General features: G+C 61.5%; 54 protein-coding genes and 1 tRNA gene (1 of these 55 running past the window's edge). 22 read left to right on the top strand and 33 right to left on the bottom strand.

Annotated features, from left to right (window positions below):
* The 3 genes from AC6CH8_RS08885 to AC6CH8_RS08875 form a co-directional block, all read right to left on the bottom strand.
* Positions 1-32, bottom strand: partial view of a Gfo/Idh/MocA family protein gene (locus AC6CH8_RS08885; protein ID WP_091470710.1) — the beginning only. The gene continues 1,078 nt to the left of window position 1, outside the view; only the first 32 of its 1,110 coding nucleotides appear in the window; the start codon lies at positions 30-32; its stop codon lies beyond the left edge, outside the window.
* A 57-nt stretch (positions 33-89) separates the two neighbouring features.
* The gene (locus AC6CH8_RS08880; RefSeq protein WP_498190027.1) at positions 90-1,769 is read right to left on the bottom strand and encodes a sugar transferase; all 1,680 of its coding nucleotides are present in this window, start codon (positions 1,767-1,769) and stop codon (positions 90-92) included.
* 267 nt (positions 1,770-2,036) lie between these two features.
* A complete protein-coding gene (locus tag AC6CH8_RS08875) occupies positions 2,037-2,294 on the bottom strand; it encodes a hypothetical protein (RefSeq protein ID WP_091470707.1) in 258 nt (85 codons plus the stop codon).
* Positions 2,295-2,333: 39 nt separating this feature from the next.
* Between AC6CH8_RS08875 and AC6CH8_RS08870 the strand changes: the two genes are divergently transcribed.
* Positions 2,334-2,567, top strand: coding sequence for a DUF5703 family protein (locus tag AC6CH8_RS08870; protein WP_017200923.1), 234 nt, complete (start codon positions 2,334-2,336; stop codon positions 2,565-2,567).
* Between the two features lie 26 nt (positions 2,568-2,593).
* Here the strand turns inward: AC6CH8_RS08870 and AC6CH8_RS08865 are convergent, their stop codons facing one another.
* Both AC6CH8_RS08865 and AC6CH8_RS08860 read right to left on the bottom strand, forming a co-directional pair.
* Positions 2,594-3,760, bottom strand: coding sequence for an acyl-CoA dehydrogenase family protein (locus AC6CH8_RS08865; protein WP_498190025.1), 1,167 nt, complete (start codon positions 3,758-3,760; stop codon positions 2,594-2,596).
* Positions 3,761-3,801: 41 nt separating this feature from the next.
* Positions 3,802-5,106, bottom strand: coding sequence for a M20/M25/M40 family metallo-hydrolase (locus AC6CH8_RS08860; protein WP_091470704.1), 1,305 nt, complete (start codon positions 5,104-5,106; stop codon positions 3,802-3,804).
* A 267-nt stretch (positions 5,107-5,373) separates the two neighbouring features.
* Here AC6CH8_RS08860 and AC6CH8_RS08855 point away from each other — a divergent pair.
* Positions 5,374-5,456, top strand: a tRNA-Leu gene (locus AC6CH8_RS08855).
* 169 nt (positions 5,457-5,625) lie between these two features.
* Here AC6CH8_RS08855 and AC6CH8_RS08850 read toward each other — a convergent pair.
* From AC6CH8_RS08850 to AC6CH8_RS08840, 3 genes are read right to left on the bottom strand one after another with little or no spacing between them, the layout of a single operon-like run.
* Positions 5,626-6,549 (bottom strand): MaoC/PaaZ C-terminal domain-containing protein, encoded by a 924-nt coding sequence (locus tag AC6CH8_RS08850; protein WP_498190023.1) that lies wholly within the window; start codon positions 6,547-6,549, stop codon positions 5,626-5,628.
* Positions 6,546-7,886, bottom strand: coding sequence for a 3-oxoacyl-ACP reductase (locus AC6CH8_RS08845; RefSeq protein ID WP_498190021.1), 1,341 nt, complete (start codon positions 7,884-7,886; stop codon positions 6,546-6,548). Before AC6CH8_RS08845 ends, AC6CH8_RS08850 begins: the two co-directional genes overlap by 4 nt.
* Before the next feature lie 10 nt (positions 7,887-7,896).
* Positions 7,897-9,249, bottom strand: coding sequence for an acetyl-CoA C-acetyltransferase (locus AC6CH8_RS08840; protein ID WP_179016610.1), 1,353 nt, complete (start codon positions 9,247-9,249; stop codon positions 7,897-7,899).
* A gap of 142 nt (positions 9,250-9,391) precedes the next feature.
* Here AC6CH8_RS08840 and AC6CH8_RS08835 point away from each other — a divergent pair, with 142 nt between their 5' ends.
* Positions 9,392-10,030 carry a TetR family transcriptional regulator gene (locus tag AC6CH8_RS08835; RefSeq protein WP_091471100.1) on the top strand — a complete coding sequence of 213 codons (639 nt, stop codon included), beginning with the start codon at positions 9,392-9,394 and terminating at the stop codon, positions 10,028-10,030.
* Between the two features lie 46 nt (positions 10,031-10,076).
* A complete protein-coding gene (locus AC6CH8_RS08830) occupies positions 10,077-12,176 on the top strand; it encodes an acyl-CoA dehydrogenase family protein (RefSeq protein WP_498190019.1) in 2,100 nt (699 codons plus the stop codon).
* A 118-nt stretch (positions 12,177-12,294) separates the two neighbouring features.
* Here the strand turns inward: AC6CH8_RS08830 and glgA are convergent, their stop codons facing one another.
* Positions 12,295-13,491 carry a glycogen synthase gene (glgA, locus tag AC6CH8_RS08825; RefSeq protein ID WP_091470696.1) on the bottom strand — a complete coding sequence of 399 codons (1,197 nt, stop codon included), beginning with the start codon at positions 13,489-13,491 and terminating at the stop codon, positions 12,295-12,297.
* 93 nt (positions 13,492-13,584) lie between these two features.
* Between glgA and glgC the strand changes: the two genes are divergently transcribed.
* A complete protein-coding gene (gene glgC / locus AC6CH8_RS08820; RefSeq protein WP_208295846.1) occupies positions 13,585-14,997 on the top strand; it encodes a glucose-1-phosphate adenylyltransferase in 1,413 nt (470 codons plus the stop codon).
* Between the two features lie 73 nt (positions 14,998-15,070).
* Positions 15,071-16,522 carry an SDR family NAD(P)-dependent oxidoreductase gene (locus tag AC6CH8_RS08815; RefSeq protein ID WP_498190017.1) on the top strand — a complete coding sequence of 484 codons (1,452 nt, stop codon included), beginning with the start codon at positions 15,071-15,073 and terminating at the stop codon, positions 16,520-16,522.
* 64 nt (positions 16,523-16,586) lie between these two features.
* Here AC6CH8_RS08815 and AC6CH8_RS08810 read toward each other — a convergent pair whose 3' ends face one another.
* From AC6CH8_RS08810 to AC6CH8_RS08800, 3 genes are read right to left on the bottom strand one after another with little or no spacing between them, the layout of a single operon-like run.
* Positions 16,587-17,438 carry a transglutaminase family protein gene (locus AC6CH8_RS08810; RefSeq protein ID WP_091470691.1) on the bottom strand — a complete coding sequence of 284 codons (852 nt, stop codon included), beginning with the start codon at positions 17,436-17,438 and terminating at the stop codon, positions 16,587-16,589.
* Positions 17,435-18,361 carry an alpha-E domain-containing protein gene (locus AC6CH8_RS08805; protein ID WP_014921898.1) on the bottom strand — a complete coding sequence of 309 codons (927 nt, stop codon included), beginning with the start codon at positions 18,359-18,361 and terminating at the stop codon, positions 17,435-17,437. The genes AC6CH8_RS08810 and AC6CH8_RS08805 overlap by 4 nt, the downstream gene beginning before the upstream one ends.
* 55 nt (positions 18,362-18,416) lie before the next feature.
* Entirely contained in the window at positions 18,417-19,973 is a 1,557-nt protein-coding gene (locus tag AC6CH8_RS08800) for a circularly permuted type 2 ATP-grasp protein (RefSeq protein WP_091470688.1), read from the bottom strand.
* A 110-nt stretch (positions 19,974-20,083) separates the two neighbouring features.
* On the opposite strand from AC6CH8_RS08800, the gene AC6CH8_RS08795 reads away from it, so the two are divergent.
* Complete coding sequence (locus tag AC6CH8_RS08795) at positions 20,084-21,133, top strand: YeiH family protein (RefSeq protein WP_498190014.1); 1,050 nt, start codon at positions 20,084-20,086, stop codon at positions 21,131-21,133.
* Positions 21,134-21,137: 4 nt separating this feature from the next.
* A complete protein-coding gene (gene pepN / locus AC6CH8_RS08790) occupies positions 21,138-23,741 on the top strand; it encodes an aminopeptidase N (RefSeq protein WP_498190012.1) in 2,604 nt (867 codons plus the stop codon).
* Between the two features lie 28 nt (positions 23,742-23,769).
* Here the strand turns inward: pepN and lplAB are convergent, their stop codons facing one another.
* The 5 genes from lplAB to AC6CH8_RS08765 form a co-directional block, all read right to left on the bottom strand.
* Positions 23,770-24,870 carry a lipoate-protein ligase LplAB gene (lplAB, locus tag AC6CH8_RS08785; RefSeq protein WP_243836888.1) on the bottom strand — a complete coding sequence of 367 codons (1,101 nt, stop codon included), beginning with the start codon at positions 24,868-24,870 and terminating at the stop codon, positions 23,770-23,772.
* Positions 24,871-24,956: 86 nt separating this feature from the next.
* A complete protein-coding gene (locus tag AC6CH8_RS08780) occupies positions 24,957-25,214 on the bottom strand; it encodes a type B 50S ribosomal protein L31 (protein WP_017200906.1) in 258 nt (85 codons plus the stop codon).
* A 141-nt stretch (positions 25,215-25,355) separates the two neighbouring features.
* Positions 25,356-26,165 carry a TrmH family RNA methyltransferase gene (locus AC6CH8_RS08775; protein WP_420178099.1) on the bottom strand — a complete coding sequence of 270 codons (810 nt, stop codon included), beginning with the start codon at positions 26,163-26,165 and terminating at the stop codon, positions 25,356-25,358.
* A 7-nt stretch (positions 26,166-26,172) separates the two neighbouring features.
* Positions 26,173-26,958 (bottom strand): sulfite exporter TauE/SafE family protein, encoded by a 786-nt coding sequence (locus tag AC6CH8_RS08770; protein WP_498190009.1) that lies wholly within the window; start codon positions 26,956-26,958, stop codon positions 26,173-26,175.
* Positions 26,959-26,977: 19 nt separating this feature from the next.
* The gene (locus tag AC6CH8_RS08765; RefSeq protein ID WP_498190007.1) at positions 26,978-27,763 is read right to left on the bottom strand and encodes an ABC transporter ATP-binding protein; all 786 of its coding nucleotides are present in this window, start codon (positions 27,761-27,763) and stop codon (positions 26,978-26,980) included.
* A 110-nt stretch (positions 27,764-27,873) separates the two neighbouring features.
* On the opposite strand from AC6CH8_RS08765, the gene serB reads away from it, so the two are divergent.
* Positions 27,874-28,767, top strand: a complete 894-nt coding sequence (gene serB / locus AC6CH8_RS08760) for a phosphoserine phosphatase SerB (protein WP_498190005.1) — start codon at positions 27,874-27,876, stop codon at positions 28,765-28,767.
* A gap of 394 nt (positions 28,768-29,161) precedes the next feature.
* Entirely contained in the window at positions 29,162-29,677 is a 516-nt protein-coding gene (locus tag AC6CH8_RS08755; protein WP_498190003.1) for a roadblock/LC7 domain-containing protein, read from the top strand.
* Between the two features lie 99 nt (positions 29,678-29,776).
* Here AC6CH8_RS08755 and AC6CH8_RS08750 read toward each other — a convergent pair whose 3' ends face one another.
* The 3 genes from AC6CH8_RS08750 to AC6CH8_RS08740 form a co-directional block, all read right to left on the bottom strand.
* Positions 29,777-31,279 (bottom strand): sugar ABC transporter ATP-binding protein, encoded by a 1,503-nt coding sequence (locus tag AC6CH8_RS08750; protein ID WP_498190001.1) that lies wholly within the window; start codon positions 31,277-31,279, stop codon positions 29,777-29,779.
* A 320-nt stretch (positions 31,280-31,599) separates the two neighbouring features.
* Positions 31,600-32,352, bottom strand: a complete 753-nt coding sequence (locus AC6CH8_RS08745) for an SDR family oxidoreductase (protein WP_498190000.1) — start codon at positions 32,350-32,352, stop codon at positions 31,600-31,602.
* 116 nt (positions 32,353-32,468) lie between these two features.
* Entirely contained in the window at positions 32,469-33,194 is a 726-nt protein-coding gene (locus AC6CH8_RS08740; RefSeq protein ID WP_498189998.1) for a beta-ketoacyl-ACP reductase, read from the bottom strand.
* A gap of 153 nt (positions 33,195-33,347) precedes the next feature.
* On the opposite strand from AC6CH8_RS08740, the gene AC6CH8_RS08735 reads away from it, so the two are divergent.
* Genes AC6CH8_RS08735 through AC6CH8_RS08720 form a run of 4 tightly spaced genes read left to right on the top strand, consistent with a single transcriptional unit; the run spans position 33,348 to position 35,452 of the window.
* Positions 33,348-33,845 carry a DUF3099 domain-containing protein gene (locus tag AC6CH8_RS08735; protein WP_178992784.1) on the top strand — a complete coding sequence of 166 codons (498 nt, stop codon included), beginning with the start codon at positions 33,348-33,350 and terminating at the stop codon, positions 33,843-33,845.
* Positions 33,842-34,117, top strand: coding sequence for a hypothetical protein (locus AC6CH8_RS08730; protein WP_420181097.1), 276 nt, complete (start codon positions 33,842-33,844; stop codon positions 34,115-34,117). Before AC6CH8_RS08735 ends, AC6CH8_RS08730 begins: the two co-directional genes overlap by 4 nt.
* On the top strand, positions 34,118-34,984 hold the full coding sequence (locus tag AC6CH8_RS08725) for an SURF1 family cytochrome oxidase biogenesis protein (protein ID WP_498189995.1): 867 nt from the start codon (positions 34,118-34,120) through the stop codon (positions 34,982-34,984).
* Positions 34,985-35,452 (top strand): YbaK/EbsC family protein, encoded by a 468-nt coding sequence (locus AC6CH8_RS08720; protein ID WP_498189993.1) that lies wholly within the window; start codon positions 34,985-34,987, stop codon positions 35,450-35,452.
* An 81-nt stretch (positions 35,453-35,533) separates the two neighbouring features.
* Here the strand turns inward: AC6CH8_RS08720 and AC6CH8_RS08715 are convergent, their stop codons facing one another.
* On the bottom strand, positions 35,534-37,132 hold the full coding sequence (locus tag AC6CH8_RS08715) for an ABC-F family ATP-binding cassette domain-containing protein (RefSeq protein WP_011774803.1): 1,599 nt from the start codon (positions 37,130-37,132) through the stop codon (positions 35,534-35,536).
* 268 nt (positions 37,133-37,400) lie between these two features.
* Between AC6CH8_RS08715 and AC6CH8_RS08710 the strand changes: the two genes are divergently transcribed.
* The 3 genes from AC6CH8_RS08710 to AC6CH8_RS08700 are packed head-to-tail and all read left to right on the top strand — an operon-like array spanning position 37,401 to position 39,418.
* Positions 37,401-38,039 carry a biotin transporter BioY gene (locus tag AC6CH8_RS08710; protein WP_498189991.1) on the top strand — a complete coding sequence of 213 codons (639 nt, stop codon included), beginning with the start codon at positions 37,401-37,403 and terminating at the stop codon, positions 38,037-38,039.
* Positions 38,040-38,057: 18 nt separating this feature from the next.
* On the top strand, positions 38,058-38,795 hold the full coding sequence (locus AC6CH8_RS08705; protein WP_498189989.1) for an energy-coupling factor ABC transporter ATP-binding protein: 738 nt from the start codon (positions 38,058-38,060) through the stop codon (positions 38,793-38,795).
* A complete protein-coding gene (locus tag AC6CH8_RS08700) occupies positions 38,792-39,418 on the top strand; it encodes an energy-coupling factor transporter transmembrane component T family protein (RefSeq protein ID WP_179016625.1) in 627 nt (208 codons plus the stop codon). The genes AC6CH8_RS08705 and AC6CH8_RS08700 overlap by 4 nt, the downstream gene beginning before the upstream one ends.
* Here AC6CH8_RS08700 and AC6CH8_RS08695 read toward each other — a convergent pair.
* Positions 39,415-40,668, bottom strand: coding sequence for a thiolase family protein (locus tag AC6CH8_RS08695; protein WP_498189986.1), 1,254 nt, complete (start codon positions 40,666-40,668; stop codon positions 39,415-39,417). The genes AC6CH8_RS08700 and AC6CH8_RS08695 overlap by 4 nt on opposite strands.
* The gene (locus AC6CH8_RS08690) at positions 40,640-42,031 is read right to left on the bottom strand and encodes a class I adenylate-forming enzyme family protein (RefSeq protein ID WP_498189985.1); all 1,392 of its coding nucleotides are present in this window, start codon (positions 42,029-42,031) and stop codon (positions 40,640-40,642) included. The genes AC6CH8_RS08695 and AC6CH8_RS08690 overlap by 29 nt, the downstream gene beginning before the upstream one ends.
* Positions 42,032-42,092: 61 nt before the next feature.
* Between AC6CH8_RS08690 and ypfJ the strand changes: the two genes are divergently transcribed.
* Complete coding sequence (gene ypfJ / locus AC6CH8_RS08685) at positions 42,093-42,995, top strand: KPN_02809 family neutral zinc metallopeptidase (protein ID WP_498189983.1); 903 nt, start codon at positions 42,093-42,095, stop codon at positions 42,993-42,995.
* Positions 42,996-43,084: 89 nt separating this feature from the next.
* On the opposite strand, the gene AC6CH8_RS08680 is transcribed toward ypfJ, so the two are convergent.
* The 6 genes from AC6CH8_RS08680 to AC6CH8_RS08655 are packed head-to-tail and all read right to left on the bottom strand — an operon-like array spanning position 43,085 to position 48,238.
* Positions 43,085-43,417 (bottom strand): metal-sulfur cluster assembly factor, encoded by a 333-nt coding sequence (locus AC6CH8_RS08680; RefSeq protein ID WP_054808115.1) that lies wholly within the window; start codon positions 43,415-43,417, stop codon positions 43,085-43,087.
* Between the two features lie 13 nt (positions 43,418-43,430).
* Positions 43,431-44,216, bottom strand: a complete 786-nt coding sequence (gene sufC, locus AC6CH8_RS08675; protein WP_014921882.1) for a Fe-S cluster assembly ATPase SufC — start codon at positions 44,214-44,216, stop codon at positions 43,431-43,433.
* A gap of 43 nt (positions 44,217-44,259) precedes the next feature.
* Positions 44,260-44,616, bottom strand: coding sequence for a non-heme iron oxygenase ferredoxin subunit (locus AC6CH8_RS08670; protein ID WP_091470659.1), 357 nt, complete (start codon positions 44,614-44,616; stop codon positions 44,260-44,262).
* A 21-nt stretch (positions 44,617-44,637) separates the two neighbouring features.
* Positions 44,638-45,951 (bottom strand): Fe-S cluster assembly protein SufD, encoded by a 1,314-nt coding sequence (gene sufD, locus AC6CH8_RS08665; protein ID WP_420181090.1) that lies wholly within the window; start codon positions 45,949-45,951, stop codon positions 44,638-44,640.
* A 2-nt stretch (positions 45,952-45,953) separates the two neighbouring features.
* The gene (gene sufB, locus AC6CH8_RS08660) at positions 45,954-47,417 is read right to left on the bottom strand and encodes a Fe-S cluster assembly protein SufB (protein ID WP_011774792.1); all 1,464 of its coding nucleotides are present in this window, start codon (positions 47,415-47,417) and stop codon (positions 45,954-45,956) included.
* Positions 47,417-48,238, bottom strand: a complete 822-nt coding sequence (locus AC6CH8_RS08655; protein ID WP_420181089.1) for a helix-turn-helix transcriptional regulator — start codon at positions 48,236-48,238, stop codon at positions 47,417-47,419. The genes sufB and AC6CH8_RS08655 overlap by 1 nt, the downstream gene beginning before the upstream one ends.
* 109 nt (positions 48,239-48,347) lie before the next feature.
* Here AC6CH8_RS08655 and AC6CH8_RS08650 point away from each other — a divergent pair, with 109 nt between their 5' ends.
* The 3 genes from AC6CH8_RS08650 to AC6CH8_RS08640 are packed head-to-tail and all read left to right on the top strand — an operon-like array spanning position 48,348 to position 51,067.
* Entirely contained in the window at positions 48,348-49,313 is a 966-nt protein-coding gene (locus AC6CH8_RS08650; RefSeq protein WP_364305088.1) for an ABC transporter ATP-binding protein, read from the top strand.
* Complete coding sequence (locus AC6CH8_RS08645) at positions 49,310-50,074, top strand: ABC transporter permease (RefSeq protein ID WP_498189979.1); 765 nt, start codon at positions 49,310-49,312, stop codon at positions 50,072-50,074. Before AC6CH8_RS08650 ends, AC6CH8_RS08645 begins: the two co-directional genes overlap by 4 nt.
* Before the next feature lie 48 nt (positions 50,075-50,122).
* On the top strand, positions 50,123-51,067 hold the full coding sequence (locus AC6CH8_RS08640; RefSeq protein WP_498189978.1) for a COX15/CtaA family protein: 945 nt from the start codon (positions 50,123-50,125) through the stop codon (positions 51,065-51,067).
* Positions 51,068-51,090: 23 nt separating this feature from the next.
* On the opposite strand, the gene AC6CH8_RS08635 is transcribed toward AC6CH8_RS08640, so the two are convergent.
* Genes AC6CH8_RS08635 through AC6CH8_RS08620 form a run of 4 tightly spaced genes read right to left on the bottom strand, consistent with a single transcriptional unit; the run spans position 51,091 to position 55,513 of the window.
* Positions 51,091-52,989: an ABC transporter ATP-binding protein/permease gene (locus AC6CH8_RS08635; RefSeq protein WP_498189976.1), complete on the bottom strand. Its 1,899-nt coding sequence runs from the start codon at positions 52,987-52,989 to the stop codon at positions 51,091-51,093.
* A 59-nt stretch (positions 52,990-53,048) separates the two neighbouring features.
* A complete protein-coding gene (locus tag AC6CH8_RS08630; protein ID WP_498189974.1) occupies positions 53,049-54,233 on the bottom strand; it encodes an efflux RND transporter periplasmic adaptor subunit in 1,185 nt (394 codons plus the stop codon).
* Entirely contained in the window at positions 54,220-55,107 is an 888-nt protein-coding gene (locus AC6CH8_RS08625) for a hypothetical protein (protein WP_498189972.1), read from the bottom strand. Before AC6CH8_RS08625 ends, AC6CH8_RS08630 begins: the two co-directional genes overlap by 14 nt.
* Positions 55,108-55,132: 25 nt before the next feature.
* Entirely contained in the window at positions 55,133-55,513 is a 381-nt protein-coding gene (locus tag AC6CH8_RS08620; protein WP_420181084.1) for a peptidase inhibitor family I36 protein, read from the bottom strand.
* 225 nt (positions 55,514-55,738) lie between these two features.
* Here AC6CH8_RS08620 and AC6CH8_RS08615 point away from each other — a divergent pair, with 225 nt between their 5' ends.
* Positions 55,739-56,287, top strand: coding sequence for a TOPRIM nucleotidyl transferase/hydrolase domain-containing protein (locus AC6CH8_RS08615; protein WP_498189970.1), 549 nt, complete (start codon positions 55,739-55,741; stop codon positions 56,285-56,287).
* The last annotated feature ends 40 nt before the right edge of the window (positions 56,288-56,327 follow it).

Raw genomic sequence — 56,327 nt, 5'->3', positions numbered from 1 at the left:
AGTTGTCCTGATGGAATCGTTCGTATGCTCATTTCCCACTCTGCTTCTGTGTTGACAGCGCGATTCGCTTGGTTTGTTGCAGTTATTGGCTAATAGGCCCCGGAAGGTTGAATCATTGCCCTGAACGTCCGCCACATGATCATCAGGTCTCCAGCTATGGACCAGTTCTCCACGTAATAGAGGTCCAGCCGTACGGCCTCGTCCCATGGAAGGTCCGACCGCCCATTGATTTGCCATAGGCCCGTGATACCGGGCTTGATGAGCAGCCGACGATGCGTATGGCGTTCGTAGCCGCTGACTTCACGGGCCAACGGCGGCCGCGGTCCCACCAGGCTCATGTTGCCCACAAGAACATTCCAGAACTGTGGCAATTCATCGAGGGAGTACTTACGCATCCAACGCCCGCACCTGGTAACCCGGGGATCGCCGCGGATCTTGAACAGGACACCGGCGCCCTCATCCTGGGTGCTAAGTTCCTCCAAGCGGGATTCGGCGTCCACCACCATGGAACGGAACTTCAGCATGTGGAAGGTAGCGCCCCTCCTGCCGACCCGTTCCTGGCGAAAAAGTACAGGCCCGGGGCTGTCCTGGTGAACTATGGCTGCCATGAGCAGCAGGATCGGTGACAGGACCAGCAATGCCGACGCCGAGACGGTAATGTCCATCAAACGCTTGAGTGTGTGCTTACCCCCGGAGTAGTGCGGGATGTCCACGTGCATCAGGGGAAGTCCCTCGACCGGGCGCCAGTGGATCCGCGGACCGGCCACGTTCGTCAGGGCCGCAGCGAGCACAAGTTCCGCGGAATTTTCCTCCAGCCGCCACCCGAGCTCCTGGATGAACTGGTTTCCACCAGGCACAGGGCCGGCCACAATCACCGCGTTGGCGCCCGTTTGCCGGACGGTGTGGGCGATCCCGTAGATCGAAGAAAGAACAGGGACACGGAGGTGGTCCACCTTCAGGACCGCACCCCGCCGGGCCCCTGGAAGGCATGCTCCGAGGATGTCGTACGCGGTGCCGGACTTTCGGTTGATCTGCTTGATGACATACCGAACGTCTTGGGGCTCACCTACAACGATCGCCCGGGAGAGGCAGCGGCCGCGGGACTTTTCGTGGCTCAGCCACCGGCGGAAGCTCCACCTGCTGCCGGTGAGCGCCACCAGGCCAAGCGGCAGGGAGACGAGTACGAATGAGCTGACAGCATCAAGCCGGAAAACCACGGCCACGATGCCCAGGAAGCCAAAGACACGAAAACTTGCCGAGAGGACGCGCTTGTATTCCTCGGGACCTACGCCCAGGACTTTCGGATCGCGGGTGCGGTAGACCTCCAACGAAGCCAACCAAACCAGTCCAAGAATCAGTGCCATCACCAGATGGCGTGTGTAGGCAGGACTCTCCGCAGCCAGGGTCAGGCCATTGGTGTTGAGAACGAAACCGGCGAAAACAGCGGCAGTAACGAGCGCCATGTCCGTCATGCGAAGACTGTTGGTCAGTGAATGCGCCCAGTCGGTCCTGCCCCGGCGGGGGAACGTGATCCGAGGGGTCCTGCGGGTGGCTGGCGGCACGAAGTCCAGGGTGACCTCGGAGCTCGGTGCCGCCAGTCCCGCCTTCTCAGTCCGTTGTGCAGCAACGGACTTGTCAATCCAGGGAGACACCGGCGGATTGACGTCGGCGATGGCAGTTTTTGCGGGAAAGACTGAACCCGCCAAGGCATGGTCCGCACCAGTGGGTGCCGCTACCTTGCCCGTACGCAAGACTGGAACTTTCACCATGTCAGCCTTCTTTGCAGACCTGCCATTGCCTACTTATCAGTGAAGCGGCGGCGGTCAGGAGGCGCACCAGTAGTCGGTACTCAAGTTTGCGCAGGTTTACCCATTGCACCTACGTGCGAGTACCTAGCCGGCGACGGCGGCACTACGTGCTTTCGTGGCGCGCAGGAGGGCAAAAGCCGCGGAAATCCGGGCTGGAACCAGCACAAAAGCTGCCGGAAGGGAGCACAAAAAACCGGCCACCCCAAGGTGGCCGGTTCATTAGGACAGTTAGTCCTCTACGATTTCCATGTCTTCGTCCAGGACGTCCTCATCTTCTTCATCTTCGTCGTCGAAGACTTGGAGCGGAGTAACCTCGGAGTACGCCTCGTACAGCGCATCTTCATAAACTTCGAAGGCATCGGCGACGGCGAAAAAAGCCGCTTCGACATTGGGGTCACCTTCGCCCCTGCGCGCTGATGCGGCGGCCAGATGTTCTTCCAGGGCGGCGGTCAGTGATTGAAGCGCGACACGCGGATCGATGCTCATGACTTCACGTTAGCCGGAAAAGGACGAAAATGGAGAGGGATGAGAGAACAATTTCCGGGCAGCTCCGTTGAGCGCCAACGAGACTACGCACGTCAGTACGAATACCTCGTACTGACGGTGGGACCTGACGATTCACTGCCGGAAGCCCGACGCCGACTCGCCGAGCATTCCGAATACGGCAAGTGGGAACTCGAGCGCAGCGTGCTCTACCTCGGAGGCGGGCGCCGCTTCTGGTTGCGCCGCAAAGTCTATTCCGTGCAGCGAACCGTCTGAACACAGCGGCATCACGCATTCAGGTTTTACCGCTGGTCCTCCAACGGACCCAACCATGCGTTCGCCACAGTGTTATGGGCGGATTCATCGTTGGAAGGATGGAAGATGCCTGCCAGGACGTCCCTGTAGAGCCGCTCCATCTCAGACCCACGGAAGTAGCTGGATCCTCCCGTGACACGGATCGCCAAGTCCACTACGTGGCGTGCGCTCTCCGTTGCCCGGGACTTTAGTCCCACAAGTTTGGGGAACCATTGGGCTCCGTGGTCCACCAGGTTGTCCACATCGCGGGCCAGGGAAGAGATTTGGGGTGCGATTCCGTCCATGGCCAGGGCAGCGTCTGCCACCTTCCAACGGATATCCGGGTCTTGGGCGTAGCTCCGGCCACCGTGTTTGGCTGAAACCCTTCGCTTGACGTTCGCTACGCCAAGGGTAAATGCGCGCTCGGCAACGCCCGTGTACACAGCGGCGAGCAACGTCTCGAAGCACGCGAAGATCGCGAAGATCAACAGGTCCTTATTGGGTCCCACGGGGAGCTTGCGGAAGATCCGTTCTGCCGGAATCACGGCTCCGTGCAGGAGGGTGGTGTTGGACGCACTGGCACGCATACCCAGGGTGTCCCAGTCGCTCAGGGTTTCGTGGCCCGGCTCGTCGCGGCGGAGAAAGCCAAAGACGAGCTCACCCTCACCGTCCCTGGCGTCGGCATCCTTGCCGAATGTTCCCAGCCGGGTCCAGCCGCGTGAGAGGCTGGTGAAGATTTTCCGGCCAGTGAACCGGTAGCTCCCGTCAGGAAGCGGCTCGGCAACCGTGCCGGAATCGAACAACATGGAATCATTGCCGGCCTCGGAAATGCCGAAAGCAAAGACCTCACCCTGCCCCACCTCCTTCAACACGAAATCCAGGGATCTGTCCCCTCGGGCCGTCAGGACCTGCGCGACGCCGGTCCACACCAAGTGCATATTCACCGCCAGCGCTGTGGCCGGGGCAGCCGTGGCGAGACGTTGCTGCAACGCAGCCACCGATTCGAGCCCGAGCCCGAAACCGCCGTCGGCCTCCGGCACGAACAGCTTCAGGTAACCGGCGGCTGCCAGGTCCTCCAGGTCCTCGTGGAAGAACTGGTTGTTCTGGTCGTAACCTGCGGCGCGGCCACGCAGCCGTTCTAGCAGTTCGTCGGGCAGAATTTCTTCGGGAGTCATGATGGTCCTTCGGGTGCTTGCCTTAGTAGTTGCCGAACCCTTTAGTAGTTGCTGAGCAGGGTGTTCAGGACCCGTGCGCCGAACTGGAGGGACTCGGCCGGCACGCGCTCATCGACGCCGTGGAACATCCCTGTGAAGTCGAGTTCGTCGGGCAGCATCAGCGGAGCGAAACCGTATCCGGTGATGCCGATCTTGCTCAACGACTTATTGTCCGTGCCCCCGGAAAGCGTATAAGGGAGGACCTTGGCGCCCGGGTCCTCGGAGTGCAGGGCATCGATCATGGAGTCCACCAGGTTTCCTGCAAAGGGCACCTCCAAGGAAACATCCTTGTTGACGTAGCTGATCTCAATGCCGTCCCCGGCGAGTTCCTTGATGGTCTCGAACACCAGTTCCTGCTGCCCCGGAAGTGTTCGGCAGTCAACGAACGCCTCGGCCGACTCGGGAATGACGTTGTGCTTGTAGCCCGAGCGCAGGAACGTGGGGTTGGAAGTGTTCTGTAGTGTGGCACCGACGAACCGGGCCACAGTACCAAGTTCCTTGAGGAGGATGTCCGGGTTGTCGGCGTCGAACTCGACTCCCGTCAGTTCGGTGACGCCGTCCAGGAACTGTCGCGTGGTTGGCGTCAATTCCACAGGCCACTTGTGTTCGCCGATCCTGGTCACAGCGGCGGCAAGCCGCGTAACGGCGTTGTCAGTATTGATCTGCGAACCGTGGCCCGCCCGGCCGTGCGCTACCAGCCGCAACCAGGACAATCCCTTCTCGGCAGTCTGCAGCAAGTAGGTCCGTTGTCCGCCAATAGTGGCGGAGAATCCGCCGACTTCCGAGATCGCCTCAGTGGCGCCGTCGAAAAGTTCACGTCGGTGCTCGACGGCGTACCTGGCACCGTAGGTGCCGCCGGCCTCCTCATCTGCGAAGAAAGCGAAGATGATGTCGCGTTTTGGCTTCCGGCCCGTCCTGGCAAAGTTACGCATGACTGAAAGAATCATGGCGTCCATGTCCTTCATGTCCACGGCGCCGCGGCCCCAGACCAGGCCATCTTTCAGTTCGCCGCTGAACGGGTCCACACTCCATTGGTCCTTGAGCGCGGGGACAACATCCAAGTGCCCATGTACTACCAGGGCGTCCGCCGAGGGGTCTTCGCCGGTCATGCGGGTTACCACGTTGGCGCGACCCGGGGCGGACTCGAAGATCTCGGCTTCAAGTCCGACTTCGGTGATCAGCCCGGCCGTGTACTCTGCTGCCGCGCGCTCCCCCGGGCCCGAGTCGTCTCCAAAGTTGGAGGAGTCGATGCGGATGAGCTCCTGGCAGATCCGGACAACTTCGTCTTCGGGGCGGATGACAGACATGGAAACTCTCCTTGCGTGGCTGGGCTGCAGGTTCCGGTGACGCGCGCTGTGGTTTTCCCAGCATTTCCGTCCCGTGTCCCCTCAGCCTACCCACCAGTGGCGGGAGACGTCCGGAAGGTGGATAAGCGCACGCACCGGGGCGACATCGGATGTTCCCGGACCAGGGCCGATTTTTCAGCCACCTGAAACCGTGTTAGAGTTTTTCTCGCTGCTTCGGAGGAAAGTGAAGCACCGCAAGGTGCAAAATGGACCATCTGAACACCACCTGCGCGGGTGGCGGAATGGCAGACGCGCTAGCTTGAGGTGCTAGTCCTCGAAAGGGGGTGGGGGTTCAAGTCCCCCTCCGCGCACAATCACAAGGCCTGAAATCCACGGATTTCGGGCCTTGTTTGTTTCTCCTGATCTACCTTGGCAGGAACAGCATGCGAGCTTAGTCACAACTGTTTCCTTACTTGTCGTTAACGAAGAAATGGCGGCAGTCACCTTCAGGTGGCTGCCGCCATTTCCCGTAGCGGCAGCTTATGCCATAGCAACAACACTTCCGGCAAAGTGCCGCCTGCCGCTGCGGGGATTCCACGCAACGTAGTCCGAGCGCTCCCAGCTTCCCGAATCCGCTTGCACCGTGGTGATGTCCAAGGCAACACGCGCTGGAAGGAACACAGGGGCTTCGAAGGCAACGTCCCAGGTAAAGGCATCCGACTTCACGGCCCCGACGTCGGCAAGTGCACGCGAGGCCAGATACATTCCGTGCGCGATTGATCCCCGCAGTCCCAAGGCTTTAGCCGAAAGGACGCTCAAGTGGATCGGATTGAAATCGCCCGACACGGTAGCGTAGCTCCTTCCGGTATCCAGTCCGAGTTGCCACAGCGCAGTGGGATCAGGCGGCGAAAAGTCGCCGGCAAATGCGCCATTCGGGCTGCCTGGCTTGTCGATACCCGGCAGGAAGACACCTTTGGCTAAGTACGTGGACACGCCGCGCCACATCAAGTCACCGCTGGAACCGGAACGGACCTCGGCCACTACATCCAGCTGGGTTCCGGCCCTGTGGCCGGCAAGGTTCTCCGCCCAGGAACGGATGTCCAGTTGCTCGGAGAACTGGATGGGTACCAGTTGTTCGATACGGTTCTTCAGATGAATCATGCCAAGAAGCGGCAGCGGAAAGTCTTCACGATTCATGACGCTCATTGATACGGGAAAAGCCAAAGCATGAACGTAGCCGGCAGGGAGGGTGTCGCTGGCGGTCTCACCCACCAAATGTTGGTAGGCGGTCAGATTTTCGACGTCGGCCCGCACCCCCCTGACCTCGTGGCTGACCGCAGGAAGCCGCTTCTTCCCGGAGGATGTTCCCAGAACCCGACGGCGGGCTGCTGCGGTAGCGGCGTTGACATACAACTTGGAGAGCGACGGAAGCTCGCCAAGGACAACCGGCTGGGGATGGTTCATGCTCCCACCAGTTGTTGCCCGCACACGCGCAGTACCTCACCGGAGATTCCACCGGCAGCATCGCTGGAAAGGAACGCGATGGCCTCTGCCACATCCTGGGGCTGGCCGCCCTGCTTGAGGGAGTTGAGCCTGCGAGCCGCCTCGCGGATCGCGAAGGGCATCTTGGCCGTCATCTCAGTTTCGATGAAACCAGGAGCTACCGCGTTGATGGTCCCACCGAAAGGTTCCATCAGGGCAGCCGTGGATCTCACCATGCCTATGACACCACCCTTGGATGCGCCGTAGTTGGTCTGGCCCCTGTTTCCGGCAATGCCACTTGTGGATGCGACTGACACAATGCGCGGCGATTCTTTGAAATGCTCCGACGCCAGAAGTGCCTCGTTGATTCTCAGCTGTGCCGCGATGTTGACAGCAATGACTGATTGCCAGCGGCCCTCGTCCATGTTGGCAAGCAGTCGATCACGGGTAATCCCTGCATTGTGCACAACGATGTCGAGCCGGCCGTGGCGTTCCACGGCATGTTCGATGATGCGGTGTCCGGCGTCATCCCTGCTGATATCAAGCTGCAGGGCCGTCCCGCGTACCTCGTTGGCTACAGCTGCCAAGTGGTCCCCTGCAGCCGGGATGTCCACAGCCACGATCTTGGCCCCGTCGCGGTGCAAGGTACGGGCGATGGCTGCACCGATCCCCCGCGCTGCGCCGGTAACAACTGCTACTTTTCCGGCGAGGGGCTTGTCGGCGTCGTTCGGCAAGCTGCCTGACGTTGAGCAGACGGTCAGGAACTGTCCATCCACATAAGCGGAGCGGCCCGAGAGGAAGAACCTCAGGGCCCCCAGTGCCGAAGGGCTGGTGGTGGCGAGCTGGCCATCCAGGAGAATGCCGTTGGCCGTGGCCCCCGCGCGTAGTTCCTTGGCGAGAGACCGCAGGAATCCATCAATGCCCTGCCGCGCAGCAGCAGACGCCGGAGTCGGGGCTGACTGCGAAGTCCGCGACATGGTGATGACACGGCCGTTGGGCGAGAGGTCCCGCAGGGATGCGCCAGCGGTAAGGACCGATTTTCCCAGGTCCCCGGGGTGCTGGACTGCATCAAGTACCAGGATGATTGCCCCAAGTTTCTCCTTGGGCAGCGCGTTGCGGCGGACGTCCAAACCCCAACCAAGCAGGGTGGTGGCAATGTCATCTGCCCCTGCACTGTCGCCACTGACCAAGACCGGGCCCCTGATGAGCGGTGCGCCGGGTTGGTGGCGTCGAAGCACCACGGGCTGGGGCAGGCCCAGCTTCTTGGCTACGTCCTTCCCCAGTCCCTGACTTACCAGCTGTGTGTACCTGTCTGTCATAGCACTCCCCCTATGCTGCTTCGAGAATCGCAACAACGCCCTGACCGCCGGCGGCGCACACGGAAATCAGGCCCCGCGCAGGGCGGCCATTAACGGTGCCCTTCTCATGCAGCATCTTCGCAAGTGAAGCTACGATCCTGCCACCCGTAGCCGCAAACGGGTGGCCGGCAGCCAACGATGAGCCATTGACGTTGAGCTTGGCACGGTCCACCTTTCCCAGCGCGCCGTCAAGTCCCAGGCGCGTCCGGCCGAACTCTTCGTCTTCCCACGCGGCCAAGGTACTGAGGACGGTTCCGGCGAAGGCTTCATGAATTTCGAAGAAGTCGATGTCCTCGAAAGTGAGGCCGTGCCGAGCCAGCAAGCGGGGAACCGCGAAGACCGGCGCCATGAGGAGGCCGTCCTTGCCGTGAACGAAGTCGACGGCGGCCGCTTCGCCGTCCAGGACTGTGGCGAGCTTCGGCAGCCCGTGGGCGTCTGCCCATTCTCCGGTAGCCAGGAGGACGGTTGATGCACCGTCCGTCAGGGGTGTCGAGTTGCCCGCGGTCATGGTTGCCTCGGAGCCAAGGTTCTTGCCGAAGACGGGCTTGAGGGTGGCGAGCTTCTCCAGCGTGGTGTCTGCACGCAGGTTGGAGTCCCGGTTAAGCCCGCGGTACGGGGTGATCAGGTCATCGAAGAAGCCCCGTTCGTAGGCGGCAGCCAGGTTGCGGTGGCTGTTAAAAGCAAGCTCGTCCTGCGCTTCCCGGGAGATTTTCCACTGCGCAGTAGTGAGGGCCTGATGTTCGCCCATGGACAGCCCTGTGCGGGGCTCACCGGTGTTGGGAGCATCGGGGGCCAGATCCTTGGGGCGGATCCGGCCGATGATCTTCAGTTTTTGCACGGTGGTCTTTGCCCGGTTCAGGTCAAGCAGTATTTCGCGCAATCCCTCACTGACGGCGATCGGGGCATCAGAGGCCGAGTCCACACCGCCGGCGATCCCTGAGTCAATTTGCCCCAACTTGATCTTGTTGGACAACCCAAGAACGGTCTCCAATCCGGTTGCGCAGGCTTGTTGGAGGTCGTATGCAGGGGTTTCGGGCGACAAAGCCGAGCCGAGGACAGCTTCCCGTGTGAGGTTGAAGTCCCTTGAGTGCTTAAGCACTGCTCCGGCTGCGACCTCTCCGATGCGTTCGTCCTGGAGTCCGAACCTGGCCACCAGCCCCTCCAGGGCCGCGGTCAGCATGTCCTGGTTGGAGGACTTTACATAGGCGCCGCCGGTTCTTGCGAACGGAATGCGGTTGCCGCCCACGATGACCGCCGAGCGTGTTGATTGCGGGCCAGTGGTCGGTTCCAGGGGCCCGTCCGTAGTCACGTCTGCTGTAGCCATGCTTGTCTCCTTCGATCAATGCCAGTTACTGATACCCAGCGTACCTGATACGCTGGGTATCGTGAACAGTCGCGATGAAGAATCCGCCGGCGCCGCCGGCTCGGCACGGGTTGTAATTGAAGTCCCCTTGGCCGGCGAAGCCATGGTTGATGGACGTGCGGCCCGATGGCAGTCCCATCGTGAGGAGCGCCGGCGTGAACTCATCAAAGCCGCGCGAAAGGCTGTTCATAGGCTCGGAAGTGACGCCTCCATGGAGGACATAGCCGGCTCCGCGGGGACATCCAAATCGGTCTTCTACCGCTATTTCGGGGACAAAGCAGGTCTTCAGCAAGCCATGGGTGAAGTGGTGCTGGGGCAGATGCAACGCCGCATGCAGGAGGCCGCCCAATTGGCGCAAACCCCGCGGGAGGGACTCTTCGCCATGGTTTCCGCCTATCTGCAGATGGCCGAATCCAGCCCCAACGTATACGCCTTCATCACCCGGCTTACCCCCGGGGAGGCCTCGGCGCAGGACGCTATCGCGGCCTCGGGTGCCCTGGGTAACTTCTTCGAACAAATTACGGACATGATCGCGACTCCCATGCGGGAACACCTGGGCGAAGAGAAGGAAGCGGTCATCGTTTACTGGCCTACGGCCGCTATCGGACTCGTGAGGAACGCCGGAGAAATGTGGCTGGGAAGTCCTGCCGGCAGCACTAAGCCCGATCAGGCAACCATGGCCGGGCAGATTACGGATTGGCTGTGCCTCGGCATCGCCCCGGAGCTCAAAAGCAGCACGTGAGACCAGCAATGACTCATCAGTTGTCGGAACCAAAGAAGGAAGCAACATGACTGAAGTAGTGGACCGGGCCTCATCCGCCCAGCAACCCGCCGGCCGCAAAGAGGCTGCCACTGGCGCAGACCCGGTGGTCGACGTCGCCGCCCTCGGGGAGCAGCTCCTTGGAAAATGGGCTCATATCCGCCACGAAGCCCGCAAGGTGGCAGGCAATCCAGCGGTGCAAAAGATCGAGGGCCTGCACCACACCGAGCATCGTGCACGGGTGTTTGAGCAGTTGAAATTCCTGGTGGATAACAACACCGTCCACCGCGCCTTCCCAACCAGGCTGGGCGGCTCCGACGATCACGGCGGCAACATCGCCGGTTTCGAAGAGATCGTTACAGCCGACCCCTCCCTTCAGATCAAGGCCGGCGTCCAGTGGGGCCTCTTCGGCTCCGCTGTCATGCACCTCGGCACGACGGAACATCAGGACAAGTGGCTCCCCGGCATCATGAGCCTGGAGATCCCGGGCTGCTTTGCCATGACGGAAACCGGCCACGGCTCCGACGTCGCCAGCATTGCCACCACGGCTACGTACGACGAAGCGAGCCAGGAATTCGTCATCACCACACCCTTCCGTGCGGCATGGAAGGACTACATTGGCAATGCAGCCAACGACGGCCTGGCCGCCGTGGTGTTCGCCCAGCTGATCACCAAGAACGTCAATCACGGCGTCCACGCCTTCTATGTGGAACTCCGCGATCCTGTCACCAAGGAATTTCTCCCGGGCATCGGCGGTGAAGATGACGGCATCAAGGGTGGACTGAACGGCATTGACAACGGCCGATTGCACTTCACGGACGTACGCATTCCCCGGACCAGCCTCCTGAACCGCTACGGCGACGTCGCTCAGGACGGCACGTACTCCTCCACCATTGAGAGCCCGGGACGCCGCTTCTTCACCATGCTCGGCACTCTGGTCCAAGGCCGTGTTTCCCTCGACGGCGCCGCTGTGGCCGCGAGCAAGGTGGCCCTCAAGACAGCTATTCAGTACGCCACCGAGCGCCGGCAGTTCAATGCTTCGTCCAGCACCGATGAAGAGGTCCTGCTGGACTATCAGCGGCACCAGCGCCGGTTGTTTACCCGCTTGGCCACCACTTACGCGGCCAGCTTCGCCCACGAACAGCTCCTGCAGAAATTCGACGACGTCTTCTCCGGCGCACACGATACAGATGCCGACCGACAGGACCTGGAAACGCTGGCGGCCGCGCTCAAGCCCCTTAGCACCTGGCATGCCTTGGACACTTTGCAGGAGTGCCGCGAAGCGTGTGGCGGAGCCGGCTTCCTGATCGAGAACCGCTTTGCCTCCTTGCGTGCGGACCTCGACGTGTATGTCACGTTTGAAGGTGATAACACCGTGCTGCTGCAGCTGGTAGCCAAGCGGCTCCTGGCTGACTACGCCAAGGAATTCCGTAGCGCCGACTTTGGTGTTCTTGCCCGTTATGTAGTTGACCAGGCCGCCGGTGTGGCTCTGCACCGGACGGGCCTCCGGCAGGTTGCCCAGTTCGTGGCTGATACCGGCTCGGTCCAGAAGGCGGCTTTGGCGTTGCGCGACGAGGAAGGCCAGCGCACGCTCTTGGCTGACCGCGTTCAGTCAATGGTCGCCGACGTCGGTGCTGCACTGAAGGGAGCCAATAAACTTCCACAGCACCAGGCCGCAGCCCTGTTCAACCAGCACCAACACGAACTCATTGAAGCCGCCCAGGCGCATGCGGAACTTCTTCAGTGGGAGGCCTTCACCGAGGCCCTCACCCATGTATCGGATGAGGGAACCAAGCGCGTCTTGACCTGGCTGCGCGACCTGTTCGGATTGTCCCTGATCGAGAAGCATCTCTCCTGGTACCTGATGAACGGAAGGCTCTCGATGCAGCGTGGCCGGACCGTGGGCACCTACATCAACCGACTCCTGGTCAAGATCCGTCCTCACGCCGTAGACCTCGTGGACGCCTTCGGCTACGGCCCTGAGCACCTTCGCGCCTCCATCGCTACCGGCGCAGAAGCCGTCCGGCAGGATGAGGCGCGCGAGCACTTCCGCGAGCTGCGGGCCAACGGCAACGCCCCCGCGGACGAGAAAACGCTCTTGGCGCTTAAGGCATCCAATGCCCGTTAGCAGGAGTTCGCTGCCACGCGGTGAACAATTGCGGAACTCTTGAAAACCTCGACGGCGCCGTCCCCACCAAAGGGGGCGGCGCCGTCGTGGTTTGGCCTGCTACCGGGAGGCCAGGGATCTAGCGCAGGACTGACCGGTAGACCTCAAGGGTTGTTTCGGTGATGGACTCCCAGGAGAAGTGTTCTTCCGCACGGCGTCGTCCAGCAATGCCCATCTCACGGGCGCGCGCAGGATCGGCCACTACCTCGTTCAGGGCTGCAGCGAAGTCGCTGACGAACTTCTCGGGATCCAACGGCGTCCCGGTCCCGTCAGTGACCTGCTCCAGTTGGACGAGGAGCCCGGTTTCGCCATGCTGGACCACTTCCGGAATGCCGCCTGTGGCACTAGCCACCACTGCAGCACCACATGCCATGGCTTCGAGGTTCACGATGCCCAGGGGCTCGTAAATCGAGGGGCAGGCAAACGCGGTGGCATGGCTGAGGACCTGGATAAGCTCCTTCCGGGGCAGCATCCGCTCGATGAGGATGACACCCTCACGCTTTGCCTGCAGTTCCTCAATAAGGCGTGCAGTTTCAGCGGCAAGTTCGGGAGTGTCCGCAGCCCCGAGGCACAGCACCAATTGGACATCTTCGGGCAGGCTTGACGCGGCACGGAGCAGGTACGGCACACCCTTCTGGCGGGTGTTGCGGCCAACGAAGACCACGCTGGGCTTGGCGGGATCGATACCAAGCGCGCGGATCGCATCATCCTCCTCATCACGCTCCCATAGGGAGACATCGATGCCGTTGTGGACCACGCGAACTTTGTCGGGATCCACGTTGGGGTAGCTGCGGAGGATGTCCTGACGCATGCCATCGGAGACGGCAATGATAGCGGCGGCTGCCTCGTACGCTGTCTTCTCCACCCAGGAGGACAGGGCATAGCCGCCCCCAAGCTGTTCGGCCTTCCAAGGACGCAGGGGCTCCAGGCTGTGGGCGCTGAGCACGTGCGGGATGCCGTGCAGCAGCGACGCGAGGTGGCCGGCCATGTTGGCGTACCAGGTGTGCGAGTGGACAACGTCCGCTCCCGCAATGTCCGGAACTATCCTCAGGTCCACGCCGAGGGTCTGGATGGCGGCGTTGGCTTCGCCGAGGTCTTCGGGCGTGGCGTAGGACGCCACGGAAGCCCCATGATAGTCGGCATCACGGGGCGCGCCGAACGCCCTGACATGAAGGTCGACGTGCTTTGCCAGCACCCGGCTGAGCTCGGCAACGTGGACACCGGCACCGCCATAAATTTCCGGAGGGAATTCTTTAGTCACAATGTCTATTCGCACGCTAACCAACGTAGTCGTTCCGGCGTATGTGTTCTAGTGTGAAAGAGTCCGGAAAATCGGACTTTTGGGGGATACGAAGACGTACGGGGAGCTGTGACCATGGCGTTGAAGAAAGTTTTGGCAATCGTATTGGCAGGCGGAGAAGGCAACCGACTCATGCCGCTGACGGCGGATCGGGCCAAGCCCGCGGTTCCGTTCGCAGGCGGCTACAGGTTAATTGACTTTGCACTATCCAATCTCGTTAATTCGGGATATTTGAAAATCGTCGTGCTGACGCAGTACAAATCGCACAGCCTTGACCGGCACATCTCTGAAACCTGGCGTATGTCCACGCAACTGGGCCGCTATGTGGCTTCTGTTCCGGCGCAGCAGCGCGTGGGCAAGAGCTGGTTCCTTGGCAGTGCCAACGCAATTTATCAATCGCTGAACCTCATCCATGACGACGCCCCGGACATCGTGGTAGTGGTCGGCGCTGATCACGTGTACCGCATGGACTTCTCCCAAATGGTGGAGCAGCACATTGCCAGCGGGGCCAAAGCGACAGTTGCTGCAGTGCGGCAGCCACTGAACATGGCCAACCAGTTCGGTGTGATCGAGGTAGACCAGAACGATCCCCAAAAAATTGCGGCCTTCGTGGAAAAGCCGGCCAGCACCCCCGGACTGGCAGCCGACCCCACGCAGTTCCTCGCCTCCATGGGCAACTACGTCTTTAATGCAGATGCCCTCGTTGAAGCCTTGCACGTGGACGCGGAAAGACTTGATACCAAACACGATATGGGCGGGGACATCATTCCCTACTTTGTGGACCAAGGCGAAGCCGGCGTGTATGACTTCACGCTCAACGACATCCCAGGCGCCACCGAGCGCGACCGGACCTACTGGCGCGACGTCGGTACCATCGACTCGTTCTACGACGCACACATGGACCTCATCTCCCCCGTGCCGATCTTCAACCTCTACAACTCCGAGTGGCCGATCTACACCCGCCAGAGCATCTCGCCCCCTGCAAAGTTTGTCCGTGGCGAGAACAACACGGTGGGAACGGCCCTCGATTCCATTGTTGCCAGCGGCGTGGTGGTTTCCGGTGGCATCGTTGAAGGGTCCGTAATCTCCAACGACGCCTATGTGGCGGCCGGCAGCCGTGTCCAGGACTCTGTGTTGATGGATAAGGTCCGTGTCGGCGAAGGCGCCGTGATCAAGCGGGCAATCCTGGACAAGAACGTCAAGGTCCCCGCCGGCGCGGCCATCGGTTTGGACCCTGCCTTGGATAAGGCGCGGGGCTACAAGGTCACTGAGTCGGGCATTACCGTGCTTGCGAAGGGCCAGGTTGTTCCGGAGCCCGGCGAGGCAGAGCTGGCGCTTTCGGCGCAACATCGCCGTGGGCTGCCGGAAGCTGTCAAGGCGGCCACCCATGATGATCCCGACATCCGTGACTCCGCCGAAAAGGTAGCGGCGGGCATCCAGTCACGCGTGGCCGACGCCGCAGCCCAGGGTGCCTCACATTAGCCCGAACGTACCCGGCTGACGTTGGCAGAACCCGAGGCAGGCCTCAGGCTCCCAAGGCTGTAAAATCAGGTCAATGAGCTCCACCGATCTGACGCCTGAAGAGATCCAGGCCTGCCTCAAGGTTCTGACCACGATCCACGTCTACGACGAAGAGCACCCGGACTACGTTGCTGTCCGCCGTGCCACCGGCAAGATGTTCAAAGCCGTCAAACGCCACCGCCGTGTCACCAAACGTGACTCCATTGCCGAGGCTGACCGCGCTGTCCTCGCTCTGACGGCTACCGCCGCGCCGGATCGCATTGACGACGAAACCCGCGGCAACAAGCTGGAGCCTTCAGCCACTGGCGAGATCGCAGGGCACCTCATCCGGTCGCGTCCCTGCTATATCTGCAAGAAGCACTACACGCAGGTTGACGCCTTCTATCACCAACTCTGCCCTGAATGCGCGGCGTTCAGCCACAGCAAGCGCGATGCGCGCACGGACCTCACGGGACGCAGGGCATTGCTGACCGGCGGACGCGCCAAGATCGGCATGTACATTGCGTTGCGCCTGCTCAGGGATGGCGCCCACACCACCATCACTACCCGTTTCCCCAAGGACGCCGCGCGACGCTTTGCTGCCATGGAAGACAGCGGAGAGTGGCTCCACCGGCTCAGGATTGTTGGCATAGACCTCCGTGACCCGGCACAAGTCATGGCGTTGACCGACTCGCTCAACGAGGCCGGCCCGTTGGACATCATCATCAACAACGCAGCTCAGACCGTCCGGCGCTCCGGCAGCGCTTACAAGCCCTTGGTCGACGCAGAGGACGAGCCGCTGCCTGCGGCCCTTGAAGCTGCCAACGGGGGCCCCGAGCTGGTGACCTTTGGTCATGCGCATGACAAGCACCCGCTTGCCCTCGCCAGCAGCGTCACCGAGCACCCGGTCCTGGCGGGCGACGCGATCACCTCGCTGGCGCTCTCCACCGGCTCGGCATCATTGGAGCGTATTGAGTCAGGAACGGCGATCGACGCCGGTGGCTTGGTTCCGGACCTCGCGTCCATCAACAGCTGGACCCAGGTGGTGGACGAGGTGGATCCCTTGGAGATGCTCGAAGTCCAGCTCTGCAACGTCACGGCACCCTTCCTGCTGGTAAGCCGCCTTCGCGATGCCATGAAGCGATCCACGGCCCACAGGAAGTACATTGTCAACGTCTCAGCCATGGAAGGGCAGTTCTCCCGTGCCTACAAGGGCCCCGGACACCCCCACACCAACATGGCCAAAGCCGCGCTTAACATGATGACCCGGACCAGCGCACAGGAAATGCTGGATTCCGATGGCATTCTCATGTCCGCGGTCGATACCGGATGGATCACTGACGAACGGCCGCATTACACCAAAGTCCGGCTCATGGAAGAAGGATTCCATGCTCCGTTGGACTTGGTGGACGGCGCCGCGCGTGTCTACGACCCCATTGTGATGGGCGAAAAGGGCGAGGACCAGTACGGTGTCTTCCTCAAGGACTACAAGCCCTCCCCCTGGTAGAAAGTTTGAGTACAGATAAGGCTCTTAAGATCGACTCTTAAGGGCCTTATCTGTACAAAAATACTTATGCGAGGCGGGTGATCTCCACTGAAACGGAGAGACCCGAGCCGCCTCCACCGGACAGTATTCCCTTCAGCGGGGGAACATCGCGATAGTCACGGCCTCGAGCCACAGTGACATGGTAGTCACCTGCCGGCTTATGGTTGGTGGGGTCCCAGCTTCGCCACTCGCCGTCCCACCATTCCAGCCAGGCGTGGGATTGTCCGGCAACAGTTTCGCCGATGTCCGCCGAGGAACGGGGGTGGATGTATCCCGAAACGTAACGGGCAGGAATGCCGCTGCAGCGCAAGGCGCCGATGGCCAGGTGGGCCAGGTCCTGGCATACTCCCTGACGCTGGGACCACGCCTGTTCGGCATTCGTGGTGACCCCGGTGGTGCCCTTCATGTAGGTCATCTCGCCGGCCATCCACGCGAAGACTGCCATTGCGGCCTCGTGGGGGTTCTTTCCCTTGACGATATCCGGGATGATCTCCAGGACTTCCTCACCAGGCCCGCTGAGCCGGGATTGGGGTAACCAGTCGCTGAATTCGTCCTGGACCTTCTCCGAGGCTATGACGTCCCATCCCACAATGTCGTCCTCGGTTGCCACCCGTTCGGTGCGGTGCACTTCAACGGTGGCCGTCGCAAGGACCTCAAGGCTCTCATGTGGCATCTGCATGTCGAACGCAGTGACCCGCGTTCCCCAGTAATCACGGTAGTTACTGACAGAGGCTTGGTTGGGTGAGACCTTCAGCGAGGCCTCGAGGACAACTTGCTGACCGTCAGTCAGCGGCGTCATCCGGGCCTCGTTGTAGGACAAGGTCACGCGGCGATTGTACTTATAGGCAGTCTTGTGAACGATGCTCAGCCGGGTCATGAAACTTCTCCCACCCAGGCGTGCTCATCAGCCTGATTGAAGTACTTACGGGAAATTGCGTCCGAGGCCTGCGTCACGGCCTTCTGCACACGTTCCATGTGTTCAGGCAGTTCGGACATGAGGTCGTCTGTGCGGTGGAACTCAAGGAAGGTTCGGGCCTGGCCCACAATTCGGCGGGCGTCGTTGATGAATCCCACGCGCTGCGCCGACGGATCCAGCTTGGCGAGGCACTCGTCGGCATCGCGCAACGCATAGACAATCGAGCGCGGGAACAACCGGTCCAACAGCAGGAACTCCGCTGCGTGCTGGTCCCCGAACGCTGCCCTGCGGGTGCGGATGAAGGACTCGTAAGCTCCCGCACACCGCAGCATGTTGACCCACGACATTCCAGCGGACTGAACGTCGCGCGTGGACAACATGCGGGCCGTCATATCGGCCCTTTCCAAGGAGCGGCCGAGCACCATGAACAACCAGCTCTCGTCGTGGCTGACCGTGGTGTCCGCGAGACCGCGAACCATGGCGGTCCGCTCCAAAACCCAGTTGCAGAAACGGTAGGTTCCCACAACGTCCTTGCGGTGTTGGTTGAGGCCGTAATACGTGGTGTTGAGGCTTTCCCAGAGGGACTGGGAGACAGTTTCGCGCGCCCGTCGGGCATTCTCGCGGGCTGCACCCAATGAACCTGCGATGGATGACGCGCTGTGCTTGTCATAGGCCAAGGCGTGCAGGAGCTCGGGAAGGCCGAAATCTTCGCTTTGCGGCTTGGCGCCCATCACGGCGAGGAGCTCCCGGGCGACGCTGCGCTGTTCCTCCAATGGCAGGTGGTTCAGGCGCTCAAGGTGCACATCCAAAATCCTGGAAGTACCGTCGGCGCGCTCTACGTAGCGTCCAATCCAGAAGAGTGACTCAGCAATGCGGCTCAGCATGGAACTGCCTCCTTCGCGTGGTGCATGTCGAAGTTCAAGTGTTGGTGGAGCGTGTTCACTGCTGCTGCTCCGTTTGGCGGTCCCGCCAGTTGCTTTCAACCGGCCACACGGATACTTGCTCGCGGACCGTCACGGATTGGCGTGGAATTACTTCGGCCGGCAGTTGCGGGGAATCGGCCAAAACCCAGGTGTCCTTGGAACCGCCGCCTTGGCTGGAGTTCACTATCAAGGATCCTTCCTTGAGCGCCACCCGGGTGAGGCCTCCGGGCAGGACCCAGACGTCGTCGCCGTCGTTGACTGCGAAAGGACGCAGGTCCACGTGGCGGGGGCCAAACTTGTCTCCGGAGAGTGTCGGCACCGTGGAGAGCTGCAGGACCGGCTGTGCGATCCATCCACGGGGATCGGCGATGACGCGTTTGCGCAGGGCGTCGAGTTCGTCCTTCGTGGCGTCCGGCCCGATGACCAAGCCCTTACCACCCGACCCGTCCACGGGCTTGACCACCAGCTCGTCGAGGCGGTCCAGAACATGCTCCCGGGCTTCCTTTTCCTCAAGCCGGAAAGTGTCGACGTTGGCGATGATCGGCTCTTCGTGGAGGTAGTACCGGATGAGATCAGGCACGTAGCTGTACACGAGCTTGTCGTCGGCTACGCCGTTGCCCACAGCGTTGGCGATGGTCACTCCCCCGGCACGGGCGGCGTTAACCAATCCCGGGCAGCCGAGCATGGAGTCCGAACGGAACTGCAGTGGATCCAGGAAGTCGTCATCGATGCGTTTGTAGATGACATCCACGCGCTGTTCACCCGCTGTGGTTCGCATGTACACGCGGTTGCCACGGCAGATGAGGTCCCGGCCTTCCACCAACTCCACGCCCATGAGCCCTGCAAGGAGTGTGTGCTCAAAGTAAGCGCTGTTGAAGACGCCCGGCGTCAGGACAACAACGGTGGGATCGTCCACGCCTGAGGGAGCGGTCTTGCGCAGTGCAGAGAGGAGCCGGCGGGGGTACTCCTCCACCGGCCGGATGTGCTGCTGGCCGAATGCCTCAGGCAAACCCTTGGCCATGGCCCGGCGGTTCTCCAAAACGTAGCTGACACCAGAAGGTACGCGGACGTTGTCCTCCAGCACGCGGAAGGTTCCAGCTGCATCCCGGACGACGTCAATGCCCGAAACATGGACACGAACACCACCTGAGGGCTCGAAACCGTGGACCGCGCGGTGGAAATGTGCACTGGTGGTCACAAGCTGCCGCGGAATCACGCCATCGGTGACTACGGCCATCCGCCCATAGACATCGTTCAGGAATGCTTCAAGGGCTTTGACGCGCTGGGCAACGCCGCGCTCCAGTACATCCCACTCGTCGGCGGGAATGACGCGCGGGACAATGTCCAGGGGAAATGGCCGCTCCTCCCCCGCGTAGTCGAACGTCACGCCGCGGTCCAGGAAAGTTCGGGCCATGGAATCCGCCCGGGCGGTGACATCCGCCAGGGAAAGCTCGCGGAGAGCCCCGGAAACCTGACCATAGGATCTTCTGGCAACGTGGCCCTGGGCAAACATCTCGTCATAGGCACCGCTGCGCGCGGCGGCCTCGGAGTAATCCTGAAATAGGTCAGACATGGGATTCAGGTAATCACCTTTTTGAGTCGAGCGCATTTCGCGCTGGTTGTGTGGCCGTTTCCGGGCACTCCCGGTTCGCCTTCCGTGCCCCCATCCGGCAGGGTTGAGGCATGCCCTTCAACAGTCTTGCGCCCCAGTTGTCCCGGCTGGGGCCCGGGTTGCTCCTGAGCATCGTCGCAACGGGTCTTGCCTTCGCCATCCACACTGTCTTTCCGGTGGTTCCGGCCATGACCCTTGCTGTTGCCTTGGGCCTGCTTTCAGCCAATATACCGGGCACGGCCGTGTTGACCGCGGGGCGCGCCCGGCCAGGCCTGGACTTCGCTGGAAAGCACCTCATGCGTGCCGGCATCGTGCTTTTGGGCCTCAAGGTCAGCATCGGCGACGTCCTTGGCCTGGGTTGGTTATCCCTGCTGCTGATCGCAGGTGTTGTCCTGGTGAGCTTCGCGGGAACTTATGGGCTGGCGCGTCTGTTGCGCCTCCCCGGAGAAGCCGCCCTCCTTATCGCCACGGGCTTTTCCATCTGCGGAGCCTCCGCGATTGGCGCAATGGCAGCTGTGCGCCGTATCAAGCATCAAGACACCGTGCTCCCCGTAGCGCTGGTGACACTGTGCGGAACCCTTGCCATTGGTGTACTCCCACTTCTCATGCACCCGTTGAACCTTAATCCCGAACAGTTCGGGGCCTGGACCGGCGCATCAGTGCATGACGTCGGCCAGGTGGTGGCCACGGCACAAACCGCAGGTACATCGGCGCTGGCGATCGCCGTCGTCGTAAAATTGACCCGGGTGGTTCTGCTGGCGCCTGTTGCAGCAGCAGCCGGGGTGCACCAGCGAATTCTCCAAGTGAGGGAACGCAGCAACGGTACGCGCGGGGCCGCCAACGGCGTTGACGGGCGGTTCCCGCCGATTGTCCCGCTGTTCGTCATCGGCTTCCTGTCCATGGTGGCCCTCCGATCCTTGGGTTGGGCGCCGGCGGCGGGACTGGAGATCGCTGCGGCTGTTCAGGACATCCTCTTGGCGACGGCGCTGTACGGGCTTGGTTCGGCGGTGCGGGTCCGCACCCTGATTCACACGGGAGGGCGAGCAATTCTGGTGGCCTTGGGGTCCTGGCTCCTCATCGCATCGTTGGGCCTGGGGGCCGCGTGGATCATGATTAGATAGCTGTGTGTCGAATCACAATCTGTCGCGCGATGAAGCCGCTACCCGTTCAGCCCTGATCACCACCCACAGCTACGACGTCACCCTCGATGTCCGCGACGCAGCAGATCCTGCCGTCGCCGGATACGCGAGCACCAGTACCATCACCTTCTCAGCGGACTCCGGCTCCGCCACTTTCCTGGATTTCATCAGCGGCGGCGTCGATTCCGTGGTGTTGAACGGCCGGTCGCTCGACGTTGGATCAGTGGTGGACCGCGACAGGATCATCCTGGAAGGTCTCGAAGCCGAAAACACGGTGACTGTGACCGGGACGGCGCTCTACAGCCGCTCCGGGGAAGGCATGCACCGCTTTGTGGATCCCGCCGATGGTGAATGCTATCTCTACACGCAATATGAACCGGCGGACAGCCGCCGCGTCTTCGCCAATTTCGAACAGCCCGACCTCAAAGCTGAATTTACGTTCCACGTGATCGCCCCCGCTGCCTGGGAAGTCGCCTCCAACGGAGTGGAAGAGGCCCGCACACCTGTACCGGGCGATCCCCGTGCCGCGCAATGGGATTTCGCCACCACTAAGCGAATGTCCACTTACATCACTACTGTGCTCGCCGGCCCTTACTTCAAGGCCGAAGATCACTGGAGAGCAAAGCTCGACGACGGCACCCGCCTTGACGTCCCGCTGGCACTTTTCTGCCGGGCCTCCTTGGCAGGCTCATTCGACGCCGACGAGTTGTTCCGACTGACCAAGAGTGGACTGGCATTCTTCAACGAGCTCTTCGCCTATCCCTACCCCTGGGGCAAGTATGATCAGGCGTTTGTACCTGAATACAACCTCGGGGCCATGGAGAATCCCGGGCTGGTGACGTTCACGGAGAAGTACGTCTACGCTTCCCGCGCTACGGATGCCCAGTATCAAGCCCGAGCCAATACGCTGATGCACGAGATGGCCCACATGTGGTTCGGCGACCTCGTGACCATGAACTGGTGGGATGATCTCTGGCTCAAGGAGTCATTCGCGGACTACATGGGAACCCTGGGTGTAGACCGGGCTACGGATTGGGACACTGCATGGGTGAATTTCGCCAGCAAGCGCAAAGCCTGGGCTTATGTGCAGGACCAACTGCCTACAACGCACCCGATCGTCGCGGACATCCCTGACCTCGAGGCCGCCAAGCAGAACTTTGACGGCATCACCTATGCCAAGGGCGCCTCTGTTTTGAAACAGTTGGTCGCCTATGTTGGCTTTGATGCTTTCATTGCGGGGTCCCGTCAGTATTTTCGGGATCACGAATTTGCCAATACATCCCTTCAGGACCTCCTCCAGGCGCTCAGCATTGCCTCGGGCAGGGACCTCGCCGACTGGGCACGCCAATGGTTGCAGACGTCGGGCATCTCCACGGTTGCCGCTGAGATCGTGGAAGACGATGGGGTCCTCGGCGCCGTCACTCTCCAACAGGAGGCCATCGATCCACTGACCGGCCATCAGGAGCTCCGTCCGCACCGCATGCGGTTGGGCTTGTATGACACCGACTCCACCGGTGCCTTGGTGAGGACTGAAAGCATTGACGTGGACGTTGCCGGCCCAAGCACGCTGGTGACTGCTTTGAACGGAAAGCGCCGGCCAGCGCTGCTGCTGGTCAATGATGACGATCTGAGCTACGTCAAAGTGCGGCTGGACCCCGAGTCCGAACACACAGTGCGGACGTCCCTGGATAAGATTTCGGATCCCATGGCCCGCGCTCTCTGCTGGACCGCGCTCTGGGATTCGGCCCGGGACGGAGTTACCCCAGCGGCCCGCTACGTGTCCGCCGTCGAGCAGTTCGCGACCTCCGAAACGGGCATAGGTGTCCTGCTGAACGTGTTGGGCAACGCTGCCAGCGCCATCGAGCGTTATGTAGCCTCTGAGACTCGCGAAGCCGTGCGGAAAGAGTTCCTGGCGGTGGCCGCTGAGCAGTTGATGGCTGCTGCTCCCGGCTCAGACTCCCAGCTCGCATGGGCCAGGACCTTGGCCGACGTCTCCAGGCATGGTGACAGCCAGCTGACCCTCGTTCGGGGAGTCCTGGAGGGCAGCACCGTGGTGGAGGGCCTTGCCGTGGACGCCGAACTACGATGGAGCCTCTGGCAGGCGCTGGCGGCCCACGGGCAAGCGACCCTGGCCGAGCTGGACCACGAGCTTGAGGCTGATAAGACAGCATCGGGCAGGGAGGGGCATGCCCTTGCCTCAGCAGCCCGACCGGACGCATCAGTCAAGGCAGCTGCCTGGGATTCCGCGGTCAACAGCACAGGCCTTTCCAACGAGATCCTCAGTGCCACGATCGCCGGCTTTGTTACGGCTCCCGGAGACCTACTGGAACGCTACGTCGAGCCCTACTTCGAGTGCCTTGAGCGTGTTTGGTCCGAACGCAGTATTGAAATCGCGGGCCGGATTGTCCGTGGCCTCTTCCCCGGAACCCAGGACCTGCCAGAAGGCGTGCGGCCTGCTGATCACCCGGTACTGGCGCGTGCCGACCATTGGCTTCGTGACCACGATGGAGCTCCCCGCGCCCTGCGCCGCATCGTCATCGAGCAACGGAGCCACCTCTTGCGGGCGTTGACGGCGCAAGCGGCCGGCTGACCGCGAAGGACAGTCGACCGGAAAGAACCTAGGGAACCCGGTTCAACCATTCCCCGGTGCCGAACTTCGCGTCCACGCGCCGCCTTGCTTCGGCGAGTTCGTTGTCCGTAAGCCGGGTTTCCACAGCTCCGTAACGTTCTGTGAAGACGTCCTGCATGGCCTGGAGGATTGCCGAGCGCGCAAGGCCTGTCTGGCGCCGCAACGGGTCCACGCGCTTCTTGGCACTCCGGGTTCCCTTGTCAGAGAGTTTCTCCTTGCCGATGCGCAGGACCTCTACCATCTTGTCCGCGTCAATGTCGTAGCTCATGGTGACGTGATGGAGCATGCCGCCACTTGCGAGCCGCTTTTGTGCTGCACCACCGATCTTGCCCTGATCGGTGGCAATGTCATTGAGGGGCACGTAGAAGGCGGTAATGCCCAGCTTCTCGAGCGCGGCCATGACCCAGGCATCCAGGAATGCGTACGAGTCAGCGAAGCTGATTCCATCCACCAGCGTCTGCGGGAGGTAGAGCGAATAGGTGATGCAGTTGCCTGCTTCCATGAACATGGCGCCGCCACCACTGATGCGGCGCACCACCGTGATGCCGTGCTTGGAGACGCCATCCGGATCCACCTCGTTTCGTACCGACTGGAAACTGCCAATGACAACGGACGGCTCTTCCCAATCCCAGAACCGCAAGGTGGGATTGCGCCGCCCTGCTCCCACTGCCTCCGTGAGGACCTCATCCAACGCCACGTTCACCTGCGTGGGCAGTACCGAAGGTGGAATGACTTCCCATTGGTGGTCCGCCCAGCCCGTCGCCTTGGAGAGCGCACGGCGGACGGTTACAGCCACCGCCTCTGCGGAGAACCCGAACAGTACGGCTTCCGGGGGCAATCCGGCATTGACGGCTGCGGCGATGTCTGCCGCTGTTGAATTCTCCTGGAGGCCGGTGAGTGCCCGATTGATGTCCTCAAGGGCTTCGTCGGGCTCCAGGAAAAAGTCGCCGCTCAGGGATACGTTGGAAAACCGGCCATTGGCCACTTCCAGGTCCACCACCACAAGTTTGCCGCCGGGGACTTTATATTCGCCGTGAAGTCGCGCGTCGTCGTCGTGGGTGTGCGGTTCCTGAGCCGGGTGGGTAGTCATGGTGTCCATCTTGCCGGAAAACACAAAGGCCCGCATTGCCGGAAATCCAGCAATACGGGCCTCGAAAAGCCTTGGGGTGAAGTGGGTTACTTCTTGCCGCCGAAGCCCTTGAAGCGAGCGTTGAAGCGCTCGACGCGGCCAGCGGAGTCCATGATGCGCTGCTTGCCCGTGTAGAACGGGTGGGACTCCGAAGAGATTTCGACGTCGATAACCGGGTAGGTGTTTCCGTCTTCCCACTCGATGGTCTTCGAGGAAGACACGGTGGACTTGGTCAGGAACTGCGTACCGGAAGCCAGGTCGTTGAAAACAACAGCTTCGTACTTCGGGTGGATATCAGACTTCATAATGGGACCTTTTGTTCGCGCAACTGGATTTTGCCAGCTGCCAGGTATGAATGGAGGTGGACCTTTGCTGCAATGCGAACATTCCAGCGGCCGGGCCAACAACCAATCATAGCCGAAACGGCCATCCCGTACGAACTCCGCTCAATCGCGTGGGCGGAGTTCCCAAAACGCCACTGCCGAGGCCGCTGCGACGTTGAGTGAATCGACGCCTGCACGCATGGGAATCTTGACGGCGAGATCGACGGCGGTCAACGTCTCCAGGCTCATGCCTGCCCCTTCGGTTCCAAGAACCAGAGCCAGTTTGGGGATATTCCGTGCCGCGAGATCGTCCAGGTCCAAGGCATCATCGGTCAGCTCCATGGCCGCCACTGTGAAGCCCTGTTCCTTCAGTTGCGCCAAGTCGCCAGGCCAGCTCTCCAGGCGCGCCCATGGAACCTGGAACACCGTGCCCATGCTGACGCGGACACTGCGCCTGTACAGCGGGTCCCCGCACCGTGGCGACACGAGGACCGCGTCCACTCCAAGTGCAGCGGCCGAGCGGAAGATGGCACCCACGTTGGTATGGTCCACGATGTCCTCCAGGACGGCGATCCGCTGCGCGTTTGCCAAGAGGTCCGACAAGGGGACGGGAGCCGGCCGGTGCATTGCAGCCATGGCTCCGCGGTGCAGGTGGAACCCCGTGATTTCTTCCAGCAAGGAGGCCTTGCCAATGAAGACCGGAACATCAGGATGAGCCCGGAAGACGTCGTCGAGGTCCTCCAGCCACTTCTCAGCAAGGAAGAAGGAACGTGGCTGGTGGCCTGCAGCGAGTGCCCTGCGGAGGACCTTGGAGGATTCGGCGATGTACATGCCCTCCCGGGGCTCGCGCAGCTTCCTCAGGTGTACATCGGTGAGCGTGGTGTAGTCCGTGACGCGGGGATCGTTGGCGGACTCAAGATAATGGAATGTCACCGGGTGATTATTTCAGCAGGTTGGCGACCATGAAGCCCAAGGCCACCATGCCGAGGGTGAAGATCACTGCCCGGAGGACCTTGGGAGACAGCTTCCGGCCTACCTTGGAACCGACGAGTCCGCCAATGGTGGAGCTGACTGCGATGAGCAGGACAACCAGCCAGTTGATGCGGTCGAAGGCGAAGATCAGGTAAGAGATTGCCGCCACCATGTTGACGCCCAGTACCAGGATGTTCTTCATGGCATTGGCATTTTGCATGGTTCCGCTCAGGAATACCCCGAGGATGCCTACCAGGAGAATTCCCTGTGCAGCGACGAAGTAGCCGCCATACACGCCCGCCAAGTACACAAGGACCACCAGCAGGAATCCGTGGCTGCGGTCCCGGATGGCATGTTCCGGATTCTCTTCCCTGCTGCGGACCCATGCCTGCAGTTTGGGCTGGAACACCACCATGAGGAGGGCAAGGACCAGAAGGACGGGGGCTACGTAGTGGAAGACCTTCTCCGGCAGGTGCAGCAGCAGCCACGCGCCGGTGATTCCACCGAGCAAGGAGGCCGGCAGGAGTTTCATCAGCTGCCTGCCACGGCCTGCCAGTTCGCGTCGGTAACCCCAGGCACCCGCGGCCGTGCCGGCCACGAGTCCCATCGCGTTGCTCATGGAAGCCACCACCGGTGTGACGCCAAGGGCTATGAGCACGGGGAAGGTTACCAGCGTGCCGGAACCGACTACCGCGTTGATGGTGCCGGCCCACAGGCCCGCGAAAAAGACCAGGATGCTGCTAAGGATCTCCATTGTTGACTACGCGACCGGGCTAGCGGCGGGCCGTGGCCGTGTAGCGGCCGGCGTTTTCCGAAACGTCCAGCGCCAGGCCGAAGGTTTTGCTGAGGTGTTCGTCAATAAGGACTTCCTTGATGGGACCAGCAGCCACCACTCCGCCTTCGCGGAGCAGCATGGCGTGCGTGAATCCAGGCGGTACTTCCTCAAGGTGATGAGTGACAAGGACCATCGCCGGAGCGGCTTCGTCGCTGGCGAGCTCACCGAGCTTGTGGACCAGTTCTTCACGCCCGCCGAGGTCAAGGCCTGCGGCAGGCTCGTCCAGCAGCAGAAGTTCCGGGTCGGTCATCAGCGCACGGGCAATCTGGACGCGCTTGCGCTCCCCTTCGGACAGGGTGGCAAAGGTGCGGTTCAACAACGGACCCATCCCCCAGTCATTGAGCAAGCCGAAGGCGCGGCGTTCGTCGTCGCGTTCGTATCCCTCACGCCAACGACCGGTGACGCCATAAGCTGCCGTGACCACGACGTTCAGGACGTTCTCGTGTTCTGGAATCTGGGTAGCGAGTGCTGCCGAAGAAAGGCCGATGCGGGGACGGAGTTCAAAAACATCAACGCGCCCCAAGGTTTCGTCCAGGATCCCGGCCTTGCCGCTGCTTGGGTGCATGCGGGCGGCAGCTATCTGGAGCAGGGTGGTCTTGCCCGCGCCGTTCGGTCCCAGGATGACCCAGCGTTCGCCTTCGTTGACTTCCCAGTCGACCTTGTCCAGCAGGGTCTTCTTGCCTCGGACAACGCTGACGGAAGCCAATTCCAGAACATCACTCATAGCAGTAGACACTAGGACAAAAGTAGGTGTGACTGATAACCGGGGTATCTCCTAGCTTACGAGGGGAAACGAATTCGGATGGATGTAGCGCCCTCAGTAGGATTGAGGCCATGACTTCGAACTTGGCTGCAGTCAGCTACGGCGTGAACTTGTCCCCCGAATCGCTGGAAAATGTGCTCAAAGTTCTGGCTGACGCCGGAGCCTCAGTGTCGTCGGAATCACAGGGCGGCGACGAGCGCTTCGGTGTGCACACGGCCGATCTTGTGGTGGACGCCGACACGGAAGCGGGCCTTTTGACAGTGAGGCGGCTGGTGGCCGACGCTGCCGAGGCAGGAGTGGACACAGCCATTGTTTCCGGGAGCCTGCGCCAAGCCCCCCGGAAGTTCCTGATCATGGATGTGGATTCAACCCTGATCCAGCAGGAGGTCATTGAGCTGCTGGCAGCGCACGCCGGCAAACGGGAGGAAGTCGCTGCCGTCACAGAGGCTGCCATGCGCGGTGAATTGGACTTCGCCCAGAGCTTGCATGCCCGCGTTGCCGTCCTTGCCGGACTTCCTGCCGCCGTCGTTGATGCTGTTCGCCAAGAGGTGCGCCTAAGCCTTGGTGCGGCAGAACTGGTGGCTGCATTCAAGGAGGCGGGGCATGTGGTGGCTGTTGTTTCCGGAGGATTCAACCAGATTTTGGGGCCCATTGCTGAAGAGCTTGGCTTGGACTATTGGATTGCCAATGAGCTCGAGATCGTCGACGGCGTGTTGACCGGCAAGGTTCTCGGCTCAGTCATCGATCGGGCTGCCAAGGAGAAGTACTTGCGTGAGTGGGCGGCCGCGGAAGGCATCAGTCTTGAGCACACCATAGCGGTGGGCGACGGCGCCAACGACCTGGACATGCTGAGTGCGGCCGGCCTCGGCGTCGCCTTCAACGCCAAACCAGCAGTGCGCGCAGTGGCGGACGCTGTCATCACCATGCCGTACCTTGACGCAGTTCGGCATATCGCCAACGTCTGAAGGCTGGGCGTCGCTTGCGCGACGCCGTTTCGTGTGACCCTGACCCGGCACCGGTGGAGTTTCTCCACCGGTGCTTTAGTTTGCCCGGAAAGGCACGCTTGAAGGATAAGCGCGACAGTCGAGAAGAAGCATTCGGAGCGAAACAGCAAAACCAATTTCGTGACGCAGAAAACGTCACTATTTATCAAACTGTCATTCTGGCGCGTAATCAATAGCACTTTTCGGTTAATGCGTAAATCTTGTGCTTTGGTGCATAAGTTGTTGTGTAAAGTGAAGACTTCCATCAATATCTCCGCAAAGCAGGCGGCAGGCTGGAACGAGGAAAGTGCGGGGGCAGGAAGTGAACCGTTCGGAGCGCACGTGGAAGTGGTGGAAACGCGACTACGTATTCGAATTGAGTGAACCTGATGACAAAATTCCGGACGAGCGTTTAACACCCCTCCACGAGATTTTGCAGGCGAATCACTACGACGTCAACGTCACCCGAACTACCAACTTCATGGGCACTGCCGATGACACAACAGAACAGGAACAACCCGATATGAGCACACTTGATGAATCCATAAAGCAACTGCTGGCTATCGAAGGAGCCACTGGCGCGGCCGTGGTGGACTATTCCAGTGGAATGGCCTTGGCCCAGGGTGGGAACCCGGGCTTCGACCTCGGCGTTGCTGCTGCGGGGAACTCAAATGTGGTGAGCGCCAAACTGCGCACTATGGCTGAGCTAAGCGTTGACGGCGACATTGAAGACATCCTCATCACGCTCGGGACCCAGTACCACCTGATCAACGTCCTGAATTCAAGCGGTTCCAGGGGCCTCTTCGTCTACCTCGTACTCGATCGCACGTACGCGAACCTGGCGCTGGCCAGGCACAAGCTCAAAAACCTGGCCAAGGACATCACCATCTGATTTCCGGCGGAAGACGAAGGGGACGGTGGCGCATGCGGCACCGTCCCTTTTCGTTGTCTTACACTTCGGATCGTTCTTTCGCAGAAGGAAGAAACAGCGTCAATTTCTCACACGGCGTGCGTCGCCGCCACCGGATTCAAACTTCACACCCAGCATGTGGTGTACCAAAACATCCTCATTGGTGTTGGCATTGGCCTCGATAGTCACAAGTTCGCCGTCCCGCATCACGCCCACCCGGTGGCACCAGCCGATCAGTTCGGACAAGTCGGAAGACAAGAGGATAATGGCAACCCCTGTTTGGCTGAGCTCGCTCAGCATCTTGTAGACCGTCTCCTTGGCGCCAATGTCGATGCCACGGCTGGGATGGCTAAGGATCAGCACATCACAGTCCGAACCGATCCATTTGGCGAGTTGAATCTTCTGCCTGTCCCCGCCGGAGAGGGTGGCGATGTTGCCGTGGATGTTCGTCGTGCTGATGCGCATACGTCGAATGACCTCAGTTACACCACGGAGCTGCGAAATCTCGTCCCGTAGATTCGCCTCGCCCGCCTCCGGGACAGGCTGAAGGCCGTCCACGATGCTGCCCGTCTCCCCACCACTCTCCGCGGCATCGGACAAGTAGCCGATTTTTAAGCGGGAGGCATCCTGGACTCCTCGGATCTGAACCGGTTGACCGTGCAAAAGGATGTGTCCCGAGGTGCTGGGGTGAACTCCCGCCAGCGCTTCGACCAACTCGTAGACACCTGACCGATGAGTTCCGACCAAGCCAAAAATCTCGCCTTTGGATACATTGAAGGTGACCTCCCGAACCTTGTCTCCCATGCTGAGGTTCACCACCCGCAGTGCCTCTTCACCCGCTGCCGGGTCAGTGGGCCTCGTGCCGTCTTCGAGTTCCTGCTGAAGCAACAGAAAGGCCAATTCGTCGACGTCGGTATGACTGGCTTCAAGTATTTTGTGCACCCGGCCTTCCCGGAGGACGGCTATACGGTGTGCAATGGATCGGACCTCATCCAGTCGATGCGTGATGTAGATGATTGCGCGTCCTTGCCGGACCAGCATTCGCAACACCTGATGCAGGACAGCGACATCGTGATCCGGCAGCGAAGCTGCAACCTCGTCCATGATGACCAACTGGGCTTCTTCGGCAACCATCCGCAGCACCTCCACAAGGGCCTGCTCAGCACGAATCAGCGTTCCGACCTTCATGTCGGGATCCAAGTTGATGCCGATGTCGCGTATTAACTTTCCTGCTTGATCCCGGAGTTCGTGATGAGGCTTATCTGCTTGGAAAGTACCCCGGAAAATGGCCCTTGCAATGGTTAGTTGGGGATCGATCCGGAAGTTCTGCGGGATGAGACCAACCCCGCAGGCCTGCGCTTCCTCTATGGAGTCCGGCACATACTTTTCTCCGGCCAGCGTCATCATTCCGGTGTCGTGCCTATGGGATCCGGCCAGTACGCCCATTAGTGTGGTTTTTCCCGCACCGTTGGTGCCGATCAACCCCAGTATCTCGCCACGTTGTACCGAAAGTCCGACGCCTTTAAGGATGCGCCGATGATCGTACGAGGCATGAATATCATCAGCATGCAGTAACAGGTCCAAAGAAAGCTCCTAAACAAAGGGACAATGGCCGCCCCTGTGAGTCAACCGCGAAGTTTCCACTTGATGTCTGAGTGCGTGAATTGGCATAGAGCCGCCAACCGGGTTCATGCGGCCTGCTTACAAACAAGGACGAGGGCGCCTTGGAGAGTCAATCAGATAAATTCGTTTATTGCAAAGCTAAAGTGGCGAAACAACAATTGCTATTTCGTGACGCGAAATGCTGAATAATTTATTGAACTGTTATTTGCAGAGAGGGGCAGCTGTTAAACAGCAGCGGCCCGGGACGTTGGTCCCGGGCCGCTGACGATTTGATGCGCTGGCTATTCGGCAGTCTTACCGAAGTAGTCTGCACCACCCACGTATTCGGTATGGCCGGATTCCACATCGGCGGTCACCATCTTCGCAACCTCGGCCGCGAACTCCTCCACAGAGTACAGCCTGCCGGCTTCCGCTCGACGGGCTTCAATGGCTCCCGGGTTGGAGCGATCCAGCAAGGTGGCAGTCACGGTGCCTTCGATCATGTCGCCGGATACGACCACAAGTGAGATGCCCTTGTCCGCAAGGTTGGGCAGGAGGGCGCGCAGGGCGTCCTCACCGGCACGCTTGCTCTTGGCAACGGGCTCGTACTCGGGCATGGTGGGCACGGTTTCCACAAAGTGCGCCTGATGGCTGGTGACGAAAACCACGCGCGAACCCTCGGGCATAAGCGGAACGGCTGCGTTGAGCATATTCACCTGGGCATCGCGGTTCAGCTTGAGTGCGTACCCCTCTTCCATGCCCGATTCCATGCCGCCGGAGGCGTTAAGTACCAAGACATCGAGGGAACCGAACTCCTCCATGGCGCTGCTTGCCAGTGCGTGCACGCCTTCGTCAGTGGTGAGGTCTGCCCCAACTGCAGCCGCGCGTCCGCCTGCTGCCTGGATCTCTGCCACTACCTTGTTGGCACGCGGCGCCTTCTGACGGTAGTTGACGACGACGGCGGCACCCTCACCCGCGAGGATCTTGGCAACTTCGGCGCCGATTCCCCGGGAAGACCCCGTGACGATGGCGGTCTTGTTATCCAGCGTTCCCATTCGTGCTCCTTTTGTTCACTTCATCCAAATTCCGTGGGTTCGGATTCCATCATGCCAGCGGCACGAAGGAAATCCGTTGTTGACCCCGGACAAAAACAGCCGTGCAGGCTAGTTTCCTAGTGGCCCATCCCGAGGCCGCCATCAACCGGGATCACGGCGCCGGAGATGTACGCGGCTTCGTCGCTGGCAACCCACCGCACCACGTTGGCTACCTCGGACGCCTCGGCGAAGCGTCCCGCAGGAACGTTGGACAAGTAGGACTTCTGGGTGTCTTCGGGCAGTTCGGCCGTCATATCGGTGTTGATGAAGCCGGGCGCAACAACATTCGCGGTAATGCCGCGGCTGCCAAGTTCGCGGGTCAGGGAGCGTGCGATGCCCACCATGCCGGCCTTGGAAGCGGAGTAGTTGATTTGGCCAGGTGCGCCGTAGAGGCCCGACACCGAGGAGATGAGCACAACGCGGCCCTTCCGCAGGCGGATCATGCCCTTGGACGCCCTCTTGATCACACGGAAGGCTCCGGTCAGGTTGGTGTCGAGAACTGACGTGAAGTCTTCCTCGCTCATCCGCAGCAGTAGCGTGTCCTTGGTGATTCCGGCATTGGCTACCAGCACTTCCACAGGTCCGTGCGCCTCTTCGACGATCTTGAAGGCAGCGTCGATTGATGTCTCGTCCGTGACGTCGGCCTTGACGCCCAGGATGCCCTCAGGCAGTTCTGTTTCACTGCGGTAGGTGACGGCCACCTTGTCACCGTTGGCAAGGAACGATTCGGCGATGGCGAGGCCGATGCCCCGGTTGCCGCCGGTAATGAGGACACTGCGGCCGGTGGATACTGCTTCAGACATGCTTTCGCTCCAGGTTCCGCGGCATTCTTTTGCCGCTATGAAGAGGGATTTTCCTGATTCGATCCTATCCGCAGCCCGCTGCAACCCCCGGGTAACCGGCAACCAGCGCGGTTTGGGCGGTTACAGCCTTGGTGAGAGAATTGAGAGAGGCCTTTGGAGCGTGATGATTCAGTTGTGACACGAGAAAACAGTCCCCTGCAGCAAGTGCCCGGGGAACCGGACGCTGTTTCCAGCGACCCCGAGGTCCACAGCATCACCGATGCCGCGGCCGCACACTCCGAAGACATGCGTGACCGCATGATTAAGTATGCGGTGGCCATGGGCATCCGCATGGTCTGTATCATCCTGATTTTCGTGGTTGACGGCTGGTTCAAGATCATCGCCATCGCTGGTGCCGTGTTCCTGCCTTGGATTGCTGTGGTCATAGCAAATGGCAACGACAAAGCGGAGGACCACAGCGAGTCCCTGCTGGATTACGTGGCCGTTCCTGAGATCGAACGTTCCCCGGAGCCGGAAGAAGCTCCTGCGGACGGGCCGACAGTGCTTCAAGGAGAACTGGTGGACGACGAACCACCAAGCAAACAAGCGGGCCCCGCAACGGGCCATGCAAGCGAGGCCGGGCATCCCGGCGACGAACGGGCGGCTTCATGAATATCTTCAATCTTGGCGGCCCGGGTGGGGCCAGCCAGGAGTCCGAACGTGCCACGGGTCCGGCTTTGTGCTCCCGTAAAGGCTGCAGAGCCGGCGCCCAATGGCAACTCCTTTGGAACAATCCCCGCATCCACACGCCGGATCGACGCAAGGTGTGGTTATCGTGCGGTGACCACCGGGACTGGCTGGAGGACTACCTGCAGACGCGTGGCCTGTGGAAAGAAACTGTGCCGTTCACGGCCAGTCAAGAAGCAGCAAATGGGGCCGGCTGAATGTATCGTTTCCTCTTCTCCAGCAAGTGGCTGGGATACTTCGTGCTGGCTGTCATCTTCGCCACAGCCTGCGTTTTCCTGGGCCGCTGGCAGATGGACCGCAGGGCTGAAACGCTGGCCGAGATCAATCGCGTGGTGAGCAACTACTCGGCAACTCCCATTCCCTACACGGAGATTAAAGAGCAGTTCGACGCCCTGGACCCCGAGCGGGAATGGACCCAGGTTGAATTGCGTGGGAGCTACGACGTCGATGGTCAGCGGGTTGTGCGGAACCGGCCGCTGAACGGCCAGCCAGGTTACGACGTCGTGGTTCCTTTTCGGCTGACCACAGGCGAAGCCGTGGTGATCGACCGGGGTTGGCTGCCGATCGGAAACAACACGCCAGGCCGTCCTGACGTCATTCCGGCTCCTCCCACTGGCGAGGTGACAGTGGTAGCGCGGCTAAAGCCCGCCGAACCCAAGCTGGATCGGGGCGCGGTGGACGGTCAGCTGGCCTCCATTGACCTGGCCGGATTCGCCAGTGAACTTCCCTACCCCATCGCCACCGGGGCGTACGGGCAACTGGCCAGCGAAGCCCCCGCAGTGCAGCCGATGCCCACGCCCTTCCCCAAGCCTGCCACCGAAGAAGGAACGCACCTTTCCTACTCTTTGCAGTGGTTCGCCTTTGGCGTGCTGATGTTTATCGGGTTCGGATACGCTGCGCGGCAACAAGCCCGGAATGCGGCAATCGATGCTGAAGAGGAAGAGGACGAACAAATCCTCGCCGCCGGTGGCACACCCAAGCAGCGCACCCCTGCTCCCCGTAAAAACAGGCGGCGCACGTCCGAAGAAGAGGAAGACGCCATCCTGGATGCACAAGGCTACTGAGTGATTCCGGATCCCGTACTCAACGTAAAGTCAGCCCTGACCGCGGCCGGCGCTCAGGACACGGTTCGGATTTTCGAGGACAAGGTCCCGACGGCGGCCGCCGCTGCATTGGTCCTGGGATGCGAGGTGGCCGCGATCACCAACAGCCTGGTCTTCGAGCTCAACGGCGCACCTTTGCTCATCCTTGCCAGTGGTGCGGCGAGGGTGGACACGGGGCTCGTGGCGGATCACTTGGGCACAGGCAAGATCCGCCGCGCCACACCGGATTTCGTGCTGGCGCACACCGGCCAGGAAGTAGGCGGAGTCGCGCCCGTGGGCCATCCGAAGAAGCTCCGCACGATTCTGGACGTCTCACTCCAAACGCGCCCGGTCCTCTGGGCCGGCGCAGGAGATCACAACTCGATGTTCTCCATCACGTACGAAGAGCTGGCACGCATCACCGCAGCGGAACCCCTGCAGGTCCGCTAGGCAGCGCGAAGGCGACAAGCCCGCGAGCGGAGCGCGCAGCGGAACGCAACCAAACGCTCCGCTGGCGGCCCGCCCCAGGGCTTACGCCAGAGTAATGAGGTCCAGGTAGTCTTCGTTCCAGTGGTCTTCAACGCCGTCGGGGAGCAACACAACGCGCTCCGGGTTCAGTGCCGACACGGCACCTTCGTCGTGACTGACCATGACGACGGCGCCGCTATAGTTCTTGAGCGCCCCCAGGATTTCGGCGCGACTGGCAGGGTCCAGGTTGTTGGTGGGCTCATCAAGGAGCAGCACATTCGCGCTGGAGGCCACGATTGTGGCCAAGGCCAAGCGGGTCTTCTCACCGCCGGAAAGTACGCCTGCGGGCTTGTCGACGTCGTCGCCGGAGAACAGGAATGAACCCAGGATGCCTCGGACTTCGGCGTCTTTCATGTCCGGGGCTGAAGACCGCATATTTTCCAGGACCGTGCGGTCGACGTCGAGCGTTTCATGCTCCTGGGCGTAGTAGCCCACCTTGAGGCCGTGCCCGGGGATGATGTCGCCAGTGTCGGGCTTATCAACACCGGCCAGCATGCGCAGAAGGGTGGTCTTGCCGGCACCGTTAAGGCCAAGGATGACCACCTTGGAACCGCGATCAATGGCCAGGTCTACATCCGTGAAAATTTCCAATGAGCCATAGGACTTGCTCAGCCCCTCCGCCGTCAGCGGGGTCTTGCCGCATGGTGAGGGATCCGGGAAACGCAAGGCGGCCACGCGGTCGTTTTCGCGCACGGCCTCCAATCCACTGAGGAGCCTCTCGGCGCGCTTGGCCATGTTCTGGGCAGCCACGGCCTTGGTGGCCTTGGCGCGCATCTTGTTGGCTTGGTCGATCAGGACCTGCGCCTTCTTTTCGGCATTGGCGCGTTCGCGCTTCCGGGCGCGCTCATCCGTTTCGCGCTGCAGCAAGTAGCGCTTCCAGTCCATGTTGTAGAAGTCGATCTGTGCGCGGTTGGCATCCAACAGGAAGACCTTGTTCACCGTTGCTTCGAGCAGGTCCGTGTCGTGACTGATCACGATCAAGCCGCCTTGGTGGTTCTTCAGGAAGTCGCGCAGCCAAGTAATGGAGTCGGCGTCAAGGTGGTTGGTGGGCTCGTCGAGGAGCAGGGTTTCCGCGTCCGAGTAAAGGATGCGTGCCAACTCGACACGGCGCCGCTGGCCACCTGAGAGGGTCTTCAACGGCTGGTTGAGGAGCCGATCCGGCAGGGCGAGGTTGGAGGAGATCGCAGCGGCTTCGGCTTCAGCAGCGTAGCCGCCACCCGAGAGGAACTCAGCTTCGAGGCGATCGTAGCGGTTCATGGCTTTGCGCTGCACGGCCGCATCATCGCTTGCCATGTCCTCATGGGCCTTCTTGAGCTTGCCTACCACGACGTCCAAGCCGCGGGCGGAAAGGATACGGTCCCGGGCAAGCTGCTCCATGTCCGGCGTCCGCGGGTCCTGCGGCAGGTAGCCGATCTCACCGCTGCGGGTGACTTTGCCGCCTGCCGGAAGGCCTTCGCCGGCAAGGACCCGGGTGAGGGTTGTCTTGCCGGCGCCGTTGCGTCCGACGAGACCAATCTTGTCCCCTTTGTCCACCCTGAAGTTGACCTGGTCCATGAGCAGGCGTGCGCCGGCGCGGAGTTCGAGGTCCTGGACGGTAATCAATTCGGGTGATGCCTTTCAATGGGGAACGCTCGCGGGGACCGGTGGGTCCGATAAGTGCGGCGGGATGTGGCCGTGAGAACAGCCTGTTCAAGTCTACCGGTACCCCGGCCGCAGGCTGACATCGGCCCTCGAAAGAGAAAACTGTGCCAACGGCCAAACAATTCCCGAAAGACTTTGTGGGAAGGCTCCAAAATACCGCCCCCCGTCCCTCCGTACCCTCGACATCAGGGGAAACAACTTTCATTGCACCGCACCCGATAGGACCGTCATGAGCCAGACCCAACCTGACACTGCTGCCACTTCCGACGCAACAGTGCAACGCACCGCATCCTCCCGTAAACGCTGGACCGCCACCGACCTCGGCCTCATCGCCGTTTTCGCTGCCCTCGTCGCCGCCTCCGCGATCGTCCCCGGCATTCCGGTAGGCGCCCTTGGCGTTCCCATCACCTTGGTGACCCTGACGGTGATGCTCAGCGGGCTGGTGCTGGGCGCCGGGCGCGGGTTCGCCGCCGTCGGGCTCTATGTGCTGCTCGGCTTCGCCGGGCTGCCGATCTTCGGCGGCGGCCGTAGCGGACTGGGGATTCTCGCGACGCCCTCCGCCGGTTACATCATTGCGTTCCCCCTGGCCGCAGCGGCAACCGGATACCTTGCGGGGGTCGTCATCCGTCGGACGGTTAAGTTCCGTGCGCTGTGGCTCTTCGCCGCGGCAATGGTAAGCAGCATCGTGGTCATCCACGCGCTGGGCATCCTTGGAATGATGGTCAATGCCAAATTGGACTTCACAAAGGCGCTCCTCGCAGACTTCCCGTTCGTGCCCGGTGACGTCCTCAAGAACGTCCTGGCTGTGATCATCGCCATGGCGATTCACAAGGCTTTCCCGGACGTCCTGGTGCGTCGGGTCAAATAAAGCAGGAACAATCAGTAGATGAACTCCATCAGTTTCAGCAGTGTCTCGGTGCGCGTCCCGGTTGATGGAAGCGACGTGCCCAAGACGTTGCTGCAGGACATTTCCCTGGACTTGACCGAGCGCAGGATCGGGGTGATCGGCGCTAACGGATCCGGGAAATCCACCCTTCTCCGCCTCCTGAACGGTTTGGTTGTCCCGAGCGAAGGCACTGTTGTGGTCCACGGCGGCGACAGCGTCGTCGACGTCCGTCGCGTTCGCGGCAATGTGGGCTTCGTCTTCACTGATCCCCTGTCCCAGTTGGTGATGCCAACGGGGCGGGAGGACGTTGAGCTCTCCCTGCGCCGTTCCATCAAAAACTCCAAGGAGCGGGCAGCGCGGGCAGAAACAGTACTGGATCGTTTCGGATTGCTGCACCTTGCCGATCAAAGCATCTACGAACTTTCCGGTGGTGAAAGGCAGTTGTTGGCACTGGCTGCAGTCCTGGCTGTTGATCCGGCCGTTCTGGTCCTTGACGAACCGTCCACCCTCCTGGACCTCCGGAACCGTGAACTCCTGCGGCGTACCGTAGCCGAACTGGACCAACAGGTGATCATGTCCACGCACGATCTCGACCTCGCGCTCGACATGGACCGGGTGCTGGTGGTGGAGTCCGGACGAATCGTATTCGACGGCGATGCTGCCGAGGGCGTCGCACGTTACCGTGCGCTGTGCGCGGCTGCCCTGCCCAGCAGCCCCTTAGGTGATGTGTCGAAGTGAGGGGCCATGGATTCCTGATTGCAAATTACGTTCGCGGAAACTCGATCATCCACCGAACTCCCCTATGGCTGAAATTTCTGGTGGTAGCCGCCTGCGGAACGGCGTCTTTCCTCATTGTGGATTGGACCGTATCCCTTGTGGTCTTCGCCATCATGTGCGGCTTGTTCCTCCTGACCGGCGCCGGCCTCCGCCGACTTCTGAGGGCCATCTGGATGGTTACGCCCATCCTGCTGGTCATCGGTCTCTTCCAGTGGTGGCAACTCGGTGGACCCACCGCAGCACGCATCGTACTGAATGTGCTTATTTGTGTGGTGGCAGCGTCCGTGCTGACAGCCACCACCCCCGTGCAGGCGCTGCTGGACGGGGTGGTGGCCTTGGCAAAACCGTTCCGGCGTTTCGGTGCCGATCCTGAACGATTCGCCTTGACCATCGCAGTAATGCTGCGGAGCATTCCGTTCATTGCGGGCACTTTCTCGGACGTACGGGACTCCGCCCGGGCACGCGGCCTTGAACGCAATCCCCGCGCACTGGTCCTTCCTGTCTTCATCACTACTGTGGCGTACGCCCGTCAAACCGGCGACGCGTTGGCAGCCCGCGGACTGGGCGAACCGGAAAGGGACTAAAACCTGGTGTACTGCAGCAGTGCTGCGGTTCCCATGCCGCCTGCAATGCTGATCATTGCCAACGCCAACGGAGTCTCTCCATCCGTTGCATAGCGGCCCCGTGCCTGGGCCATCAACCGCGTCACCAGGACCGCTCCCGAGGCACCGTAGCCGTGGCCCAAAGCCAGGGCGCCGCCGTCCAGGTTGGCTCGCTCAGGATCTACGCCTAAGTAATCCAGGCATGCAATCGTTTGGGAGGCGAACGCCTCGTTGAACTCAATCAGGTCAAGGTCTCCTGCGGCCACGTCGTGGCGGCTTAGGAGGCGTTCGGCGGCGTGGGCTGCTCCGATACCAAGGAGTTCCGGATCAACCCCCGCCGTGTCGCACCCCAGTACCAATAGTCCGTCCGAGGCTCCCATCTCGCGGGCCCGCTCGAGTGACGTTATGACCACCGCTGAGGCTGCGTCTGCGTCGAAGCAGGAGTTGGCCGCCGTGACCGTTCCATCCGGTACGAACGCAGCAGGGAACCTCGACATCAGCGGCGCCCGCAGGGTTGCTTTGGGGCCGTCATCGAAATCCACCAGATTTTCGTTGCTCTTGAGCGGAACGATCTCATCCGCAAAGGAGCCCGCACTTGCCGCCTCAACCGCGCGGCGATGGCTCCGGAGTGCGTACTCGTCCTGTTTCTCCCGGGTCACGCCAAACGCGCGGGCCACGTTCTCCGCCGCAACACCCATGTCAGGGTCGCCGAACTGCGGAGGCACAAAGCTGGCCCTTGAGTAAAACTCCAGTTCGCCGTCGTCGGTTCTGTTGGCCCTGGCCGGTGCGGTACTGATGCTCTCAACGCCGCCGGCAAGGTACAGCGGATCACCCCCCGCAGCCACCAGCCGTGACGCCAGCGCAATGGCGTCCAGGCCTGAACCGCACTGCCGATCAACGATAAGGCCCGGTACGGTGACGGGCAAGCCGGCCTGGAGTGCGGCAAACCGGGCCACATTCCCTCCCCCGCCCACGGCGTTTCCGATGATGACATCATCCACATCAGCAGGTTCCGCATTTATTTGCTGCAGAAGAGAACCCAACACGGGTGCCAGGAGATCCGGCGCGCGGAGATGCTTCAGTTGCCCGTTGGCGCGACAAATCGGAGACCGGAGCGCGGCGATGATGACGGGTTGCCGGGATTCGTTGAACCCGTGTTGCAACACTTCGACGCCAGGCTTGCCGCTAGCCAAAGGGCTGCCGTTACCCAAGGGGCTGTGCCCGGGGGTCATGATTCTTGATCCAGTCCAGCAGGACTTTCCTGCTGACCTTGCCCCGGTCAGTCATGGGCAACTCCGCCAATAAGTAGTACTGCAACGGCCATTTATCCCGTGCCAGCAGACCATCCAGGCCCGTGCGCAGCTGCGTGGCGGTGACCGCACCATAGGCAGGCACGACGCCGGCAATCACCTTTTGGCCGCGGATATCGTCAGGTGCCCCGGCGGCAATCGCAACGTCCACGCCGGGCACGGAGGCAACTGCAAGCTCAACCTCATGCGGGTAGACGTTCTTTCCAGAGGTGATAATCATGTCCGAGCGGCGGCCGAGAATGTGAAGGGTGCCGTTTTCCAGGAAGCCCTGATCCCCCACGGTGTACCAGCCGTCAAGGCACCGCAGGGCTTGGCCATCGTCTCCCCAAAGGTAGCCGTTGCTGACCATTCCGCTGCGAACGCTGATATTGCCGTGTTCGCCGTCCGGCACGGGTCTGCCGGTGTCATCGAGGATGCTCAGGTCAACACCCGGGAAAGGCAAGCCAATGCCGGTGCCACCGGCGTCCAGTGGTTCACCAGCGGCAAGGCGGGTGCCGGAAACAAAGCTCAACTCGGAGGCACCGTAGTACTCATAAATGGCCGCATGGGGCGCCCACCGCCGGGCCGCCTCCAAGGTCCGGGCGTCCAACTTGGAACCCGCGCAAATGATGCTACGGATGCCGGAAGCATCAACGTCGCCGGCGAGTCCCCGTTCGCTGAGTAGACGCAGCGCCGTAGGTGCCAGGACCAGCCGGGTGATTCCGTCGTGACTGATGGCAGCATGGGCGTCGCCGACGTCGAACGACTCAAGCGTGTGGAACGCGGCCCCCGCGTACAGGCATTCCGAGAGGGCATACAGGTTCAGGCTGGCCGACAGGGGCCCCGGCGCCAGGGTGCAATCGTCCTGCGTAAGGCCAAAAAATTCGATGGACGCTTCGAACGACACTTGCCAGGAACGACGCGACCTGGTGAACGCTTTGGGAACCGAAGTAGTGCCGGACGTGAGACCGATGAGGAAGGTACTTGACGGGTTTCCGTCTACCAACCCGGCATCAATGGTGGTGGTGGTCCCGACAACGCGTGATGAAACTTCCTCGATCATGGGAAGCGGCCATTCGGGATCCAGCACCGCACAGCGACGCTCCCCCGCCACCGCGGCCGCGTAGCGCTCAACAAAGCGCACGGAGTTGGGCTCGGCAAGAACAGTAGTGGCAGTCGTGTCGCCCAGCAGCCCTGCTGCAGCGTCGCGAAGTCCCGCCCAGGTGAGCCGGCTGCTGCCCACAACGACGGCGGTGTCGTGGGGGCGCTCTTCGGCCCAGAGCTGAAGTTTGTCCAGGAAAGGCATCCACACAATTTTACGGCAGTGTTCGGCCCCGGGCACCAAAAGTGACGTCTATTCTGACTGTATGAGTTTCAATGACGGCGCGCAGCTTGACCCCTCGCAAGTAGAAGACCGACGTGGCGGCGGCATGGGCCGCGGCACCAAGATCGGCGGTGGCATCGGCGGTGGAATAGTGGTGCTGTTGCTTGCACTTTTCGGTATCAATCCCAACATCCTCGGGGACCTGACAGGTAGCGGAAGCCAGCCACCCGCCGTCGAAAGTGGTGGCGGGGCCGGAGGTGTCCAGGAATGCCAGACAGGCGCCGATGCGGACAAACGGCTGGACTGCCGGATCACAGGGACAGTGAACAGCCTCAATGCCTTTTGGCCTGCCTACCTTGCTGACTACAACGTGCAGTATCCCCGTCCCAAGACCGTCATTTTTAGCCAAGCCACAAACACCGGTTGCGGTTCGGCCACAAGTGCCGTGGGTCCGTTCTACTGCCCTGCGGACACCACCGCATACTTTGATCCTGGATTCTTTGATGACCTGGTAACCCGGTTCGGCTCCTCAGGAGGTCCCCTGGCACAGGAGTATGTCGTGGCCCACGAATTTGGTCACCACGTCCAGAATGTCCTCGGTAACCTTGACCAAGCCCAGCAGGACCCACAAGGTCCCCAGTCCGGCGCCGTCAGGGTGGAGCTCCAGGCTGATTGTTATGCGGGACTTTGGGTGCGGCACGCCACCACCCAAACGGACGCCAGCGGCAAGCCCTTCCTTGATCCCCTGACCCAGCAGGACCTGCAGGATGCGCTCTCGGCCGCTTCCGCCGTTGGTGATGACCGGATCCAGGAGGCGGCTACCGGCAGGGTGTCTCCTGAATCCTGGACCCACGGGTCCAGTGAGCAGCGGCAGAAGTGGTTCTATCAGGGATACACCACGGGCGATATCAACAAGTGCGACACCTTTGGGGTGGCTGCGCCGTAGTGCATTTGACGACATGAAATAAGGAAGGGTTCCGGGCTTGCCGCCCGGAACCCTTCCTTGTGCCCGCCGAAGCGAGCGAAAACTGCTGATCAGATGTTGAAGCCGAGGGCCCGCATCTGGTCCTTGCCGTCGTCGGTGATCCGCTCGGGACCCCATGGCGGCATCCATACCCAGTTCAGGCGCCAATCATCAACCACGCCGTCGAGGGACTTGCCCACCTGCTCTTCAAGCACGTCCGTCAGCGGGCAAGCCGCCGTGGTCAGCGTCATGTCGATCAGGAGTGCGCCGTCTTCGTCGGAGTACTTGAGCCCGTAGAGAAGGCCCAGGTCCACAATGTTGACTCCGAGTTCCGGGTCAATAACGTCCTTGAGCGCTTCTTCGACGTCCTCGAGACTGGTTCGCGCCGTGTTGATTTCGGTCATGGAACGATCCTAACTAGGCCTGCACAGCAGGAGCAACGGCAACGCCTGCGCCTGGAGCATAGCGGTCGTAGCCCTCATCTTCAAGACGGTCGGCGAGCTCGGGTCCGCCCTCTTCAACAACCTTGCCGTCAACGAACACGTGAACGAAGTCCGGCTTGATGTAGCGCAGGATACGGGTGTAGTGGGTGATGAGCAGGGTGCCCATGTTGCCCTCTTCGTGCGCGCGGTTAACGCCCTCGGAGACAACCTTCAAAGCGTCGACGTCCAGGCCGGAGTCGGTCTCGTCAAGGATGGCGAACTTCGGCTTGAAGAGTTCGAGCTGAAGGATTTCAACGCGCTTCTTCTCACCACCGGAGAAGCCTTCGTTGACGTTGCGCTGTGCGAAGTCGGCGTCGATACGGAGCTGCTGCATGGCTGCCTTGACGTCCTTGGTCCAAGTGCGCAGGGCCGGTGCTTCGCCGTCGATCGCCGTTTTGGCGGTCCGCAGGAAGTTGGTCATGGTGACGCCGGGAACCTCTACCGGGTACTGCATGGCCAGGAAGACGCCTGCACGGGCGCGCTCGTCCACGCTCATTTCCAGCACGTCTTCGCCATCCAGCGTGATGGTGCCGCTGGTGACGTTGTAGCGCGGGTGGCCGGCGATGGTGGAGGCAAGCGTGGACTTGCCCGAGCCGTTGGGGCCCATGATGGCGTGCGTTTCACCGGTCTTGATGGTGAGGCTGACGCCCTTCAGGATCTCCTTGGTGCCCTGCTCCGTCTCGATGCTGACGTGCAGGTCCTTGATTTCAAGAGTTGACATGCTCTTCTTTCTTTCCGTTCGTAAGTCTGGCGGTACTGGGCGCTCAGTAGTGATCTACCGAGGCGCCGTTCACAACGTTGGTCACGTCCACGTAAACGTCGTCTCCGTCGATGGTGACGGCGAAAACGGGGACGGGGTCGTAAGCAGGCAGCTGGAGGGGCTGTCCGCTGCGGAGGTCGAACTGGGAACCATGTCCCCAGCATTCAATCGCGCAGCCTTCAACCTCACCTTCGGACAACGAGATGTCCGCGTGCGAGCAGGTATCGGCGATGGCGTGGATGTCGCCCATCGAGTCCCTGACGATGGCTACGGGGTAGTCATCAATCAGGACGCGCAGCGCTTGCTTGACCTGGATGTCATTGGCGTTGCATACCAGTTCGCCCTTGGTTTCTTCACTCATTGTTGTTCTGCCTGGCCTGTCTTAGTTGTCGGTCGCGGCGAGTTCGCGCTCAACAGCTGCGGTCAGGCGCTCTTCGATTGCCGGGACCTTGATCTGCTGGATGATCTCGTTGAGGAAGCCTCGGACCACCAGGCGGCGTGCAACCTTTTCCGGAATGCCACGGGCCATGAGGTAGAACAGGTGCTCGTCATCAAAACGGCCGGTGGCGCTGGCGTGGCCGGCACCTTCAATCAAACCGGTTTCGATTTCGAGGTTCGGAACTGAGTCCGCACGGGCACCATCGGTGAGGACCAGGTTACGGTTGGCCTCGTAAGTATCCGTGCCTTCGGCTTCCTTGCGGATCAGGACGTCGCCGACCCATACGCTGTGGGCGTTGCGGCCCTGAAGGGCGCCCTTGTAGAGCACCCGCGACTTGCAGTTGGCCACTGCGTGGTCAACGAACAGCCGCTGCTCAAGGTGCTGTCCGGCGTCTGCGAAGTACAGGCCGAACATTTCGACGTCGGCACCCGGCGCGGTGAAGCGCGTGGACGGCGTAACGCGCACGAGGTCGCCGCCAAGGCTGACCACGATGTGCTTGAACTTGGCATCGCGGCCGATCTTTGCCTGCTGCGATGACGCGTGGACAGCGTTATCCGCCCATTCCTGCAAGGACACGACGGTCAGTTCAGCGCCGTCTTCAACGATGATTTCCACGTTTTCGGACACAACGGCGGAACCCTGGTGGTCCAGAACCACAACGGCCTTGGAGAAGCGTTCTGCCACAATCACGATGTGCTGGGCAGACGGTGCCTCCCCAGCGCCGGTAATCAGGACAGAAACTTCACTCTCGGCCTGCAGCTCGGCGGGCACCGTGACGACAGTGGCCTCGGCGAAGTTCTCCCACGCGTTGGCAGACACGAGGTCCTCCGGGATGGCCGCCTGGCCAATGCGCTTGTCATCGCGGCCAACGGTTTCAACAACGACGCCGGCCGGTGCAGTGACGCTCACAGCCGGAGCTGCGCCATTGAGGACTTCGGTGTGGAGGCCACGGAGGCGCTTCAGCGGCGTGAACCGCCAGTCTTCCTCGAGGCCGTTAAGCGGCTTGAAGTCCGCCATCTTGTAAGAGGTGAGACGACCCGCACGGGAGCTGTCCGGAATCCCTACGCCGCCACCATGCGAGTGGCTCTTGGCCGAAGCACCGGCGAGCGGACCAGCGGAAGGCTGCTCCGACGTCGTGCTGGTGTTCGTTCCGGTGTTGACGGGCGAAAGGTTCTCGCCTTCCTCGGTGAAGCCGTTGATAAACGGCTGGGCCGAGGGCGCGCCAATGCGCGCCTTTTCAGTAGTGATATCAGTCATTGTTAACCGACGGACCCTTCCATCTGCAGTTCAATCAGGCGGTTCAGCTCAAGAGCGTATTCCATGGGCAATTCACGCGCGATCGGCTCGATGAAGCCGCGCACGATCATGGCCATGGCCTCGTCCTCAGGCATGCCGCGGGACATCAGATAGAAGAGCTGCTCTTCGCTGACGCGTGAAACGGTGGCCTCGTGGCCCATCACAACGTCATCCTCGCGGATGTCGATGTACGGGTACGTGTCCGAACGGGAAATGGTGTCCACCAGGAGGGCGTCACAACGAACGGTGTTGGCCGAGTGCTTGGCGCCTTCACGGACCTGTACCAGGCCGCGGTACGCAGCGCGTCCGCCGCCGCGGGCCACGGACTTGGAAATGATGGAGCTCTTGGTGTTCGGTGCGATGTGGACCATCTTGGAGCCGGTGTCCTGGTGCTGGCCCTCGCCGGCGAAAGCGATGGACAGCGTCTCGCCCTTGGCGTGCTCGCCAACGAGGTAGACGGCCGGGTACTTCATGGTCACCTTGGAACCGATATTGCCATCGATCCACTCCATGGTGGCGCCCTCTTCGCAGATGGCGCGCTTGGTAACCAGGTTGTACACGTTGGTGGACCAGTTCTGGATGGTGGTGTAGCGGACGCGGGCGCCCTTCTTCACGATGATCTCCACAACAGCCGAGTGCAGCGAGTCCGAGGTGTAGATCGGAGCCGTGCAGCCTTCGATGTAGTGAACGTAGGAGTCCTCATCGGCGATGATCAGCGTGCGCTCGAACTGGCCCATGTTTTCCGTGTTGATACGGAAGTATGCCTGGAGGGGGATGTCAACGTGCACGCCCTTGGGCACGTACACGAAGGATCCGCCGGACCATACGGCCGTGTTCAGTGACGCGAACTTGTTGTCGCCCACCGGGATGATGGTGCCGAAGTACTCCTGGAAGATCTCCGGGTGCTCCCGCAGGGCGGTGTCAGTGTCCAGGAAGATGACGCCCTGGGCTTCCAGGTCCTCGCGGATCTGGTGGTAGACGACCTCGGACTCATACTGGGCTGCGACGCCGGAAACCAGGCGGCTGCGCTCAGCTTCCGGGATGCCGAGCTTTTCGTAGGTGTTCCGGATGTCTTCCGGAAGGTCTTCCCACGTTGCCGCCTGCTTCTCGGTGGAGCGCACGAAGTACTTGATGTTGTCGAAGTCGATGCCCGAGAGGTCTGCACCCCAGGTAGGCATGGGCTTGCGGTCGAAGTACTTAAGGCCCTTGAGCCGCAGATCGAGCATCCATTCGGGCTCGTTCTTCTTCGAGGAAATGTCGCGGACGACCTCCTCGTTGAGGCCACGACGGGCGTTGGCGCCTACGTCGTTCTTGTCGGCCCAGCCGTACTCGTAGTTTCCGATACCGTGCAGTTCGGGATTCTTCTCCAGAATCTCCGAGATCACAGTGCCGTCAGCTACCGCTTTCTCTGCTATTTGGTCCGTCATCACGGCCTTTCTTGCTGGTTGTTTGATTCCTGGTACGGGTTCCCGGGCTGCTCTGCGACATCTGGGGATGCCGTGGCAGCCGGGCGCCCGGTAGGTATGTGGGTGGTGCAGACGTGTCCGCCCTGCGCGAGCGTGGAGAGGCGCCGGACATCGACACCCACCAAGCGCGAGAAGACCTTGGTCTCCGTGTCGCAGAACACGGGAAACTCTGCGGCTAGCCGCTGAATCGGGCAGTGGCCTTGGCAAAGCTGGACACTGGACAACGCTGCCGGCAGTGGCGCCTTGGCTTCGATGGAGTGGGCTGAGGCAACAAAGCCATCACGACTGAGGGCCTTTGACAGTGCCATGGCGCGGGCCGTGATGTCATCACCGGCGGCTTCCACCTCGGGGGCGTAGCGGCGTTCCATGTCCGAGAAGCGTTCCTCCGCGTACTCCCGGACTGCGTCCTCGCCGGCAAGTTCCTGAAGGCGCCTTAGCGCGGAGCTGGCAATATTCAGGTAGTCGTCGCCGAGCTTGGACTGCCCCTGTGAGCTGAGGACGTAGCGGCGCGCCGGGCGGCCTGCGCCGGAACCGGCTTTGGCTACTCGTTTAACTTCGATAACCCCGCTGCGTTCCAGATGGTCAAGGTGACGTCGAACTGCAGCGGGTGTGAAGCCAAGAAGGTCGCCCAGCTCCGCGGCACTTACCGGACCGTTCTCCAGTACAGCGCTCAGGACCCGGTCCCGTGTACGGTCATCCGCGTCCGGCAGCACAGGAGAAGCACCGATGGCCTCTGCCGCTGCAGCATGCCGCGTTGCGGGCATGGAAGTTGGACTGCTCATGGAATACACAACACAATCATGTCGTAATTTGTTTCATGCATCCAGTAAGGCAAGACTGACCTTAGCCAGCCGCCAAGTGTGACCGTACTACTTCCCGTAGAATACTCTGGTGCGATCCCCCGATTCCCCTGTCCTCACTATAGATGGACTCATTAAGGATGTAGGCCCCCTGGCCTCCCTTGACGGCAAAATGCTCAGGGTGGTCAGTGGGCTGTCCCTTGTGGCCGAACGCGGCCAAGTAACCGCCCTGTTGGGGGCGAACGGCGCTGGTAAAACCACCACCCTGGAGTGCGCCCAAGGCCTGCAAAAGCGGACGGGTGGACGTATTTCCCTGCTGGGAGCGGACCCCGACACGGCAGGTGCCGACCTGAGGTCCCGTGTAGGTGTGATGCTCCAGGACGGCGGCCTCCCGCCGTCGGCCCGTCCCATCCCGCTGTTGCGGCACGTCGCTGGCATGTACCAAAAGCCCATGAACGTTGACGCCCTGGTGGAACGGCTGGGAATCAGCCAGTTCAGCAGGACCAGCGTGCGCCGTCTTTCCGGGGGCCAGAAGCAGCGGCTGGCACTAGCGGCCGCCCTCGTGGGCAATCCTGAAATCCTGTTTCTCGACGAACCCAGCGCAGGGCTGGATCCGCAGTCGCGGCAAATGGTTTTCGAGCTCATTGCCGAACTGAGGGACGCCGGGATGGGCATCGTGCTGACAACGCACCTGATGGATGACGCTGAGCGCCTGGCCGACTACGTATACATCATCGACGGCGGTCACAACGTGGTGGAGGGAACGGTAGCCGAGCTGCTCCGGCACGATCACGCCGCAGACTCGGCCATCACGGATCGGACGCTCTACTTCGATGCCCCCGGAGGACTAAATTTCAACGGTGCTGTCGGTGCGGGCCTGCAGATCACCGAAACCCGCTCCGGGAGTTACTCAATCACCGGTGCCATCACGCCCAAGGACCTTGCATCATTGACGGCATGGTGGGCCGAACGGAACATCATGCCCGCCTCGCTGCGGTTGGAAGCACGTAGCCTGGAAGACGTGTTCCTGGACATTTCCGGAAGGGACCTCCGATGAGCAAGCTCCTCTCCCCCAACGCCGGACCGGCATCCCTGCCGCGCAGGATCATGCAGCAGGGCCGCTACGAAACCATCACCATGCTGCGGAACGGTGAGCAACTCATCCTCGCTGTCGTCCTGCCCCTGATGGCCCTCGTGGGCTTGGTTGTTACCCCGCTACTTGACGGCCTCGGCGGTTCCCGCGTGGACGTGGCCACGCCCGGGATTCTGGCGCTGTGCGCCATGTCCACGGCTTTCACCGGCCAGGGCATCGCCACCGGTTTTGATCGCCGCTACGGAGTACTCCGCTTCCTGTCCACTACTCCCCTTGGCAGGGGCGGGCTCATCGCGGGCAAGATTCTAGCCGTGCTGGTGGTCCTGTTCCTTCAAGTACTGGTAGTCGGTGCTGTTGCCGGACTGCTGGGATGGCAACCTCGGCTCGAGGCCTGGCTTCCCGGCGCGGGGCTTCTGGTTCTTGGCGCTGCTGCCTTCACCGCCTTGGGCTTGCTGGTGGCGGGCACCGTGCGGCCGGAAGCTACCCTGGCGATTACCAACCTGCTGTGGATCCTCCTCGGGGCATTGGGCGGCATTGTGGTGCCTGCTGAGCGATTGCCGTCGTTGCTTCAGGGGATCGTTCAATTCCTTCCCTCCGGGGCCCTGGGCCAAGCACTTCGGGACGCCTTCCTGTTGGGCGCTGTTCCCTTCCCCGCCGTAGCAGTCCTCCTCCTGTGGACCATACTGGCCGGCGCCGCGGCCATCCGCTGGTTCAAATGGAACTGACCCGTCCAGGCACCAACCACCCACGCAGAACTGAGAAGTGAGAAAACTGTGAGCACGGCATCGCGCCTACCAAAAACCGTCCAGCGATTGACCTCCAAGTTGCCAACCGAGGTCAACAAGGCCGTGAGCCGCCTGGCATTGTTGTCGCTCATTGGGCAGACCGTTCTGGTGGTAACCGGTGGTGCCGTACGACTCACAGCTTCCGGCCTGGGTTGCCCGACGTGGCCGCGCTGCACCAGCGATTCGTTGGTCAACACGCCGGAGATGGGCATTCACGGGTTCATTGAATTCGGCAACCGCCTGCTCACCTTCGCCCTCGCCGCAGTGGCCGCCATGATGTTGGTGTACTTGTGGAACCTCCGCAAGGAACGCCGCGACCTCTTCATGCTTGCATTGGGTCTCCTTGCCAGCATCCCGGCACAGGCAGTGATCGGTGGAATCACCGTACTGTCCGGCCTCAACCCCTGGGTTGTTGGCCTGCACTTCCTCGTGTCCATGGCCTTGGTGGTTTTTGCCACGCTGCTGGTCAACCGGGCTTACGGGCGGACCGGCCGCTTCATGAACCGCACCCTCCCGGACCTCCCCCCGCTTGCTCGCCCCGTGATGCTTGCTGTCGCAGTTTTCTCCGCGCTCTCTGTCATGCTGGGAGTCGTAGTTACAGGAGCCGGACCCCACGCCGGAGATGCAGATGCTCCCCGCAACGACCTCGACTGGGACCTCTTCTCGCACATCCACGCGGTCCCTGCGTACCTCATCACTGCCGGAACGCTCTTCGCGGTGTACCTGGTGGTCCGGCACAAGATCCGCGGGCCGTTCCGATCGGCGTCGTATCTTCTGCTGGGTGTCACATTGCTGCAGGCTGTCATCGGCTTCACCCAGTACTACAACGGAATCCCTGCTCTCCTGGTTGGTGCACACATGTTCGGCGCGGCCGTGCTGATGAGTGCGGCCACCAACGCCGCCGACCTGGCGAAACACAGCCCCGCCAACTAGCTTTTTCTATGCCCGGGCTCGTTCTATGCCCGGATGAGCTGGGCGGGGTTGGATCGCGAAGCCACCAGGGCCGGGTACAGCGCGGACAGGGTTCCGCTGGCCAGCCCGGCTCCGATTCCCCACAGCGCTGCATACCAAGGGATCACGGCCGCCCAACCTTCAGTGGACGCGTATAACAGGACTGCCCCCATGCCCACTGCCGCTCCGGCAGTGCCGCCTAACACTCCCACCACGGCGCCTTCCAGCAGGAACATCCCAGCCAGTGGTCCCCTCCGCATGCCCAGTGCCAGTCGAAGGGCTATTTCGCTCGACCGGGCCAGGACACCGAGGTACATCGTGGTTCCGGCACTCAAACAGGCGATGGCCAGGAGCACAATGGAGACAATGCCCACCAGCCTCCCCAGATCAGCGTCAATCCCGTGCTTGAGGTCCCGTAGGTCGGCCACGGTCTGCACCGTCACGGCGCCTGTCTCAGCGGGACTCAGCTTCTTAGGCAGCGCCTCCGCGATGGCCGCCGGCATGCCCGGATCTGTCCGTAAGACCAGGCTGGCTGCGACTCTGCTGGTCACGGGATATGAACCGACTCCCACTACCACCGACCCTGGAAGCATCGGATCCCTCCCCGGATTCTCGATGATGCCCACCACCGGAACCGGCTCACCATACAGCCAGATGACAACGCCGGGACCTGGCCTTGCGATACCCAGTTGGATGGCGGCATCCTGACCAAGGACCGCGACCGGGCCACCGAAAGATTGATCAAGCAGGCTGGCATCGCCGAAGGAAATGGTGGCCCCTTGGAGTCGGAGATAGGCCGAATCAGCCACCCGGACAGCTCCGGTGAAGACAGGCTGTTCGGGATAGGACCCAGGGCGGAAGGTCGAGGGCTGGACTATCGACGCCGATAGCTCAGCAAGAACTCCGGCTTCGAGGACGCTGGAGAGCTCCTTTGACCGCTGAAGATCCACTGCCACGGCGTCCCACGAGGCGTATCCGCCGTCACGCGTAGCCCGCACTTCGTCGCTGGCGGCTGCGTCGATCCTTGCGGACACCTTGACGGCTGCACTCTCGCTCAGCCCCATGGCGGCTACAAGCCCGCCGCTCCCCAGCAGGAATGCCAGTACCAGCAGAAGGGCCTTGGCCGGGCGGACCGTCAGCGCAGACAACGCATCCGCAACCACGTCTGCAGCTTCATGGTGGATGCGCCGGGCAAGGTGATAGGAAGCGGAACTGTCGCCTGGTGCTAATGGCGCGTCGCTGTGGACCGTAGCGGAGCCGGTGTCACCCACGATCAGCCCGTCCCGCATTGTGATGACACGATCAGCAGCAGCAGCGATGCCTGGGTCATGGGTGACCAGGACGACGGTGGTTCCTGTGGCGTGAAGCTCGCGGAGATGGACCAGGACCAGCCCGCCATTGACGGTGTCCAGGCTGCCTGTCGGTTCATCAGCGAGCACGATTCCCGGGGCTCCGATGACGGCACGTGCAATTGCCAGCCGCTGTCGTTCGCCGCCGGAGAGCAAGGAAGCGGGGGTGGCCGCCTTATGCGCAAGGCCAAACTTGTGAAGTGCGGGCATCACTAGTCGCTTTTGGACGGACAGGGCAATCCCCCTTGCACGCAGTCCGAGGACGGCATTGCGCGCGGCAGCATCGCGTCCCACCATGTGCGAGTCCTGGAAGACGAAACCGAAGAGACTGGCGCGCAGCTCGGCTCTCTGTCGCTCGCTGAGGCCCGACACGTCCGTACCCTGCACCGAGTACGTTCCTGCCGAAGCTGTGTCCAAAAGGCCGAGGACGTTGAGAAGCGTCGACTTTCCCGAGCCGGAGGGGCCAACGATAGCCACGAACTCGCCCTGATGGATGTCGAGGCGCAAACCGGCCAGGGCGGGCGCGCCGGAAAAGTCTCGCCGGACGTCCCGCATGCTAAGTATCGGACGGTGTGGTGGCGGATCGGTCGCTTCCGGGACATGCCAGTGTGAAGTCATTGCAACTTGACCTCGTCGCCTGGAGCCAACCCCTCCACGTCGGCAATGGCCGCCCACCCGTCCGCCTGTGCCATGACCTTTACGTTCACCCGCCGCGGCTCACCGTTCTTTTCCAGCAGCACGTAAGGGACACCTTCCTCCTGGCGAACCGCGATCAGGGGTACGGCCAAGGACTCCGCGGCGGCGCTGCCAGCAGTTACAGTCACGGACTGGTCCGCGGCGAATCCTTGCGTTCCGGGTGGCACGGCAAACGTGATGTCCTTTCCGGGGATTTCGTTCTTGCTTTGGTCACCCTCCAAAAAGTGGCTGACAAGCCCTACCTTGGTTTCGAGGACTGCGGAGCCGGCGCGAACAGTAACGGCCCCACCCACGGGAAAACTCTCGGACTGGACAACGTCCGCCCGGGCAACAATGGAGTCGTCAGCAATCTTTACCTGGGCAACGATGCCATCCTCACCGAGAACCGATCCGTTGCCGGCCATGGCGGCGATTGTCCCCGTGTCTCCGGGAACTTGAACGAATTCCTTCCACCGAAAAACCACCGCGTCGGGGGCCTGCTTGGTCGAAAGGGGGTGGGAGTCCACGTCCCCTGGTTTAGTCGCTTTCGGCGAAGGTGTTGAGGTTGGGGCTTCGTAACCGGCTGCCTTGTACCAGTCGATCAAGGCGCGTTGCGTGCCGGTTTCGAAGGTATCCGCCGAAGAAACGGCGTAGCCAAAGCCAGCCAATGCGCCGTGCAACGCCGCGACGTCGGGGCCCGAATCACCCAGTTCGATATCGCGGTACAGGGGCACGCCGCTGGGGAGTACGAGTAACGGCCTCCCGGACACGGCGGCCAGCAGTTCACCTGGAACCACCACGCTTCCCACCGTTTTGGCGGTTGCCGTCAAAACCAGCCTGTCAATACCTTCAGTGGAACTCGCTTTGATCGCGTGTTGTGCACCTGCCACGACCTTGCCGGAGAGCACCACCTGTTTGATGACCGCGCGACGCTCCACGGTTGCCGAAACAGGGATTACCGCGGGCGTTGACGACGAGGGCCCTGCGCTGGCAACGCTGCTGGCACCAGTCCAGTAAGCGGCGCCCAGTCCTGCCAACACCATCACCAGCAGCGCTGGAATGAGCCACCACCGGGGAACGCGCCTCATGGCTCGACCCGCCGGGGTCACCTCAGAGTCGTGCATCAGCCACACCGTGGTCCCTCAGTATTTGCCTGGCTCGTTCAACGGCGGCCGCCTTCTCTTCTGCCAAGGCGTTGAGCTCAGCCTGATGGTCCTTCATCTGTGCTGCTTGGTACTGAGCAAGGATGTCATAGGGTTTCCTGGCACCGCCGCCCGCGTCCTTGCAGTCAAGAGCCAGCAGGGCAACACGGATTTCGTCTTCTTTTGACCCTGTTGATTGCAGGTTCCAGGAACCTGCTTCAGTGAGCTTCAGGCCTCTTCCTGCCAAGCAGTCTTCCCAGCCCTGGCGGAAGGCAACGAACTCCGGGTCACGCTCTGTCAGCCCCACCGCGATGTCGGAGATCTGGTTCTGGACGGACGTATCGCCGACAAGTCCCTCCAGAAGTTCAGGTAAGCCAGCGCGCCCTACAGACTTGGTGCACCGGGATTCCGCTTCTTGTTGCTTGGAGCTAAGTGCCGGGCGCTCCGGCTGCTCCTCCATCACACCAGGAATCTTCCGGATTTCCGGTAGGGCACCATTCTTTGCGGCCAAGGCACGTGACCACTGACCATACCTGCTGTCCTGAAGTGCCTTGCCGCCGCCTCCCCAAGGAGCCACAGTGAATCCAGCTTCTTCAACGCAGTCGAAAATGAGAAACGCGACCGCCGAATTGACCATGACGTTTTCCCTGTCGGAGTACCAGTAGGCACTCATGGGCAGCACAATCTCTCCGGTCATCTCATTGAGGGAGGCCCGCGCGTTCGCTCCGGCGCTCCGATCAATCGTAGGCAAACTGAGGGTGGGCCCGGGTTCCGACGGACGGGCGGGTTCGCTGGAGCACGACGTGCCGGCGATAGCAACCAGCATCGCCAGCACGCCAAGTGCCGCGGACGGCATCCTTTGGATCTTGAACGCCAAGAGACTAGCCCCAGACGCTCGTGATTTCGTCGTCCCAGTTCCGGGTGGACGTCATGTAGAGTCCGCGCAGATCATTTGAGGCATTGCCGGCCCGAAAAACCACATTGTGGCCAACAAAATTGCTGTCAACATAGAAATAGACATAAGGCGAAGCTGGATCTGCGGCAGGTCCAACTACTAAGGAACTCCCCTTATCATTGGCGTCCACGCCCACGTTGTACGTGACCCAGCCAAAGGACCTGGAGGTCCCCGTGAACCAGTAGTTGTCGTATAGGCATACTCGTGCGGTGGAGCACGCCGGTGCGGCCTGGGCTGCAGATACCCCGGTCAATACAGAGGCTGAAACAACTGCAAGCACCCCGGCGGTGCGCAGGATGTTTTTCATGAGAATCCCCAATGCTCGTGTGAAGTGGAACAACTCTGTTCCATCTCGAACGGTAAGTAGCCTTGAGCACCACCTAGGCTGCTTTTCGAGGATCTAGGTGGCGTTCAGGCAAAAGATAAGTGTTCAGGGGGTCCAAACTAGGTGCTGCAATGCGGCTTCTAGGTGTTGATCTCTTGGTTTGCGCTGGTTAAAGGAGTTGCCACCCTTGTCCGCCATAGTGGTCATGTGCTGGAGACGACTGTGTTGGTGGAGGGCGAGAGCGACCGGCTGGCAGTGGAAATGCTGGCTAAAAGGCTTGGCCACGACCTAAGGATGGAACGCGTTTCGGTTGTGCCCATGAATGGCGCCACGAGCATCGTGCGCTTCCTCGACCGCTATGGCCCGCATGGGGCGGGCCACCGATTGTTGGGTCTCTGCGATTTCGGCGAGGCCGTGGGCATTGGCCGTGCCCTCATGCGGGCTGGCATGGGGGCAGGCCCGCTGGAAGACCATGGCTTCCAGGTCTGTAAAGCCGATTTGGAGGACGAACTCATCCGATGCCTTGGCGTGGATGCCGTGCTCGACGTCATTGCGGACCAAGGGGAGCTCGCGTCCTTTGAGCTCCTTCAACGCCAGCCCTCGTTGCGGGCCCGGTCTGTGGAGGGGCAGTTACGGCGGTTCTTCGGGGGGCGCAGCGGGAATAAGATCCGATACGCGCCTCTGCTTGTCAACGCGCTACCGGAAGGACAGGCGCCTCCTCCGCTGGCTCGACTGTGCGGTCGTATGGTTTTCTGAGACAGCTTGATGGGAGATTCGCTTCAGATGACCACGCCCA

It is taken from the genome of Paenarthrobacter sp. GQ52, from assembly GCF_059759005.1.
This window is presented reverse-complemented; position numbering and strand designations above follow the sequence as displayed.

What these genes read in the sequence shown, in the direction of transcription:
- AC6CH8_RS08880 (WP_498190027.1), bottom strand. Translation starts at nt 1,769, where the DNA reads ATGGTGAAAGTTCCAGTCTTGCGTACGGGCAAGGTAGCGGCACCCACT.
- AC6CH8_RS08875 (WP_091470707.1), bottom strand. Translation starts at nt 2,294, where the DNA reads ATGAGCATCGATCCGCGTGTCGCGCTTCAATCACTGACCGCCGCCCTG.
- AC6CH8_RS08870 (WP_017200923.1), top strand. Translation starts at nt 2,334, where the DNA reads ATGAGAGAACAATTTCCGGGCAGCTCCGTTGAGCGCCAACGAGACTAC.
- AC6CH8_RS08865 (WP_498190025.1), bottom strand. Translation starts at nt 3,760, where the DNA reads ATGACTCCCGAAGAAATTCTGCCCGACGAACTGCTAGAACGGCTGCGT.
- AC6CH8_RS08860 (WP_091470704.1), bottom strand. Translation starts at nt 5,106, where the DNA reads ATGTCTGTCATCCGCCCCGAAGACGAAGTTGTCCGGATCTGCCAGGAG.
- AC6CH8_RS08850 (WP_498190023.1), bottom strand. Translation starts at nt 6,549, where the DNA reads ATGAACCATCCCCAGCCGGTTGTCCTTGGCGAGCTTCCGTCGCTCTCC.
- AC6CH8_RS08845 (WP_498190021.1), bottom strand. Translation starts at nt 7,886, where the DNA reads ATGACAGACAGGTACACACAGCTGGTAAGTCAGGGACTGGGGAAGGAC.
- AC6CH8_RS08840 (WP_179016610.1), bottom strand. Translation starts at nt 9,249, where the DNA reads ATGGCTACAGCAGACGTGACTACGGACGGGCCCCTGGAACCGACCACT.
- AC6CH8_RS08835 (WP_091471100.1), top strand. Translation starts at nt 9,392, where the DNA reads ATGGTTGATGGACGTGCGGCCCGATGGCAGTCCCATCGTGAGGAGCGC.
- AC6CH8_RS08830 (WP_498190019.1), top strand. Translation starts at nt 10,077, where the DNA reads ATGACTGAAGTAGTGGACCGGGCCTCATCCGCCCAGCAACCCGCCGGC.
- AC6CH8_RS08815 (WP_498190017.1), top strand. Translation starts at nt 15,071, where the DNA reads ATGAGCTCCACCGATCTGACGCCTGAAGAGATCCAGGCCTGCCTCAAG.
- AC6CH8_RS08810 (WP_091470691.1), bottom strand. Translation starts at nt 17,438, where the DNA reads ATGACCCGGCTGAGCATCGTTCACAAGACTGCCTATAAGTACAATCGC.
- AC6CH8_RS08805 (WP_014921898.1), bottom strand. Translation starts at nt 18,361, where the DNA reads ATGCTGAGCCGCATTGCTGAGTCACTCTTCTGGATTGGACGCTACGTA.
- AC6CH8_RS08800 (WP_091470688.1), bottom strand. Translation starts at nt 19,973, where the DNA reads ATGTCTGACCTATTTCAGGATTACTCCGAGGCCGCCGCGCGCAGCGGT.
- AC6CH8_RS08795 (WP_498190014.1), top strand. Translation starts at nt 20,084, where the DNA reads ATGCCCTTCAACAGTCTTGCGCCCCAGTTGTCCCGGCTGGGGCCCGGG.
- lplAB (WP_243836888.1), bottom strand. Translation starts at nt 24,870, where the DNA reads ATGACTACCCACCCGGCTCAGGAACCGCACACCCACGACGACGACGCG.
- AC6CH8_RS08780 (WP_017200906.1), bottom strand. Translation starts at nt 25,214, where the DNA reads ATGAAGTCTGATATCCACCCGAAGTACGAAGCTGTTGTTTTCAACGAC.
- AC6CH8_RS08770 (WP_498190009.1), bottom strand. Translation starts at nt 26,958, where the DNA reads ATGGAGATCCTTAGCAGCATCCTGGTCTTTTTCGCGGGCCTGTGGGCC.
- AC6CH8_RS08765 (WP_498190007.1), bottom strand. Translation starts at nt 27,763, where the DNA reads ATGAGTGATGTTCTGGAATTGGCTTCCGTCAGCGTTGTCCGAGGCAAG.
- serB (WP_498190005.1), top strand. Translation starts at nt 27,874, where the DNA reads ATGACTTCGAACTTGGCTGCAGTCAGCTACGGCGTGAACTTGTCCCCC.
- AC6CH8_RS08745 (WP_498190000.1), bottom strand. Translation starts at nt 32,352, where the DNA reads ATGGGAACGCTGGATAACAAGACCGCCATCGTCACGGGGTCTTCCCGG.
- AC6CH8_RS08740 (WP_498189998.1), bottom strand. Translation starts at nt 33,194, where the DNA reads ATGTCTGAAGCAGTATCCACCGGCCGCAGTGTCCTCATTACCGGCGGC.
- AC6CH8_RS08730 (WP_420181097.1), top strand. Translation starts at nt 33,842, where the DNA reads ATGAATATCTTCAATCTTGGCGGCCCGGGTGGGGCCAGCCAGGAGTCC.
- AC6CH8_RS08725 (WP_498189995.1), top strand. Translation starts at nt 34,118, where the DNA reads ATGTATCGTTTCCTCTTCTCCAGCAAGTGGCTGGGATACTTCGTGCTG.
- AC6CH8_RS08710 (WP_498189991.1), top strand. Translation starts at nt 37,401, where the DNA reads ATGAGCCAGACCCAACCTGACACTGCTGCCACTTCCGACGCAACAGTG.
- AC6CH8_RS08705 (WP_498189989.1), top strand. Translation starts at nt 38,058, where the DNA reads ATGAACTCCATCAGTTTCAGCAGTGTCTCGGTGCGCGTCCCGGTTGAT.
- AC6CH8_RS08695 (WP_498189986.1), bottom strand. Translation starts at nt 40,668, where the DNA reads ATGACCCCCGGGCACAGCCCCTTGGGTAACGGCAGCCCTTTGGCTAGC.
- AC6CH8_RS08690 (WP_498189985.1), bottom strand. Translation starts at nt 42,031, where the DNA reads ATGCCTTTCCTGGACAAACTTCAGCTCTGGGCCGAAGAGCGCCCCCAC.
- ypfJ (WP_498189983.1), top strand. Translation starts at nt 42,093, where the DNA reads ATGAGTTTCAATGACGGCGCGCAGCTTGACCCCTCGCAAGTAGAAGAC.
- AC6CH8_RS08680 (WP_054808115.1), bottom strand. Translation starts at nt 43,417, where the DNA reads ATGACCGAAATCAACACGGCGCGAACCAGTCTCGAGGACGTCGAAGAA.
- sufC (WP_014921882.1), bottom strand. Translation starts at nt 44,216, where the DNA reads ATGTCAACTCTTGAAATCAAGGACCTGCACGTCAGCATCGAGACGGAG.
- AC6CH8_RS08670 (WP_091470659.1), bottom strand. Translation starts at nt 44,616, where the DNA reads ATGAGTGAAGAAACCAAGGGCGAACTGGTATGCAACGCCAATGACATC.
- sufD (WP_420181090.1), bottom strand. Translation starts at nt 45,951, where the DNA reads ATGACTGATATCACTACTGAAAAGGCGCGCATTGGCGCGCCCTCGGCC.
- sufB (WP_011774792.1), bottom strand. Translation starts at nt 47,417, where the DNA reads ATGACGGACCAAATAGCAGAGAAAGCGGTAGCTGACGGCACTGTGATC.
- AC6CH8_RS08655 (WP_420181089.1), bottom strand. Translation starts at nt 48,238, where the DNA reads ATGAGCAGTCCAACTTCCATGCCCGCAACGCGGCATGCTGCAGCGGCA.
- AC6CH8_RS08645 (WP_498189979.1), top strand. Translation starts at nt 49,310, where the DNA reads ATGAGCAAGCTCCTCTCCCCCAACGCCGGACCGGCATCCCTGCCGCGC.
- AC6CH8_RS08635 (WP_498189976.1), bottom strand. Translation starts at nt 52,989, where the DNA reads ATGCGGGACGTCCGGCGAGACTTTTCCGGCGCGCCCGCCCTGGCCGGT.
- AC6CH8_RS08630 (WP_498189974.1), bottom strand. Translation starts at nt 54,233, where the DNA reads ATGCACGACTCTGAGGTGACCCCGGCGGGTCGAGCCATGAGGCGCGTT.
- AC6CH8_RS08625 (WP_498189972.1), bottom strand. Translation starts at nt 55,107, where the DNA reads ATGCCGTCCGCGGCACTTGGCGTGCTGGCGATGCTGGTTGCTATCGCC.
- AC6CH8_RS08620 (WP_420181084.1), bottom strand. Translation starts at nt 55,513, where the DNA reads ATGAAAAACATCCTGCGCACCGCCGGGGTGCTTGCAGTTGTTTCAGCC.